We start from the raw sequence: 55,302 nt of genomic DNA, 5'->3' as shown, positions 1-55,302 counted from the left end.
GCAGGATGGCACCGGTGGAGACCCCGTACAGAAGCGACGGGCCGTAGGCTCCTACCGCGATCGCACGCAGATCGAAGGTTTCCTTGGGCACTCTTCCACCCTAGTCGGGAGGGCGACGGCCGGTCGTGCCGCTCTGGACAGCATGAAGCGGTTGCACTACGTTTCGTACCATCGAACCGGCGCGCCCTACCCTGGCGGGAGTACCGCATGACCATACCCACCTCAGGCTTCACCGGCAGACGGCAGAACCGGGACGCGAACCTGCCACCGGGCCAGTACCTCACCGACAGTTTTCCCGTACTGTCCGCGGGTCCCACTCCCCAAGTCCTCCTGGCCGACTGGACCTTCCGGATCGATGCCGGTCCGGGCCAGAGCCACCTGTGGAACTGGGTGCAGCTGCAGGCCTTGCCGCAGGAGGACGTCACAACGGACATCCACTGCGTGACGCACTGGTCCAAGTTCGGGACCACCTGGCGCGGAGTCTCCCTCGACACCCTGTTCGAGGACGTCGAGTCCGAGGCCGAATACACGATGGTCCACTCCTATGGCGGGTACACGACGAACGTCCCGCTCGACGACCTCCTCGACGGCAAGGCGTGGATCGTCCACGAGTTCGACGGCGAACCCCTCTCTCCGGCACACGGCGGCCCGGCGAGGCTGCTGGTACCGCACCTGTACTTCTGGAAGAGCGCGAAGTGGGTCAACGGTATCCGTCTGATGGACCAGGACCTGCCCGGCTTCTGGGAGACCAACGGCTACAACATGTACGGGGATCCGTGGCGCGAGGAACGCTACTGGTGAGGCGGTCGTGGCAGACCGTCGAGGTCAGTGCGGCGCGTCCCGAGACATCCCGAGCACGGACGCTGAGGCTCCGCTTCCCCGACGTGGTCACGGGGGTGCCGGGTCAGCACGTGGACCTGAGGCTCACTGCGGAGGACGGCTACCAGGCAGTGCGCTCGTACTCGGTGGCGGCGTGGGTGCCGCCGCGCGAACTGGAGCTGACGGTCGAGGAGCTCGACGACGGCGAGGTATCCCCCTTCCTCGTGGGTGTCCTGTCCGAGGGTGACCAGCTGGAGGTCCGGGGCCCGGTAGGTGGGTGGTTCACGTGGACACCGGAACTCGCAGGTCCACTGCAACTGATCGCCGGAGGGTCGGGCGTGGTCCCGCTCATGGCGATGCTCCGGGCGCATGCCGAGGCCAGGTCGGACGTACCGGCGCGGCTGCTCTACTCGGTCCGCAGCCCCGACCACGTGTTCTACCGGGGCGAGCTCGACGTCGTCGGGCAGGAGGACCCGCAGGTCACGGTCGACATCGCCTACTCCCGTGAGGCACCCGACGGACGGCCGGTCGGACGCCTCACGCACGAGGCGGTCGCTGCGTCCTGCTTCCCACCGGACGATGCGCCGTCCGTCTACATCTGCGGCTCGACGGGCTTCGTCGAGGCCGTCGCCGCGTGGCTCGTCGAGGACGGGCACGACGCCGCGCGTATCCGCACGGAGCGGTACGGCGGATAGGAAGGATCACGATGGACAGCACGGAGCAGTATCCCCTCGATCAGGACCACCTCGACGGCAACGCCCTTGCCGGGGCCCTCGACCAGTTCGTCTCCGACCTCACGAGTGCGGAATGCATGTGTGCGGGCTGCGGGTCCTCCGGTCCCCTGGCTGCCGCGCTCCTGTACACGAAAGCACCGGGCATGGTGTTGCGGTGCCCGACCTGTACGGCCGTACTGCTCTGCCTCACGGATCAGGGTGACCGGCAGGTCCTCACCATCGACGGCGTCCGGCACCTCGTGGTCGCCAAGCCCTGAGCCTCACCATCGGGCCTGTGGAGATCGAGCCCCCCACTACCCCTCCACACCGGCAGCTCGGCCATGATTAATAGAACACAGATTCGATACGATCGTGTCATGCCCGTCACACCGATCAAGCGCTACTCCGAGCCGGGGTCCTCTCTGGACGAGGCTCACTCCCTCCTGAGCGACTGCGCACTCGGGTTGGCCCAGTACCACCACCTCCTGTCACGGCAGGACGCCCTGCGGTTCGTCCTCGAGGTCGAGCAGGTGTCGAAGGTGATCGATCAGCTCCAGGTCCTCGCCGCGCGCGTCGCGGATCAGCACGGCCTCGCCTCCGGACCCGAGAGCGGTTCCACCGCGTCCCGTCCTGCAGACCCTGTCTCAGCGCAGGATCCCGCGCCCGCCTCGTCTGCCGATACCGGCCACGGCTTCAGGAACTGCGCGGATTTCCTGAGGGAGACGCTGGGCATCAGTCGCATGGAGGCGAAGCGTCGGCTCAAGCTGGCCGCCGTCGTGTTGCCGAGCATGTCGCCGACCGGGAATCCCGTTCCTCCCCCTTTGGCGGCGCTGGGGGAAGCAGTGGGTTCCTTCGTCGTCAGCGGCCGGGCGGCAACCGTCGTCGCGCAGGCCCTCGAACGGGTGCAGTGCGTCGCGACGCCGGAGCAGCTCGAATCGATGGAGCATCATCTGACGAGGCAGGCGATGGAGTCCGACGAGGACATCCTCCGCGTCCTCGCGCGCCGCTGGGAGGCCGTACTCGATCAGGACGGGCAGGAACCCACGGAGAAAGTGCTGCGTGCACGACAGGGCGTCTTCCTCAAGGGCCGGCGTGACGGGCTGAACGTCCTGGAGATCGGCGCCACGGACGAACAGTTCGAGCAACTCGCGACCGTCATGAACGCAGCCACCAATCCGCGGGCATCCACTGGACGCGGTGAGGATCCGATCGGGGGCGGAGCACTGCACTCGGCAGGACCTGCGGGCTCCGGGGCGACAACGCCCCGAACACCGGCAGGGGCGGGTCAGGCAGGGGTGGGTCAGGCAGAGCCGGGCACGGTGGGCCGGGCAGGACCTGCGGGCTCCGGGGCGACAACGCCTCGAACACCGGCAGGGGCGGGTCAGGCAGAGCCGGGCACGGCAGGCGCAGTAGAACCGGGCACGGCCGCCGGAGTAGAACCGGGCACGGCCGCCGGAGTGTCGCTCGAAGCGGCAGGAGGCCCGTCACGCATCGGTACGCTCGGATGTGCGCTCGGTCGTCCCATGAGCGGTGTGTCATCGGGCTCATCAGCCGATCACGACGGCCCGACGCGAGCGCAGCAACTCCTCGAGGGACTTGTCTCGGCGTGCAGTACCGCCCTTTCGACAGGCGGCCTGCCAGCGACGGGCGGGCATCGCCCGCAGGTGATGGTGACCATCGGTTACGAGGACCTGATCGGCAAGACCGCGCGACCCGGTGACGCCGTCTTCTCGGAGCAGATCGGTGCACGGAACATCAGGAGGATCGCCTGTGATGCGGACATCATCCCGCTGGTCCTCGGTGGTGCGGGGCAGATCCTGGATATGGGACGTGCGCAGCGGTTGTTCCCTCCGCACCTTCGGCGGGCGCTCGTGGCCAGGGACAAGGGCTGTGCCTTCCCGGACTGTTCCATCCCGGCCAGCTGGTGCGAGGCACACCACCTCACGCCGTGGTCTCGAGGTGGCTCGACGAGCATCGACAACGGCGTGCTGCTCTGCTCGCGACATCACCACGTCCTCCACCACGACTCGTGGACCGTCGAACTCCGTCGTGGTATCCCGTGGTTCACAGCGCCCACCGGTCGGAAACGGAGCGGCAACCCGCGGAGGAACCTCTACTGGCAAGCAGGAATCGCAGTTCAGAGCGAAATCGTCGGTACGTCCGATCCTGTCCTGGCTCCTCCGAGCACTGTCTCCAACGGGCGGGGACACGACCTGGACGAGCCTGATTGAGTGACTAGCGTTCGAGTACCACAGACCCGGGTCCACCGGGTCGAGGGGCCTTGCCCGAGGTCACCGGGCTCGAGATCACCGGGCTCGAGATCACCGGGCTCGGAATCACCGGGCTCGGAATCACCGGGCTCGGAATCACCGGGCTCGAGATCACCGGGCTCGAGATCACCGGGCTCGAGATCACGGGTGGTGTGTCGTGCCGGAGCTCAAGGCCAGGGTTGGCGAGGGGTGCCCGCAGCCGGGCCTCAGGATGCACCCGTTCCAGCCACCAGCAACCCGATCACGAGGCCGAGGGCTGCTGCCACAAGCGCCACGACCGCCGTTCCGATCCCTGACATGATTGCCGCGTTCGTGTGACCCGCCCGCATCAGACGCACCGTCTCGCTGCTGGCCGTACTGAATGTGGTGTATCCGCCAAGGAACCCCGTGCCGCCGATCACCAACCACGAGGGCGGAAGCGCGGACGCAAGGACCAGTCCGGTCAGCAGCCCGAGCAACAGCGAACCACTGATGTTGACGGTCATCGTACCGATCGGCACCATGCCTCGGACCGACGCCCTGATGACGCCCTCGAGCATGAACCGGGTGACCGCCCCGAGCCCTCCGGCGGCGCCGAGCACGAGGACGCCGAACACGCTCACGAGGTCATCCCCCTCGACGCGTCCGGGCCAGGCTCATGACGAAGTACCGGGCCCGACCCCGGGCGGGATCGCCGACCAGCCCTCGGACCACGGCGAGCGCACGCCCCCACAGCGATGCCCGCCGCCGTCGCGATCAGGCCCAGGAGGACGGACCCTGCGAGATATGCGATTCCCTCCGCCACCCTGCCGGAATCGAGGAGAAGGGCGGAGTCGACAGCGAGGGCGCTGTAGGTGGTGAAGCCACCGAGGAAGCCCGTGCCGAGGAGCAGGCGGATCGCTCGCCGATGTCCTTCGTCGGGGCCGTGCTGCGCAAGAGCCTCGAGCAGGAGTCCGAGCACGAAGGCGCCGGCGATATTGATCAGGAAGATCCCGAGCGGCAGGCCTGCGGGAGTCGGGAGTGCCTCGGCGAGACCGAACCGGGCAAGGGTCCCGCTCATCCCGCCGACGAACACCAATAGCAGGTAGGTGGGCGTGAAGTGAAGAGGTCTGCCGGCTGGTGCGGGTGTCAGTGGTGCCGGCGCCTCGGACGATCCGGATAACGCGGGTGATTCGAAGGCGGGCGATCCAGCCGACTCGGTCGACCCGCGCGATGCCACGGGCACCCCCCACCCGGGCGATCCAGCCGACCCAGACGGCTTAGACGCCTCAGGCAACTGAGGTGATTCAGACGCCCCAGACGCCCCAGCCGACTCAGACGACATGCCGAGCGAGGAACTCCAGGGTCAGGTTCCACGCGTCTCCAGCAGGCCCCGGGCGATACGCGAAGCGATTGGAGTCGTTGAAGAATGCGTGACCGGCGTCCGGGTAGACCTTGGGCGTGAAGTCGACACCTGCGACGTCCATCGCTCCCTCGAGCGCCGGCAACGCCGCGATGAGTGGGTCGTCGTCCTGACCGTAGAAGGCCAGGACGGGTGCCTCGATGCGCGCCAGTTCCTCATCCGAGAACGACGCATGACCGTAGAAGGGAACGCACGCCATCAGACGCGGTTCTTCGATGGCGAGGGAGAAGCTGTAGGTTCCGCCGAAGCAGAAACCGACGATGCCGACGCGCCCCGCGACGTCAGTATCGTCATACAGGAACTCGAAGCACGCCCGGACCCGCTCCGTGGTGAGTGCCCCGAACTCGGGGTTCCGCAAGGGCGCCAGAAGTGCCCTGAGCTTCGGCTGCGCCTCGTTACGCGCTGCCTCGTCCGGGCCCGCGATCGCCTCACCGATTCCTGCCGTGTTCTCCTCGGTGATGCCCTGGTCGGCGAGAAGATCCGGTGCGACGACGACATACCCTTCCCCGGCGAACCGGTCAGCAACATCGCGGGTATGGCCGACGAGCCCCCATACCTCGTGGATCAGCACGAGTCCGCCCCGCACGGGCCCAGCCGGACGCACCACGTACGCGGAAAGGGCGCCCGCAGGCATGGCGACATCCTGGATCGGGCTCATTCGCCTAGGCTTGCACGCTTCTTGATGCTGCGCCAACCGCCTGCGCGGTTGTCCGCGATGATGGCCCTGAAGATCTCTCGCAGTGCATCCTCGTCGAACGGCCCGTCCTCGTAGAGCGCGACCGTCCGCCCCGTGGAGTTGGAGGTACCGCCCGTGATGATGCCGTGCGGATCGGGCGCCAACCCGCCGTCGTACAGGAACACGTTGACGTGGTCCTTCGTGGCGAGCAGCGCACAGACGTTGCCGTCGAGGACGAAGTAGGGCTGCCGGGTGCGCTTGATCGTCTCCTGCACCTCGGGGTCCGCCTCGTGCACGAGACGACGGACCGTGCGACAGATGTCCTGCTGCCAGCGCGGTAGTGCTGCGATGTAGTCGTCCACCCGGGTGTCGGGTACTCCTGCCATGGAGACAGTGTGCCAGTGGACACATCGGGCCGGAAGTGTCTCGCGAGCACAAGGGCCACCAGGAGGGAGGTCCGACAGTTCAGCTGGGCGTGAGGACGGGAGATACCGCCCGGAGTTCGCGCAGTGGCGAGGTGAAGCGGGCGTCGCCCTGCTCACGCCGTCGACCTCGTCCCGCGTGACTGTTCCGCACCTTCCGCACCAGCTCGGCGTACGTCCACTACTGTTGCGCAGGTGTTCCCTCCGACCCTGCCATCCCCGGTACGCATGCGTCTGCTCGCCGCGACCGATTCGACCGCACTCGCTCGGGCCTACCAGGACAACCGCGGCCACCTTGCTCCCTGGGAGCCGTCCCGCGACGACGCCTTCTTCACCCCGGCAGGCCAGTCGGAGCAGATCGCCACCCGTCTCGCAGGTCTGGCGGCCGGTACCGAGGTTCCGTGGGTGATGACGACGGAGGAGCGCATCGTCGGCGCCATCACCCTCACCGGAATCGTGCGGGGTCCTTTCCTCAGTGCGCACGTCGGCTACTGGGTCGACGTCGGCCTGCAGGGCCAGGGCGTGTGCTCGAGCGCACTCGGGGCAGCGTTGCTCCACGCGCGCGAGGAGCTCGGGCTGCACCGCGTCCAGGCGTCGGTCCTGCCCCGGAATGCGCCCTCGAGGGCCGTCCTGGACCGGGCCGGCTTCACGGTGATCGGTCTGGCGCCGTCCTACCTGCGGATCGCGGGGTCCTGGCAGGACCACCTGCTGTACCAGCGCATCCTGACCTGACCTGACGCGAACCCACGCACTGCTACCCGCAGAACTCACGAGGACCGCACTCCATCCGCCTCCTGTGGCGAGGTGACACGGCCAGGCGGGTGGGACGCCCCGCACTGTGGGAGTACTATCGGTGCCACCACAATCAGTCAACGACGACGGACGTGTGATGATCACCAGGTTTCTTGTTCTGCTCGGCACACTCAGCATCTCCCTCGGAATCCTCGCCCAGGTCACCGGCGCCCGGGGCTATCCCCTCCTCCTGATCGCCGCCGGCGGCGTCGTGCTCGCACTTCCCTGCGTGCATCGCAGCAGTGGGAAGTCCGTCTCCCGGCACGACGACGGCGACGTCGCGTTCTCGATGCCACCTGTGGGGACCTGCCCTCCGGAGCGGCTACGCGAGGCCCGTCTGCTGGCGGCTCGCGTGGTCGAATCGTCGAATCCGCCGGGAACTGCCAGGACCGCCGAGGCCGCGGACACCGTGGAGACCCCACAGCAGGAACGGTGACAGGGAGGGCCCGTTCCTGTTGAGTGGAGGCATGAGTCGCATCCTGATCCTCGGCGGTACCGCATGGCTCGGCCGGGAAGTCGCTACCCAGCTGGTCGCGGGCGGTCACCACGTCACCTGCCTCGCCCGCGGTACGGAAGGACCACCTCCACCCGGTGCCGATCTTGTCGCCGCCGACCGCTCGGCTCCCCGCGCGTACGACGCCGTCAGCGACACCGACTGGGACGAGGTCATCGAGATCTCGTGGAACATCGACCACGTCACCGGTGCGCTCGCAGCCCTGGCGGAACGGGCAGCCCACTGGACGCTGATCTCCTCCTGCTCCGTCTACGCTTCCAATGCCGAACCGGGCGCGGATGAGACAGCCGCACTGGTCGACGTCGCGGCCGACACGACAGGCGATGACTACGCCTCGGCCAAGGTGCTCTGTGAACGAGCGACTGCCGACGTCCTCGGGGACCGCCTCCTGACGGTCCGCGCCGGCCTCATCGCAGGGCCTGGTGACGGCAGCGACAGGTTCGGCTACTGGATCTCGCGGTGCGCGCTCGCCGGCGACGAAGACGTCCTCGCGCCGACACTCTCGCACCGGTTCGTCCAGGTCATCGATGTACGCGATCTCGCTGCCTGGACCGTCAGCGCAGGTCTGGCCGGAACCGTCGGTGTCATCAACGCGGTCGGCGATTTCCATGGGTTCGACGAGGTCCTTGCACGGGCAAGCTCCGTCGCGGGGCACTCGGGCGCAGTGGTGGAGGCGTCACCCGGGTGGCTGGTCGAACAGGGCGTGGCCTACTGGTCCGGTCCGAGGTCACTGCCACTATGGCTCCCGGACGAGTTCACGGGGTTCTGCCGACGCAGCAACGCGGCCTTCCGTGCAGCGGGCGGCGAACTCAGGGACCTGACCGAGACGCTCCGGGACACGCTCGACGACGAACGCGGCCGGGGGCTCGAGCGCGACCGGAAGGCCGGGCTGACGAGGAGTGAGGAACAGGACTTGCTCGCTGCGCTCCCTGAGGCCGGGGCCACCTGATCAGTGGCAGGTTCGCGTTGCGCGGTGAATACCTGCCGTGAGTACCCCGCAGCGGATACCGAGCGGGGTACCGCGCCGCGACCGTCCCTCAGGCCAGTAGGTGTGCCAGCAGGAGAACACCGCCCAGCGCCGACACGACCGCTCGCGCCAGGTTCAGCCGCGACCATGGACCAACGAACTCGGCCCATGCGGAATCGTCGTCGTCCGAGCCGCCCGAACCACCCGAGCCACCCGAGCCACCCGAGCCACCCGAGCCACCCGAGCCACCCGAACCGCCCGAACCGCCCGAACCGCCCGAACCGCCCGAACCGCCCGAGCCACTGGAACCACCGGACCCCGCACGAGCAAGTGCGTCGTTCAGGGGGACATTGCCGACAACGGTGATGACCACGCCGACCAGGTAGCCCGCAGCTCCCAGACCCACGAGAGGATCGCGCCCGAGGACGCCGAGCACGAGCAACACGATGCAGAGGAGCGCCGTGCCGAAGAAGAGAGCGATGAAGGGCGGACGTACTGCCCAACGGTTGACCTCACGCATGACTCTCGTGCCGGCCCACGGGTCCGGTGTCAGCGCCGGCATCACCATCACGGCGAAGGCGACGTAGACACCCGCGGTCAGGAGGCAGCCGACGACGGCTGCGGCCGTGATGATCGTATCCGGCATGGCTCTCCGCTCCGTCCGCTGGGGTTCGTGCAACCCGACACTACCGCCGGACGATCGACATCGAGCTGCCCGGGAACGAGCCAGAGGTCCGTCCCGTTGGAAGGGGGTACACCTCCTCGAAAGGTCCACCCCGTGCGTATCCTCCTGACCGGCATCGACGGCTCCGGCAAGAGCACCGCAGCGCGTGATCTCGCAGCCGTGATCACGGCTCGCGGCGGCACAGCGCTCGTGCTGAAGAACCCTGCCGGCCGGAGGACCATGAGCGGCTGGTGGGATGCCCTGCAATGGACGCCCGGATCCCGGGTACAGGACCTCCTGGAGACCGTCATCCGCGTGGTCAACGTGCTGGTGAACGAGGTACGGCTGGTCCGGTTCGACGGCGTCGCCATCCTCGATCGAGGACTCGACTGCCAGCTCGCACTGCGGGAGACACGCGGCCTCCCGCATTGCGTCGTCGTGCCGTGGCTCCAGCGTGTCCTGCCGGCTCCCGACCTCGTCGTGCATTTCGAGCTCCCGATCGACGTCGCCCTCGAACGGGTGCACCGGCGCGCCACGGACCGCGAGACACGGTCGGGTCTCGCGACGCTGCAGTCCGCCTACCGGCGCCTGCCCGCCTACCCGTCGTTCCACATCCTGCAGTCCGCCGGTACGCGCCAAGCGATAACGGACGAGTTGCTCGCCCTGACGGGCGGCGACACACTGACGGGCGGCGACACACTGACAGGCGGCGACACACTGACAGGCGGCGACGCCCCGGCACGCTGCCATGAGGTCCCCGGACAGGACCGGCTCCCCACATACAGCTGACGAGTGCCAACCGGCACGGCCGCCGGCCCGGGCCTCTAGAGCAGTGATCGTCTAGAGAGCAGTGATCTTCTAGAGAGCGGTGATCGTCCAGCCGGTTCGGTGCGTCGCACCCGGCTCGAGGACCACGAGGTCCTCCCCCGTGGTGAACGCCGCAGGCGGGCACGTCATAGGTTCCACGGCGAGGCCCAGGCGGGTGTTCTCGGGCTTCTGCGGGAGGTCGGCCGTATGGATCTGGACCCATGGACAGCTCTCGTCCCACACCATCGCGGTGCCGGTCCCGTGCGCCGGATCGGTGACCCTGACCGTCGCAAGGCCGGCTGCGTCGCGACCGATACCCGTGAAGGCGTGATCGATCTGCACGTCGCCGAGGGGGTGGGCCGACCGGAAGTCGAAGGGGGTCCCCTCGACAGGCTCCTTCGCCACGGGCAGCAGGCGATCGGGGGTGACGGTCAGGACGGTGGAAGCCGGGAGTTCGAGCACCCACTCGTCGAGCGGTGACGGTCCCGCCACGAGGTACGGGTGGGGGCAGACGCCGTAGGGCGCGCGCCGCGATCCCGTGTTCAGGGCCGTGACGTCGGTGCGGAAACCGTCGGGGCCGACGCTGAACCGTGCGTGCAGCGCGACCGTGAAGGGGTACGCCTCCGTCGGCTCGATGGTGCATCCGAGCGTCACGGCGGAGTCGGTGTGTTCCACGAGGGTCCAGGGGATGTCGAAGACGAGTCCGTGGAGGGCCGTGCCCCGCTCGGGCTCGTTGATCGGCAGCTCGTGGTCGACGCCGTCGAACGAGTAGCGTCCGTCGGCGATGCGGTTGGGCCAGGGCGCCACGAAGGCGCCACGGAAGTTCGGCATCTCCTCGCCCGCGCCGAAGCCGACCACGAGAGGCCGTCCCTCGTGGGTGAGTTCGCGGACGGCGGCTCCGAGACCGAGGACGACGGCCGTGTAGCCGTCGCCCTCGATCCTGTATTCGGGGTGGCTCATGCGAGGGATACGGCCGTCCACGACACGGGTGGAAGCGTGACGGTGACGGCGCCGCCGTCGAGCGTCGCGGAGGTGTTGGGCTTCATGGTCACGCGCTCGGGCTCCTCGAGGGTGTTCTTGGCATATACGTCCGTATCGTACAGCGACTCCGCGCTGACGCCCGTGAAGCCGTCGAGCGCCGCGATGTCGATGGTCACCGTGATCTCCTCGGTCTGGGAGCGGTTGACCAGGAAGACGGCGGCGGTGCCGGCGACGTCGTCGTGCGTCGCCACGGCGTCCACGAGCGGGACGACGCCGTACTCGCCGGTCTCGTAGGTCCCGGCATCGAGCTTCAGCTCGAGGACGGAGCCCTGCGCCAGGCGCGAGGTGATGGCGAACGGGAAGAAGGTGGTCTGGCGCCACGCCGGACCGTTCGGCTCGGTCATGATCGGGGCGATCACGTTCACGAGCTGCGCGAGGGACGCCGAGGTGACGCGGTCCGCGTGCTTGAGCAGCGAGATCATCAGGTTGCCGAACACGACGGCGTCCGCCACCGAATAGCAGTCCTCGAGCAGGCGCGGAGCGACCGGCCAGTTGTCGAGGCCCTGGATCTTGTCGACGTTCTCGAAGCGGCTGATGTACCAGACGTTCCATTCGTCGAAGGAGATATTGATGGTCTTCGAGCTGCCCCGGACGGCCTTCACGTGGTCCGCCGTGGCGACGACCGACTCGATGAAGGAATCCATGTCGACGGCTGAGGCGAGGAACGAGCCGAGGTCGCCGTCCTTCTCCTCGTAGTAGGCATGGCAGGAGATGTAGTCGACGTCGTCGTAGGTGTGCGAGAGGACCACGCGCTCCCACTCGCCGAAGGTCGGCATGTGGGCGCTGGAGGACCCGCAGGCCACGAGTTCGATGGACGGGTCGAGCTGACGCATGGCCTTCGCGGTGCGCGAGGCGATCTTCCCGTAGTCATCGGCCGACCGGTGGCCGAGCTGCCAGGGACCGTCCATCTCGTTGCCGAGGCACCAGATCTTCACACCGAACGGATCCGGACGCCCGTTGGCCATGCGCTGGTCCGCGAGGGCCGTGCCCTTCGGCAGGTTCGAGTACTCGAGGAGCTCGAGGGCCTCGAGCGTGCCGCGCGTGCCGAGGTTGACCGCGAGCATGAGGTCGCTGTCCACCTTCCGCAGCCATGAGGCGAACTCGTGCATGCCCACCTGATTGGTCTCGGTGGAGTGCCAGGCCAGGTCGAGGCGCGTAGGGCGTTCGTCCCGCGGGCCCACACTGTCCTCCCAGCGGAAGCCGGAGACGAAGTTCCCGCCCGGGTAGCGGATCGTCGAGACCCCCATCTCCTTCACCAGCTCGATGACGTCCTGGCGGAAGCCCTCGTCGTCGGCCGTGGTGTGGCCGGGCTCGTAGATGCCGTCGTACACGTGGCGGCCGAGGTGTTCGACGAACCCGCCGAAGATGTTGCGGTTGATCCGCCCGACCGTGAAATGGGGGTCGAGGGTGAGGCGTGCGTTCTGCATCGAACTACTTTCTGTGCGGGTGTCGTGGGTAGGTGAAGGCGGATCCGCGGGCTACTTGAGCGAGCCCAGGGACAGTCCGCCCTGCCAGTACTTCTGGAGGGAGAGGAACGCGATGATCAGCGGGATGATCGAGATGAAGGCGCCGGTGGTGATGAGGTTCCAGAGCGCCTCGCCACCGCTGCCGGCGTTGGACAGGGCGGTCCAGCCGTTCAGTCCCACGGTGACGGGGAGCAGCAGCGGGTCGCTGAGGACCGCCAGCGGCAGGAAGAAGTTGTTCCAGGTGCCGACGACGGAGAGCAGGAGCACCGTGACGATGGCCGGGCGCAGCAGCGGCAGCGCGATCGTGAAGAACGTGCGGAGCTCCCCCGCCCCGTCGATCCGGGCGGCATCCAGCAGTTCGTCCGGCACGGCTTCCTGTGCGAAAACCCTCATGAGGTAGACGCCGAAAGGGCTGAGGAGCGACGGGAGGATGACGGCCCAGATGGTGTTGACGAGGCCGACCTCGCTCAGCAGGACGAAGGTCGGGATGACGAGCGCCGTCAGCGGGACCATGACCGCGCCGAGGAGGATGCCGAAGAAGGCGCCCCTGCCGCGGAACCTGTACTTGGCGAACCCGTAGCCGGCGAGGACCGCGAGGACCGTGGCGCCCACGCCGCCCGAGATCGCGTACAGGAACGAGTTGCCGAGCCAGCGCCAGTAGATGCCGTTCTGGCGGTCGAACAGGCCCTGGACGTTGTCGAAGAAGTGGAACTCGTTATCGAACCACAGCGGCCCGCCCGAGCCGCCGAAGAGGCCCGCGGTGTCCTTGGTGCTCGCGACGGTCAGCCACCAGATGGGCGTGATGAAGTAGATGACGAGGATGAGCAGGAAGATGTGCGAGCCGATGCGCGGTCCGCCGCTGCGGGCCCTGGTGCGCGATGCCGCGCTGCGGCCCCTGCCGCCCTGCTGCTTCGGTGAGTCTGTGACGAGTGCCATGGCTTATTTCAGTCCGCTCTGCTTGCGGGTCAGGAAGAGGAAGAAGAAGGAGAACACGAAGACCACGATGCCGAGCGCGAAGGAGATGGCCGAGGCGTAGTTGAACTGGCTGTAGGAGAAGGCCAGCGAGAACGCGTACATGTTCGGTGTGTAGTCCGTGGGGATCGCACCCTGCGCCACCCCCCGCAGCACTTGCGGTTCGGTGAAGAACTGGAGGGTCCCGATCAGGGCGAAGATGACCACCATCACGAGCGAGGAGGAGATCATCGGGACCTTGATACGGGTGGCGATCTGCCGGTCCGAGGCACCGTCGAGCACGGCCGCCTCGTAGATTCCCGGGTCGATGCCCCTGAGCGCGGCGTAGATGATGATCATGTAGTAGCCGGCCCACTGCCAGGTCACGATGTTCACGAGACTTCCGAAGATGCTGTCCTGCGAGAGGAAGTTCGGCGCCTCGGCCCCGAACAGGGCGAAGAGCGAACCCGCGGGGCCGAAGCGCGGGCTGTAGAGGAAGCCCCACATGAGCGCGCCGATGACCACCGGCACGGCGTAGGGGATGAAGATCATCAACCGGGAGAACTTCGACGCCCAGGTGGCCAGGTTGTCGAGGACGAGCGCAGCGATCAGCGCCACGATCATCTGCGCCGGGATCATGATGAGCCCGAACTTCGCGACCGTGAGCAGTCCGTCGAGGAAGAGCGGATCCGTGAAGGCCTTGGCGTAGTTCGCGAAGCCCACGAACCTGTCCCCGGTGGCGAGCGTGCTCGTGAACAGGCTCATCCGGAACGCGAAGACGAGCGGGAGGATCAGGAAGGTCAGGAAGATCAGGGCGAAGGGTGCGACGAACAGCCACCCCCAGCGCTGGCGGCGCCGGTAGTTCCTGTCCGGTCGGTGCTTGACCTGCTGGTGTGCCTCGGCGCGGTGGGACGACGTCGGCGCGGTGGTCGTGGCCATGATGGTCTTTCCTCGGGGATCGGAACGGACGTGGGGTGGAGGTCTCCGCAGGGACCGGGAAGCAGGGTGCCCACCCTGGGGCGGGCACCCTGCCGGCGGGCTACTTGAGCGTGAAGCCCTGCTCGGTGGCGTACTGCTCGAGCGAGGCCTGCAGGTCGTCGAGCGCCTGGCTCGCGTCCTTCTCGCCCTGGACCATGGCGTAGATCTGGACCGTCAGCTGGTCGTAGGCGTAGTTCTGGAAGGGGCTGAACGTGGCGCCCTCGTAGCCGGCAGCAGCGTCGAGGAACACGTCCTTGTTGATCTGTTGTCCGCCGAAGAACTCGTACTCCTTGTTGGCGAACGCATCGGAATCGAGCACGGGGGCGTAGGACGGGAAGAGAGCTCCCTTGTCGACACCGAGGTTCATGCCCTCCTCGTTGCCGAAGATGCCCATTGCGACCTTCGCCGCGAGCTCCTTGTCCTTCGCCTGTTCCGTCACGGCGAAGGTGGAGCCGCCCCAGTTCACCTGGACGGGGTTGGCTGCGTCCCACTGCGGCAGCGGCGCCGCACGCCAGACGGCGGTCGGATCGGCGTCGGACAGGCCCTGCAGGTAGCCGGGGCCCCAGGCCGCGGCGAGGTAGACGGCGTAGGAACCGTCGACGAGCTTGGTGTTGTAGTCGGCCGTGAAGGCGTCGTCGGTCGCGACGAGGCCGTCCTTCACGAGGCCGTCCCAGTACTCGAGGACCTTCTTGGCGCCCTCGTCATTGACCTTGATGCCGATCTCCTGCGGGTTGGCGGAGTCGTATTCGAACGGTACGGAACCGGCCTGGGCGAAGAGCGCCTGGTTGAAGGCGCGGCCGTTGGTCGGGAAGTCGCCGATGACCGCGTCGCTACCGGATTCCTTCAGTTTCCGGGCCGCTGCCTCGAACTCCTCCCAGGTGGTCGGCACCTGGATGCCTGCGGCATCGAAGAGGTCCTGGCGGTAGAGCATGCCCATGGGCCCGCCGTCGACGGGGATGGCGTAGACGGCGTCACCGCTGCTCGCGTCTTCCCAGGCGCCCGCGGCGTAGTCCGCCTTGACGTCGTTGGCACCGAATTCGGTGAGGTCGACGAGCGCGTCGCGGATGGTGAAGCTGGAGAGGACTTCGGATTCGAGCTGGATGACGTCCGGGGCTCCTGATCCGGACTCGATCGACGTCGAGAACTTGGTGTACTCGTCGTTGCCCTGACCTGCGTTCGTCCAGCAGATCTGGACGTCGTCATTGGCGTTGTTGAACTGGTCGACGACCTCGTTGAACGCGGGGTACCAGGCCCAGACCGTGACCTGGGGCGCTTCGGCGTTGACGATGGTGTTGGTGCAGGAGGCAGCTTCGGAGCCCCCTCCGTCGCCACCCGCTTCCCCTCCGGAGCAGCCGGTCAGTGCTACAGCGGTGACGGCGACGATGCCGACCGATGCCAGGAACGTGGCTTTCATATCTTGTGCTTCCTCTCGCGGTGGCAATCCACCGTGGTCCGCCCGTGGGCGGCTGGTCCAGGTTCTGCAGGGAGGAGGATCGCCGGGGCACCCGGATGGCGTGCCCTCTCGAATCTTCCTTGATCCGGGTCCGTCCTCCTGCGCCTGGACCTCAGGTTCGAGGGCCGGAGCAGGTCTCGGTTCCGTCATTTACATCGTTGTAGGTAAACGATGTAGAAGTAGCATGCAGAGTGAGGCGGGTCACTGTCAAGCGCGCACGGACGTAATCCCGCGTAGCGGCCGAACCGTTACGTGCGACGGCGGGGAATCACCCGGGCAGCGCCGAGGATTCACGCTCGATGACCTGGTAGCGCGCCTCGAACTCGCGGGGAGGCACATCGCCGTCGCGCCGCGAGATCCGCTCCTGCAGCACACGGACGGCGGTGTCGGCGATCTCGTCCCTGCCTGGATCGATGGTGGACAGCGTCGGCAGGGAGTACCGGCCCTCGTCGAGGTCGTCGAAGCCGATCACTGCGACGTCGTCGGGGATGCGGAGGCCCGCCTCCTGCAGGACACGCATGGCGCCGAGCGCCAGGGTGTCGTTCATGCCGAACATGGCGTCGAACTCCACGCCCGACTCGAGCAGTTCCCGCATGGACGTCGCGCCGTTGGCCCGGTGCCAGAACGTCGTGTAGCCGACGAGGGCCGGGTCGAACGCGATGCCGGCCTCCTCGAGCGCCTGCTGGTAGCCGCGCAGGCGCAGCCCGGCCGAGCCGATGACCTCGCCCCGGTGTCCGCCCACGACGGCGATGCGCCGCCGCCCCTTGGAGATGAGGTGCGCGGTCGCCGCGCGGGCGGAATCCACGTTGCTCATGGTCACGTGATCCGTGGGGCCCTTGAAGATCCGCTCGCCGAGGAGGACCAGCGGGAAGTTCACGTTGAGGTGGTGCGCGTCCTCGTTGGACATCCCGAGCGCGCTGAAGAGGAGCCCGTCGGTCATCTGGAGCCTGGGGCTCGAGAGGATCTCGAGTTCGTGGTCGCGATCACCGCCGGTCTGCTCGATCAGGACCTTGAGCCCGCGCCGCTCGGCGGCCTTGATGATCGAATCGGCCAGTTCCGCGAAGTAGCTCAGCGACAGTTCGGGAACGGCGAGCCCGATCACGCCCGTCCTGCCCGAGCGGAGGCTGCGCGCCGACAGGTTGGGGCTGTAGCCGAGCTCCGAGATCGCTTCCATGACGCGCTGCTTCGTCTCCGCGCGGATGTGCTCGTAGTCGTTGATGACGTTCGAGACGGTCTTGATGGAGACGCCGGCTGCCAGCGCAACGTCCTTCAGTGTGGCCGCCATGCCGCTCCCTCGGTCCTGCCGTGATGCCCTGCACCTCACGCGTGAGGTGAGTCTACAACGTTGTAGGATGAGCGGGCACCCTACCGGAGGGGTTGCTGCGGCCTCTCTGCTCAGCGTCGAGCCCCTCCTCATCCCACCGGCGCGACACCGGCCAGACAAGGACCACCATGATCGAGGAACAGGTACGGGACAGGCTCAACTGGGCGGGCAACTACGAGTACCGCGCTTGGACGATCGAGCATCCGACCTCACTCTCCGACCTCCAGCGGGCGGTGGCAGGAGCCACACGCGTCAGCGCTCTCGGGTCGCGTCATTCCTTCAACGACATCGCCGACAGCCCCGGGACCCTCGTGTCCCTCGATGTCCTCGATCCCGCAGTCGACATCGACGAGGCCGCACTGACCATCACGGTCAGCGCAGGCACCCGGTACGGCGTGCTCGCCGCGCACCTGCAGCAGCGCGGATTCGCCCTGCACAACCTGGCGTCCCTCCCCCACATCTCGATCGGCGGTGCCATCGCAACCGCTACACACGGTTCCGGGAACAGGAACGGGAACCTTGCCACCGCCGTCGTCGGACTCGAGCTCGTCACCGCGTCGGGCGACGTCCTCAGCGTGGCCAAGGGCGACGACGACTTCGACGGCATGGTGGTGGGTCTCGGTGCGCTCGGCGTCGTACACCGCGTGACGCTGCGGATCGAGCCGACGTTCGACGTCCGCCAGGACGTCTTCACGGACGTGCCGTGGGACGCGGTGCTGGCGGATTACGACTCCGCCACGTCCTCCGCCTACAGCGTCAGCCTGTTCACCGACTGGTCCGGCGACACCATCGTCCAGGCCTGGCTCAAGAGCCGTGTCGACAGCGGCTCCCCTGCGCCGTCGTCCTTCTACGGCGGGACTGCTGCGGACCGCCCCCTCCATATGGTCCCCGGCATGGCGGCCGACCACTGTACGCAGCAGTTGGGTGTCCCCGGCCCGTGGTCGGAGCGGCTCGCACATTTCCGGCTCGCCTTCACCCCCAGCAACGGCGAGGAACTGCAGACCGAGTACCTCGTGGGTCGGGAACACGCCGTCGCGGCGATCGATGCCATGCGGGCCCTCGCGCCGCGCATCTCCCCCCTGCTGCAGGTGTCCGAGGTGCGGTCGATGGCCGCCGACGAGCTGTGGCTCAGTAACAACTACCGCCGCGACGGGATCGGACTCCACTTCACGTGGAAGCCGATGCAGCCCGAGGTCGAGGCTCTGCTGCCCGAGCTGGAAGCCGCACTGGCACCGTTCGCGGCACGTCCGCACTGGGGCAAGCTGTTCGCGGCCGACGCCGCCCAGCTCGCGCCGCTCTACCCCCGCTTCGACGATTTCAGGGCGCTCGCCCGACGCATGGACCCCGAGGGGAAGTTCCGCAACGTCTTCCTCGACCGGACGGTGTTCGGGAACTCCGCGGGCTGATCGTCCCCGCGGCCCCGGTCACGGGACCGGCCGGCCGCGGGGACGCAGCCGGCCGGTCGCCTCTCGCGTGAGCCACCGGCGCTCAGCCGGTTGCGCCGGCGCTGACGGCGGGCTCCAGTGCGAGGAGTTCGAGCAACTCCGACCAGGACTCGACGACCGCGACGACTCCGACGTCCTCGAGCTGGCGTCGTCGTTCCTCGCGCTCCTCGGATGCGACGAAGCAGACGTTGCCGATGGGTGGGGCACCCGGCTGCAACCGCCGACGTCGCACCCGTCACCGAGTCCTCGATGGCGAGCGATGCGTCAGCGGACACCCGAGCTGCTCGAGGGCGAACAGGTACACAGCGGGGTCGGGCTTGCTGACGGGCTCCGGCATCGGGGCCTCGGCGCTGGACACACGGTTCCCGGGGAAGAAACGCCCGAGGTCCGTGGCCTCGAAGGAGGCCTGGAGCCGTGAGGTGGCGCTCGAGCTGACCACGGCGAGCTCGAAGTGGCGGCTGAGTCCCTGGAGGGCGTGACCGATCTCGGTGTCGGGCTCGAGGGTGGTGCGCAGGTGCTCGCTCACCACGTGCTTCTCCTCGGAGATCCACTGCTCCAGTTCCTCGTCACCGAGCTGTCGGACCGGACCGGGCCACTCGCTGTCCGGTTCGGTCAGCTCAGCGGCCACACGCCGGAAGTTCTTCCCGAGCGTCGCCTGGCGCAGTTCCTCCGGCTCGAAGCGGACGGGCACGCCGACGCCCTCGGCGAGCCGGTTCGTGACGTCCGTCGACGCCCTGCTCGCGGCGACGACGCAGGGCCTCCACGATGTAGCAGAACACGGTGGCGGGCCGCTCGGGGTGCGCGAGGTCCTCGGCGATGGCGTCGTCGTCGGCCTGGGACTCCCCGGGTACGGGATCCACGTGGTGACTGGAGCGGGCCACGGTCAGGGTCACGAGCCGGGTGCGCTCGCTCGCGAGCATAGCGAGGACGGCCTCGGGGTCCTCCGGCGCGTACCGGTACTCCACCAGGGAGCCGATGACGCGCGCGTAATCCTCCTCCGCGCCCCGCTCGATCACCGGAGATTTTCCTGCTGCTCGAGCACGTCCTTCATCTCCCGGCGGTGTGCAGGCCGACACCGATCACGCCCCAGTCCATAGCGAGTCCCCTGCCTGCCAGTTCGTCGAAGTAGACATCCTGGCGGGCACGGCGGAATCCGCCGACCCCGAAGTGGACGACGCCGTGTCGCAGGTCGGCGGGGTTGTAGGCAGGGAGCTGCACCGGCAGGTCGGCGGTGTGGTGCTCGGGTTCTCGAGGACCTGGGGCAGGGGTGTGGGCACGGGGCGTTCCCACGCAGCGGCTCCTTCAGGAGACCTTCGAAGGGCCGCTGCTAACCCGTCCGTCTGTGATTCCAGCGCAGGAACGCGGCCGGGACCGCCACAACAGCGCGCGGCACGATCAGGATCACAGGCCGGATCCCGGCTGGACGTGCTAATGCTTGCGTGTCAGCCAGCTCCAGTGGGCGAGCGTGCGCAGGCGGATCAGGAGCGCCCGTGACTGCTCGGGGCCGTACGGCAGGATCGGGATGGCCTTGGTCATGTCCACCGAGGCCTCGTCCATCGCCGTCCTCGTCACACGGATGGCGCTGCGCATCTTGTTCATCTGCGTGATGACCTCACCGACCGCGACCGGCTCCCCGTGACCGGGGACGAAGACGTCGTAGAGGTCCTCGAGAGCCGCCATCTTGCCGAGCGTCCGCACCCAGTCGATGGGGAAGGAGTCCTCGAAGACCGGGTCCGCGCCCTCCTCCACGAGGTCGCCCGTGAAGAGGACGTTCCCAGCGCCGATCAGCAGGTCGTGATCCGTGTGGCCCCGTCCGAGGTGGAACAGCGTCACCGAGACACCGCCGAGATCGAGATCCACGGGCTTGCCGTCCACCAGGCGGTTGGCCGGCAGGATGGCAGCGTGCGCGCCGTCGCCCGCTCCCATTGCCGGCTCGACGGCGGCGACCAGCCCCCGCTGCTCCTCGCCGTTCTCCGCCTGGACGGCACTGCACCGCGACGTCGCCCAGAACTCCTCGACGCCCTGTGCGGCGAAGTAGCCGTTCCCGAAGAAGTGGTCGGCATGGGCGTGCGTGTTGACGACGACCAGCGGCAGCGCCGTGACGTCACGGACGTGGGAGTACACCTCGGCGGCGCTGACCGGTCCGGCGCCGGTGTCCACGACGAGCGCCTTTTCCGTGCCGACCACGAGCCCGACGTTCATCCGGAACCCGGTCCGGAGCACGTAGATGCCCGGTCCGAGCTCGCGCCAGGGGCTGCGGGTCTCGGCGCTGGGGACGTCGGTGCTCATGGATTCCTCTCGCTGACGGCAGGGGTTCCAGTCTAGGTCGGCATCCCGCGCCACCGATCACCCACCGTCCACCGTCCCGGCGCGTGCCTTGCGTCGGTGTTGCCGGGTTCGGTCAGGGCTCCGACGTGGGCGGCTCCGGGCAGCCGAACTCCGGTCAGGCGGTGACGACGTCCGGCGTCGGGCGGGAACGCTCCGGGATGCGGAAGATCGGCAGCGCTATGTTGATCAGCGGGCCGATGAGCAGCGCGAAAGCCACGGTGCCGAGACCGACAGACCCGCCCAGCAGCCAACCGAGTACCAGCACCGTCCCCTCGATCGCCGTCCGGACGAGCCAGATCGGCAGGCCGAACCGGGCGTGGAGGCCTGTCATGAGACCGTCGCGCGGCCCCGGACCCAGACGGGCCCCGATGTAGAGCCCGCTCGCGATCGCCAGCAGCACCAGGCCACCCGTGAACAGGAGGATCCGCGCCCAGAGCGGGCTCGGTTCAGCCAGGAGCGCCAACCCCACCTCGGCACTCGGTCCCACCAGCAGGACGTTGAGGACGGTCCCGACCCCGGGGCGCTGCCTCAGCGGTATCCAGAGCAGCAGCACGATCAGCCCGATGATGTTGGTCATGAATCCGAAGGGGATGCCGGTCTGCAGCGATCCGCCCTGACCGAGGACGTCCCAGGGCGAGACTCCGAGCGTGGCACGGATCATCATGGCGAGCGAGAATCCGTAGAGGAACAGGCCGATGAGGAGCTGCAGGCCACGCCGGGCACCGAGGAAGGTCATTGATCCAGTAGATCGGCTGATTGGACTTACTTCAAGAGGCCAATTGTGTCATCGTGGCCTGATGATCGTTCTTCCGGCCCGCAGGCTCGCCCTGGAGCTCGGCACCTGGCGTACGTCCGGCCCCGCCTATGTCGCCCTGGCGGACCGCATCAGGCTGCTCACCCTCGACGGACGGATCCCGCTGGGCACCCGCCTCCCGGCCGAGCGGGAGCTCGCCGCGCACCTGGGTGTCAGCAGGACGCTGGTGGCCGCCGCGTATGCACGCCTCCGGTCGGCGGGTTACCTGGAGAGCACACGGGGCTCGGGCAGCGTGGTCGCCATGCCCGGGCGGGGCGCGCCGGACCTCGACGGCGGCGACGGCGTGGTCCTCGACTTCAGCAAGGCGGCGCTCCCGGCAGCACCGCAGGTGGGCGAGGCGGCCGCCCGGGCGGCCCGTGACCTCCCCGCCTACCTGAACGGCGACGGCTATGACCCGCTCGGGCTCCCTCGGCTCCGCCAGGCTCTCGCCGACAGGTACTCGGCACGCGGCGTCCCCACGTCTCCCGCTCAGATCATGGTGACCCTCGGTGCACAGCACGCCATCTCGCTCCTTGCGCGCATGCTCCTGACCCCGGCCGGCACCGCGCTCGTCGAGGCGCCCAGCTATCCGCACGCGTACGAGGCGCTCCGCTCGGCCGGGCGTCGCCTCGTCCCGGTGTCCGTCGATGCCGCGCGGGGCTGGGACGACGACGGCCTCGAGCAGGCGTTCCGGCAGGGGCGCCCGGCCGTCGCCTACGTCATGCCGGACTTCCACAATCCGACCGGCGCCGTCATGCCCGCCGACCAGCGCGCACGACTGATGGCGGCCGCCCAGCGGCAGGACACCGTCGTCGTCGCGGACGAGACGATGGCCGAGCTGCGGATCGACGGCGACGCCCTGCCACCCCTCGCCGCGTTCGGCCCTGCCGTGCTGATCGGCTCGATGGGCAAGACCGTGTGGGGCGGGCTTCGGATCGGCTGGATCAGGGCGGACGAGGGTCTGATCCGCCGGCTCGTGCAGTCCCGGTACGCGCAGGACCTAGGGACACCCGTGCTCGAGCAGCTCATCGCCCTCGACCTGCTCGGCAGCTACGACGAGCTGCTGCGGTTCCGCGCGCGGCAGCTCGCCGAGGGCCGCAGCCGACTCGAGGAACTCCTCCGTGGCGTGCTGCCGGAGTGGGAGGTGCCGCACGTGGCGGGTGGCCTCTCCACCTGGGTGAACCTCGGCGCGCCGGTCAGCTCACAGCTGGCGCTTGCCGCCCGCGACCGCGGGCTGCTGCTGGGTGCGGGGCCGCGCTTCGGGATCGACGGCGTCTTCGAGCGTTTCCTGCGTGTCCCGTTCAGCTACCCGCTCGAGGACACGCGTCTGGCCGTCGGGATCCTCGAGTCCGCGTGGAGGTCGCTCGACGATCGGGCTCCGACCCGCACCGACTTCGCGCCGGCACTCGTGTAACCGGCACGCGCACAGCCGGCACCGGTGCAGCAGGCACTCGTGCAGTCACCCTGCCCTGTCAGGCCGCCCGGTCAAGCCGCCCGAGGGCCGCCGTCGGGACGGGCCTCCAGATGCGCCGCCAGGTAGCGGGCCGTGACGCTGGTCCCGGCATCGAGCGCCGCCACGTCCCGGGGCGTGCCGGTCGCGACGATGCTCCCGCCCGCAGACCCGCCGCCGGGGCCCAGGTCGATCACCCAGTCGGCCGCTGCCACGACCGCCATGGTGTGCTCGACGACGACGACCGTGTTGCCGGCCTCCACGAGTTTGCGCAGCTGCCCGAGCAGCAGGACGACGTCCGCGGGATGCAGGCCCGTGGTCGGTTCGTCCAGCAGGTACAGGGTGTGCCCGCGCCGGGCTCGCTGCAGTTCGGTCGCGAGCTTGATGCGCTGGGCCTCGCCTCCCGACAGCTCGGTGGCTGGCTGCCCGAGGCGCAGGTAGCCCAGTCCCACCTCCCTGAGTGTGGCGAGCGAACGCGCCACGCCGGGGAGATCCGCGAAGAACGGGGCGGCGTCGTCGACCGTCATCGCGAGGACGTCCGCGATGGTGCGCCCCCGGAGCGGCACGGTCAGCGTCTCCTCGTTGTACCGTGCGCCGTGGCACACCGGGCAGGGACCGTAGCTCCCGGGGAGGAACAGGAGCTCCACCGCGACGAAGCCCTCGCCCTGGCAGGTCTCGCACCGGCCGCCCTGCACGTTGAAGGAGAAGCGGCCCGCACCGAAGCCCTTCGACCTCGCCTCGGGGGTCGCGGCGAAGGCCTTCCGGACCGCGTCGAACAGCCCTGTGTAGGTGGCGAGGTTCGAGCGTGGCGTCCGCCCGATCGGCTTCTGGTCCACGCTGACGAGGCGGTCGATGTCCTCGATACCGTCGAGGCGCCCCACGACGGTGGCCGCCGCGTCGTCGTCGTCGGCCGTCCCGCTGTCGCTCGGCGTCTCGTCCCGCACCCGGGCACCGACCGTCTCAGCGAGCACCTTGCCGACCAGCGTGGACTTCCCCGAGCCCGAGACGCCGGTCACGGCGGTCAGGACCCCCACCGGGACGTCGGCGTCGAGCCCCCGCAGGTTGTGGCGGTGGATCCCTTCGAGGCGCAGCCAGCCGGCGGGCTCACGCGGTTCCCGCGACGCAGCACCGTCGGGTGCGGTCCGGGTGAGGAAGGGAGCCGTGACGGACCCGGGGACATCGGCGAGCCCGTCGGCGGGTCCGCTGTAGACGATGGTGCCGCCACCCTCCCCCGCCGCAGGACCGACGTCGACGATCCAGTCCGAGCGCCGCACGACGTCCATGTTGTGCTCCACCACGAACACCGTGTTCCCGGCGTCCTTGAGAGCTTCGAGGACGGCCAGGAGCGGCTCGACGTCGGCCGGGTGCAGGCCCGCGGACGGTTCGTCGAGCACGTAGACGACGCCGAAGAGGCCGGACCGCAGCTGCGTCGCGATCCGCAGGCGCTGCATCTCGCCCGGTGAGAGGGTGGGCGTCGCCCGGCTGAGGCTGAGGTACCCGAGTCCGAGATCCACCAGGACACCGAGCCGCTGGACCAGGTCCCTGCTGATCGTGACCGACACCTCCGTGCCCTCACCCGAGGTGGAGGAGCGGTACGCGGCGGTGGGATGCTCGAGCGTCGCAGCAGGTTCCAGGTGCGCGGCCAGGTCCTCCAGCGGCAGGGCGTTGGTCTCGAAGATCGAGAGCCCGCCGAACGTCACGGCGAGCGCTTCGGGCCGCAGCCCGCTGCCGCCGCACAGTCCGCAGGGGCCGGATTCCATGAACGGCAGCACGCGGTCACGCATCTGCTGGCTCTGGGAGTCGTGCAGGGTGTGCATGACATAGCTCTTCGCACTCCAGAACCGCCCCTTGTAGGGTTTGGCCACGCGGTCGCGTTGCGGCGTCACCTGCACCACCGGCTGCTCCTCCGTGAAGAGGAGCCACGTGCGCGCCTCCTCCAGGAGCTCGCGCCATGGGACGTCGATGTCGTAGCCGAGCTCGCTGACGACGTCGCGCAGGTTCTTGCCCTGCCAGGCGCCGGGCCAGGCGGCGATGGCGCCCTCGCGGATGGTCAGGGACGGGTCCGGGACGAGCGTCTTCTCGGTGACGTCGCGCGCCACCCCGAGGCCATGGCAGCGCGGGCATGCACCGGCAGCGGTGTTGGGCGAGAAGGCGTCGGACTCCAGCCTGTCTGGGGTGTCCGCGGGATAGGTCCCGGCACGTGAGTACAGCATCCGGAGCGAGTTGGAGAGCGTGGTCAGGGTGCCCACGGTGGAGCGCACACTCGGGGTCCCGCGGCGCTGCTGCAGGGCGACGGCGGGAGGGAGCCCGGTGATGGAGGCGACGTGCGGCATGTTCCCCTGCTGGAGGAGCCTGCGCGCGTAGGGTGCGACCGATTCGAGGTACCGGCGCTGGGCCTCCGCGTAGATGGTGCCGAAGGCCAGCGAGGACTTCCCCGAGCCGGACACACCCGTGAAGGCGACGACGGCGTCCCGTGGGAAGTCGACGTCGACGCCGCGCAGGTTGTTCTCGCTTGCACCCCGGACCCGGACGAAACCGTCGCGGGTACTCGTGTCCGAGGGGAGGCTGTTCATCGGTTCGATCACCAACCCCACCCTACGGTCGTCGGAGCGTGGGGAGGACACGGGGCGGGGAGGACGGGAGGCGCGGTGGCCTCGGAAGACAGGACAGCGGCCGCCGCGCACACCCGGGGTGCGCACGGCGGCCGCTGTGCGTCGCGTCGGTCCGCCCTGCCGGACCCCGGGGGGAGCGGCAGGGCGGACCGGACGTGCGGCACCCGGTGTCAGGCCTTCGCGTGGTTCCGGCGCACCGCGTACGTGCCACCGACCGCAGCCGCGAGCACCAGGCCCCCGCCGAGGGCGATCATGCCGGCCTGGCTGGAGGAGGGCTCCACCGTGGCGCCCGTGCCCGCCCCGCCGGACGGCATCGCGCCCATCTGGGTCTTCACGAGGGTGCCGCACAGCGCGGTCGACGTAGCACCCAGGGGCAGTGACGGGTCGAGATCGCTGGGCGCGTTGAACGCCTCGGGCGTCGACGGCGTCGTGGCGGGGTCGAGGCCATGCACGTTGAACACGGCCCTGCCCGCTTCGAGTTCCGCCAGGGTGGCGGCGTCGACGGTGAAGGTGCGCTGGATGGCGTAGTTCCCACCCTGCCCACCCAGCTGGAGGTTCAGGGCCTCCGCAGGGCTCGTGGGGCCAGACGTCGTCACCGTCGCCAGGATGCCACCGTAGACGGGGGCGCTCTCGGTGACGCTGACGATGCCATCGGCGTTGGCGTCGTTCGCGGGCGTGGGACAGGTACCGGTGGCTCCGCCGTGGATGTGCTGCACGTGCGGGTACGGGGCACCCTGGAACGTCTCGGCGAGGCCGGACACCTGGAGGTTGATCGTGGCCTGGTCGCCCACGACGTCGAGGGTGACGGTGCCGGTGCCGGTGGTGCCGTTGAGCTGACCGAGGGTCGACGAGTAGCTGCCATCGGCGGCCACCGCCGGGGACCCTGCCAGAGCGACGGCGCTGATGGCGAGGGCGGGTACTGCGAGGAGGCGCATCTTGTTCATGGGATTTGTATCCTTCACTGTGCGATCACTGCGTGGTGAGAACGGGCCCGGAGTCGAACCCGCGGGTATTGCTCGAGCGCTTCGTCGCGTGCGTGCACTTCCCAGCAAGCGGATCCCGATCGGGATCCCGCAGCGGCGCAGCTTCCTCGTTCCCCATCCTCCACCTGCGGTCGCTGATCGCGACAGCGGTTGCCGTTCAGGCCGGTGGTCTTTACAATCCCTGGGTTCTCGTCCGGAGCGCCGGTCGTGGACGTGCCGCCGACGTCTTCCCATGCGCCGGCTGCTTGACGGACGGAAAGACTCCCACGTTCGTGCACGAGGCTCGTCGGTGTATCCGGCAGAGTCCCGCGAACGGGTCGGGGACATCTTTCAGGGTGCTTCCACTATGCACCGCCGCGATTCACGCCCACCCGGTGCTTCCCATCAAGATTTCCGTGGCACAGCCGCGGGGAAGGGGCGTCACCGGTCGGCAGGGGTCCGGTCGGGCAGGTAGGGGGCGACCGCAACCCGATTCCCGGCGGCCGCGCGGGCCGCGCCTGGCCGGCACCCACGCGATACTGGAGAAGCGGGCGGAGTCCTCGCGGGAGGGGACGTTCCTCGGACCGCCGGCTGCTTGACGGCCCGAGGAGATGCCCGGCGGGCACACCGCGAGGTGTGTCCCTTCGACAGGATCGTCCGCATCACCAGGATGAGCCCGATCTGATGTCTCCAGTATGGGCGCATCCGGGCCGCCCGGAACCCATGATCTTCACCACGTGCGCACACCGGGAGCGGACGAGCCCCGTAGAGGAGTGCGTGGCCCGGAACCCCTGTCGAACCTCCTCCTCGCACAATGCACTTCAAGTGCACTATACTGCACTTATGGATGAGAACGCGACAGGACTTGCAACAGCGATCGGCGAACGCGTGCGGCTCGAACGTCAGGGCCGGCGCTGGACACTCGATCAGCTCGCCGACGCAGCCGGCGTGAGCCGTCGCATGGTCGTCAACGTCGAGCAGGGCGCCGTGAATCCGAGCGTGGGCACACTGCTGAGGATCAGCGACGCCCTCGGCGTCGGCCTGCCCGCACTGGTCGAACCCCCGCGGTCCCGGTCGTTGGCCGTCACGCGTAACGGCGACGGCGCCGCACTGTGGACGGGAGAACTCGGGGGTCGGGGGATCCTGGTCGCCGGCACGCAGTCACCCGACGTCGTGGAGCTGTGGGACTGGATCCTCGAACCCGGCGACCACCATGCGAGCGAGGCCCACGCGGCCGGGACGAAGGAACTCCTGCACGTCCGGTCCGGCAGCGTCACGGTCTCCGTCGGGGAGGACACGGTCTCCCTGACGGAGGGGGACGCGATGACGTTCCCCGGAGATGTGGCGCACTCCTACAGCAACCGGGGCGCAGAGGCGGCCCGATTCTCCCTCGCCGTCTTCGAACCGGGTGTCGGATCCACCCGTCAGGAGGTGTCCCATGCGTGACGCCGCTCCCCTGCGCGACTTCCTCGACACCGCCCGGGTCGACGACGCCGTCCTCACGCTGCGCCCTGACTACCGGGCGCTGCTGATCGCCGTCGACGGACTCGTCCCGGGACCGGGCGACGCGAAGAGCGAAGCACTGCTGCAGGCGGCCGAAGCCGCGATCCTCGCCGTCGACCGGCCGGTGGCCGACCTGCCGGCCGTGGCGGCATGGCGTGATGCGTACCAGGCCTTCGGTGCCAGACCGAACCGCACCCGCAACAGCCTCGAAGCCCTCCTGCGCCGCGCCCCCTCGGGCCTGCCGCGCGTCAACCGGCTGACCGACATCTACAACGCCGTGTCGGTGCTCCACCTGATTCCGCTCGGCGGCGAGGACCTCGGCCGATACCGTGGTGCTCCCGCCCTCGTCCGCGCCACCGGAGAGGAGGCGTTCGACACCTCGAGCAACGGCCAGCCCGTCGTCGAGCACCCCGAGCCGGGCGAGGTCGTCTGGCGCGACGACGAGGGCGTCACCTGCCGCCGCTGGAACTGGCGCCAGGGCCGCCGCACCCGGTTGACCGACGACACCACGACGGCACTGTTCATCCTCGACGCCCTCGCACCCAGCACCGACGACGACCTCACCGCGGCCGCCGACGACCTCGCGGGCCACCTGCTCCGCCTCGGACCCGACGTCACCGTCGCCCGACGCGTCCTCGGCCGCCGGCAGACCGACCCGACCGGGAGCACCCCGTGACGGGGGCGGCACGCACGGTCCCGCCGTGGGGGTTCGCTGTCACCGCGATGCTGTCGGTGCAGCTGGGCTCGGCACTCTCGGTGGGTCTCATCGCCGAGGTGGGTGCTGCCGGTACCGCATGGCTCCGACTGACGATGGGCGCAGTGATCTTCCTGATCATCGCCCGACCACCCCTGTCCCGGATCCGGCGGACCGATGTGCCCGTGCTGCTCGGGCTGGGCGTCACCACCGGACTCATGACGGTCGGCTTCCTCTCCGCGCTCGAGCACATCCCACTCGGAACGGCTGTCGCCATCGAGTTCCTCGGTCCGCTCACCGTCGCGGCCCTCCGCAGCCACTCCCTGCCGGCGCTGGCCTGGCCCGGCCTCGCGCTGTGCGGGGTGGTGCTCCTCACCGAGCCGTGGCACGGTGAGGTGAACCTGGAGGGGGTCCTGTACGCGGCACTCGCCGCCGTGGGCTGGGGGGTCTACATCATGCTGACGCAGCGCATCGGCGACCGTTTCACCGGGATCTCCTCGCTGTCCCTGACGATTCCCGTCGCCGCCGTCACCGCCGCCGTCGTCGGCATCCCGCAGGCGGCAGGGCACGTGACCCTTCCCGTCCTCGGGGCCGCGGCCGGCCTCGCCGTGCTGCTCCCGGTCCTGCCCTTCGCGCTCGAGATGCTGGCGCTGCGGCGGATGACGGCTGCCGCGTTCGGGACGCTCATGGCGCTGGAACCCGCCCTGGGTCTCCTGCTGGGGCTGGTCATCCTCCACCAGCAACCATCCCCGTTCCAGGTCCTCGGGATCCTCCTCGTGGTCCTGGCCGGCGCGGGCGCCCAACGCCGCGGCCGCCGGCCTGCCCCTGTCGAGACCGCGGCACGGAGCTGACGCGAGCGCCGCGCCCGGTAGGTTGGTGGGATGGGCAGGATGACCGTCAGGTCGACGACGGAGGGCGGCTGGCGTGAGGTCGGGGATCTCCGGCTCGGAAGGGTCAGGGACATGACCCAGTCATTCGCCCCGCAACAGCGGCGGCTGATGATGGTCCGGGCCCTTCCGCAGGTCATAGCGCCGCACCCGGCCCGAGAGGCGGACCCCTTGCGGACCCCCGGCGATGGGTAGCGGCGGCGCTGTTCCCCCGTGGCCCCTGCTCGCCCCGACCCACGGCGGCGTCGAGTTGCGGCAGTTCCGCCGGGACGACGCCGATACTGCCAGGAAGCTCTCACAGGATCCGTACGTGCCGATGATCGGCACCCTCCCTCCCCGTGCCACGGCCGAGCAGGCCGAATTGTGGGTGGAGCGGCAGCGGGCACGCCACACGGAGGGTACGGGATTCTCCTTCGCCGTCGTCGATACCGCCCAGGGGCGGTGCGTGGGCTTCGTGGGCCTCCGGTTACGGGAGTCCAGAGCGGGCCGCGCGACGGTCGGCTACGCGATGGCCCCGTCCTTTCGCGGCCGAGGCCTGGCGGCCGACGCCGTGCGGGCCGTGACCGGGTTCGCCTGGTCCCTTCCGGCGATCCACCGGATCGAGCTCTTCATCGAGCCGTGGAACACGGCATCCATCAGGACGGCGGAGCGGGCCGGCTACGTCTGCGAGGGTCTGCTGAGGTCCTACCAGGAGATCGGCGGCGAGCGACGGGACATGCTGCTGTACGCCAGTGTCCGCGAGCGGACCACGCCGGCCCTACCCGGCAGCGCTCAGGCATCCGCCACGGCCACCGGAACATAAGCCGCCGGACCATAAGCCGCCGGACCATAGGCCGCCGGGCCTGCCTGCGGAAGCCGAACACTGCCCGGTACCCCGGTGGACCCCCGCGCGGTGCTTTCCTAGGATGGGAGGATGGCTGATATCAACGAAGAGTTCCCCACCCTCGACGATCTCAATCCCGACAACGACGCCCTGCCCCGCCCCTCACGCCAGACCCACGGGAAGTCCGACGACCATGTCGACGACGATGCCCTCGCCCTCGCCACCGAGCGGGAGGAAGTGGCCGTCGGCCTCAAGGACTACGTGTCCGAGGACGTGCCGCCTGCGACGGATCCCCTGCCCGAGGAGTCGTCACCGGACGCTGACCTCGCCCAGCGGGGGCTGCTGCGCGACCCCGACGAGTAGCAGCCGGGCCCCGGCAGACACGACAGTGGCGGACGCGACAGTGGCGGACGCGACAGTGGCGGACGACGGGTCCGACGACTACAGGTCGGCGAGCATGCCCCCGGGATTCTCCATCGCATCCGCGACGAAGCGCAGGAAGCCTCCGGCCGTGCCGCCGTCGCACACGCGGTGGTCGAAGGCGAGCGTCAGCTCGGTCACCTTCCGCACCGCGAGCTGACCGTCGACCACCCACGGACGGTCGATGATCCGGCCCATGCCGAGGATCGCCGACTCCGGGTAGTTGATGATCGCCGCACTGCCGTCCACGCCGAAGACCCCGTAGTTGTTCAGTGTGAAGGTGCCGGAGGACAGGTCCGACGGCGTCGCCCTGCCACTGCGGGCGAGGGCGGCCAGGCGGCGGATCTCGGCATCGAGTTCGCGCGCCGACAGCGTGTCCGCTCGGCGCACGCTGGGGACCACGAGCCCCCGGTCTGTCTGCGCGGCGATGCCGAGGTTGACGCCCTCGACGCGCACGATCTCCAGGCTGCCGTCGTCCCGCGTGGCGATCCTGGTGTTCAGTTCCGGGTAGCGGGCGAGACCGGCGACGACGAAGCGTGCCACGAAGGCCAGTATGCCGGGCACGGCGTCGGGCGTCCTCCGCTTCATCCCCTCCCGCAGCTCGACGAGGGCCGTCACGTCCACGTCCACCCACACGGTCGCTTCCGGGATCTCACGCCGGCTGCGGGACATCGCATCGGCGATCGTCCGGCGCACACCGCGCAGGGGCGTGCGGTCGAGGACCGCGAGCCCTGATCGGGGGTCGACAGGGTCGACCGGGTCGACCGGGTCGACAGGGTCGGCCGGTCGGCCGGCTGCCTGCGTGCCGCTGCCTTCAGGACCCCCGTCCGACGGCGGCTGCCTGGCGGCAGGCGACGTCCTCGGTTCCGCGATGGCCTGCTCGACGTCGCGGCGCAGGATCAGCCCCTTCTCCCCCGATCCTCGGATGTCGTCGAGGCGCAGACCGTGGTCGCGGGCGAGTTTGCGGACGAGCGGCGACACGCACAGGGGCGCGGCGACCGGAGCGTCAGCCGATGCCGTGGCCCGTTCGACTCCAGGGGCGTCGATGGGCTGGGACCCACCGGCCACCCCGGGCGCGGAAGGAGTCGCCGGAGCAGCGGCCGGAGCAGTGGCCGGAGCAGTGGCACGTGTAGTGGCCGGAGCATCGGCGTCCACCGGCGTCGCTCCGGAGCAAGGTGGCGCTCCCCGCCGGGGGCGCCGCCGCCCGCCCGCGAGCGCGCCGGGCGTCCCGTAACCGATGAGGACGTTGCCGGAACCCTCGGCCTCGGCCGGTCCCTCGCCGCCGCCCTGCGTGGCCGCCGTCGGGACGCCGGCATCCCCGCGCAGTGCCGCTGCCGCCGCAGCGACGGACGGCGCCTCAGTAGCAGACGGCGATCCAGTAGCAGACGGCGATCCAGCGACAGCCGCCGGGTTCCCCTGCGCCGTCGGGGCGGAGACTGCGGCGGGAACGCCGGACACGGCGCCTCCGGGTGCGGGCTCGACGCCCTCCGGTCGGACGGACAGGAACGGTGCCCCGACGTCGAGCACCTCGCCCGGCCGACCGTGCAGCACGGCGACGGTGCCGGCGAAGGGCGACGGCACCTCGACCACGGACTTGGCGGTCTCCACCTCGGCGACGGGCTGGTCGACGACGATGGAGTCACCCTCGGCCACGAGCCATGACACGAGCTCCGCCTCGGTGAGGCCTTCACCGAGGTCGGGCAGGGCGAACACGAGGAGCCCCGACGCGATGGTCGGCGCGCTCACGGCCGGTCCTCCCACTGGAGGGCGTCGACGGCGTCGAGGATGCGGTCGACGCTCGGCAGGTAGAAGTGCTCCAGCTTCGGCGACGGGTAGGGGATGTCGAAGCCGGTCACGCGGAGCACCGGTGCGGCGAGCGAGTGGAAGCAGCGCTCCTGCACGCGGGCCACGATCTCGGACGCCACCGACGCGAAGCCGGGGGCCTCGGCCACGACGACGACGCGGCCGGTCCTGCGGACACTCGCACAGACGGTCTCATCGTCGAACGGGACGATGGAGCGCAGATCGATGACCTCGATCGAACGGCCCTCCTCGGCAGCCGCCGCAGCTGCGGCGAGCGCCGTGGGGACGGACGGCCCGTAGCTGATGAGGGTCGCGTCGGTGCCCGGGCGGGCGACGACGGCGCGGCCGATGCGCCGCGGCGCCTGGCCGTCGTCGAAGGTGCGGCGGAGCTCGGCGAGGTCCACCTCCTCCTTCGACCAGTACAGCTTCTTGGGCTCGAGGAACACCACGGGATCGGGCGAGGCGATGGCCTCGCGCAGCATGAAGTAGGCGTCGCGGACCGTGGCCGGGGCGAGCACCGTCAGGCCGGGCGTATGGGCGTAGTAGGCCTCGGAGGAGTCGCAGTGGTGCTCCACCCCGCCGATCCCACCGGCATAGGGGATACGGATGACGATCGGCAGGCGCACCTTGCCCTTCGTCCGGTTCGGCATCTTCGCGACGTGGCTGACCACCTGTTCGAAGGCCGGGTAGGCGAACGCGTCGAACTGCATCTCGACGACGGGCTTCATGCCGTTCATCGCCATGCCCACGGCCATGCCCATGATGCCGGCCTCGGCGAGCGGCGTGTCGAAGCAGCGCTCCTCACCGAAGCGCGCGGTGAGGCCGTCGGTGATGCGGAAGACGCCACCCAGCGTGCCGACGTCCTCGCCGAACATCAGGACGGCGGCGTCGGCCTGCATCGCGTCGGCGAGCGCGGCGTTGAGGGCCTTCGCGAACGTCGTGGCCCGGGGAGCGGGGCCCGCACCGGTCCCGGGACTGCCGTCGGTGACCGGCGCAGGAGCGCCGAGTGCTGTCTGCGTCATCGCTGGTCCCCTCCCGTCGAACCGTCGGTCCCGGCCGCTGCCGCGTCCGCGTCCCGAGCCAGTTCCTCGCGCAACAGCGCAGCCTGCTCACGCAGCTGCGACGTCTTCTCCGTATAGACGTATTCGAAGAGTTCTGCCGGATTCACGTCGACCTCCGTATTGAGTCCGCTGCGGATCGCCGCGGCGACAGCGTCCGCCCCGTCGGCGAACACCCGCTCGCCCTCCTCCGTCAGCAAGTTCAGTGCCCGCAGGTAGGAGCGCATCCGCACGATCGGGTCCCTCGGCACCCACCGCTCGACGTCCTCGGCGGAACGGTAGCGGGTGGCGTCGTCGGCGTTGGTGTGCGCCTGCATGCGGTAGGTGTGTGCCTCGACCAGCGAGGGCCCGCCACCGTCGCGCGCCCTGTCCACCGCGGCGCCGAGCACGGCGAGGAGTGCCGCGAGGTCGTTGCCGTCCACACGCTCGCCCGGCATGCCGTAACCGATGGCCTTGTGCGCCAGGGAGGGAGCCACCGTCTGGTTCTTCAGCGGCACCGAGATCGCGAACTCGTTGTTCTGGATGAAGAAGACCACGGGGACGTGGAAGACGGCGGCGAAGTTCAGGGCCTCGTGGAAATCCCCCTCGCTCGTCGCACCGTCGCCGCACATCGCCAGGACCACGGTGGACTCGCCGCGCAGCTTCGCGGCATGGGCGACGCCGACCGCGTGCAGCAGTTGCGTGGCGAGCGGCGTGGCCTGGGTGGCGACACGGTGCTCGTACGGGTCGTAGCCCGCGTGCCAGTCCCCGCGCAGCAGGGTGAGCACCTCGAGGGGGTCGACGCCGCGCGTGATGACGGCGACCGTGTCGCGGTAGGTGGGGAACAGCCAGTCCTCCCTGCCCAGCACGACGGCGGCCGCGACCTGGCACGCCTCCTGCCCGTGCGACGACGGGTAGACCGCGAGACGCCCCTGGCGCACGAGCGCATTGGCCTGGTCGTTGATGCGGCGCCCTGTGACCAGGCGACCGTAGGCATCCAGCATCCGCTCGCCGTCCGGCATCGGGTAGCGCCCGTCGTCGGTCGGCTGCCCGTCCTGGTCGACCAGCTGCACGGGCTCGGCCGAGGGAAGCAGTGCGTGCGCCGACGGTGTTCCGCCGGGCGCTCCGGTGGGCACTCCGCCCATCAGGCTTCCACGTCCCTTGTTCGTTGCCGTACTCATTCCGCCTCCATCACGCGCCGCAGGAGCGACGCCTCTTCCAACTGGGAGCGGTAGCTCCGGCGCTGGATGCTGTGTAGATCAAGTATGGTCAGCGGCCTCTTTTGTATCCACGAAGTTGCAGGACTCTGGATGATGACGATCGATAGGCGGTATTCTTTGGACGAATTGGCAGTGTGAGCTGGATTACGTGAAGGAGCGTTGACACGTGGCGGACGGAACCCTCGACGACGTCGACCGGAAGATCCTCGCCGAGCTGACGAGGGACGGCCGGCAGTCCGTCACCTCCGTGGCCGAGCGGGTGCATATCTCCCGCGCGCACGCGTACTCGCGCATCGCGAGGCTCACCGAGGACGGGGTCCTGACGCGCTTCACCGCGATCATCGACCCGACGAAGGCCGGCCTGCGGTCCTCCGCCTACGTGACCCTGAAGGTGCGGCAGCACTCGTGGCGGGAGCTCAGGGAGAAGCTCCGGAACGTCCCGGAGATCCACCACATCGCGCTCGTGGGCGGTGACTTCGACGTGATCCTCCTGGTACGGGCCGAGGACAACGTAGGACTGCGGCGCGTGATCTTCGACCAGCTCCAGTCGATGCCGGGAGTGCTGGACACCCAGACCTTCCTCGTCTTCGAGGACCTCGACACGCGCTGAAGCACCCCCGGCCGGGGAGCACCGCGTACTTCCCTGCGGGCCCTGCGGAGCTGGAGGTCCTCCCCACGCCCCGGTCTCGGCCGGGGAATGGCGGGCCGTGCCATCGCGTTCACCAGAACATGCAAAGCTATGGAACTGGGCCGGTACAGACCACGCCGGAGAGGGTCGGGCTCGTGGTGGTGGCGGCAGGGGTGAGCACGCCGTCGTCCAGCAGGCTGCTGGCCGACCTGCTCGCCGACGAGGTGGCAGCCGCCCTCGCCCCGGCCGGCACGCAGGTGGACCCCCCGGTGATCGAGCTCCGCGACCTGTTCGGCGACATCGCCGCGGCCTTCACCGGCCCTGTCAGCGCCCGCCTCGAAGAAGCCCTCGCGACGGTGGGTGCGGCCGACGCGCTCGTGGTCGTCACGCCTGTCTTCGCAGCCTCCTACAGCGGGATGTTCAAGGCGTTCATCGACCTGCTCGAGCCCACGGCGATCACCGGGACCCCGACGATCATCGGCGCGACGGGCGGCAGTCTCCGCCACGCGCTGGTGCTGGATCATGCACTGCGACCGCTGTTCTCCTACCTGCGCGCACCAGTGGTGCCGACGGCCGTCTTCGCGACGGCGTCCGACTGGGCGGTCGAGGCGGATGCACAGGCCCTGCACGAGCGTGCACGCCGAGCGGCGGACGAACTCGCGCGGGCCCTGGGCAGCAGCGCGGCACTCGCGCTCGCGGGCTGATGCCTGGGACGGTCGACGGCGACCGGGTCCTGACCCGGTCGCCGTCGGCCGGCCCGGGAAGTATCACCGGGTGCGCGCATAGGAGCGGGATGGACGACCCGCAGGATTCGCAGCGTCCGCCGGACACCGGACGCTGCGGAGCCTGCCGGCCGTCAGTGGAAACGCGGCGGCCGCTTCTCCCTGAACGCCTCCAGGCCCTCGCGGTAGTCGTCCGAGGCACCGAGCACGCCCTGGACGTCGTTCTCCCCCCGGATGGCATCCCACAGGCCGAGGCGCTCGTCCCGGATCCGGCCGACGAGCTGCTTCGAGGCGACGAACGCCTGCAGCGGACCGCTTGCAGCGCGCACGGCCTTCGACCTCGTGAAGTCGACCAGGTCCGCGGCGGGGACGGCCCGGCTGAACAGGCCTCCCGCGACGGCCTCGGCACCGCTCATGAGGTCCCCCGTGTACATGAGGTCGAGGGCGCGGTGCGGGCCCAGCCGCTCGGTGAACAGCCAGTGCCCGCCCGAGTCGAGGACGAGGCCCAGGTTCGCGAAGGGCGAGCCGATCTTGGCGTCCTCCGCCACGTACACGACGTCCGTCGCGAGGAGCAGGCCGAGTCCGACGCCGAGGCACGCGCCCTGGGCGGCGGCGAAGGTGGGCGCGGGGAAGTCCGCCATCGTCCGCAGCAGGGGTGTCAGCGCGGTATCGAGGAAGCCGTAGGCGTCGTCGGACCCCGGCGCGATGGAGCCGAGGTCCCGGCCGGCACAGAACGCCCGGCCCTCGCCGCGCAGCACGAGGGCCCGGACGGTCCCCTCGCGGACACCGGCAGCCGCTTCGGCGTACACCGCGGCGAGATCGGTCAGCGCCTGCTCGTCCACGGCGTTGAGCCGGTACGGGGCGGCCAGGACCACCTCGGCGATACCGTCCGCGATGCCCAGCCGGACCATGCCGGTGACAGCATCGGCGCTCGACGACGCCGGGATCTCGGATTGTGCGGACATGGGGCGCTCCTAGGCGTCGTAGTCGACCGCGACGGCGTCGCTGGTCGGGTGGGCCTGGCAGGTGAGGACGAACCCGGCCGCCACCTCGTCGGGTTCCAGGGCGTAGTTCTCCTCCATCGCCACGGACCCCTCGACGACCTTCGCACGGCAGGTCCCGCACACTCCCCCGGCGCAGGCGAACGGCACGTCCGGGCGCACCCGCAGCGCGGCGTTGAGGATCGATTCGCGCGCATGCGTCGGGCTCTGCACGGACCCCTGGAGGCCGTCGAGGTTGAAGGAGATGGTGTAGTTCTCGCCGGCGGCGTCGGCCACGACCGGCCGGCCGATGCTTCCTTCGGGCCGGGCCGGCTCACCGGTGGTGAACAGCTCGAACCGTACCGAGTCCGCGGGTACGCCCCGCGTGGCCAGGAAGTCCCGGCACAGCTGCACGAGCTCGAACGGTCCGCAGAGGAACCACTCGTCCACGCGGTCGGTCGCGATGACCGTGCCGAGCAGCTGCTCGAGCTTCCCGGCGTCGATCCGGCCCGAGAGCAGCGGCGAGATGCGCTGCTCGCGGGACAGGACGTGGTGCACGGCGAAACGGGAGGGGTAGCGGTCCTTCAGGTCCGCGAGCTCCTCCAGGAACATGACGTCCATGGCGGCCCGGTTGGCGTAGACGAGGTCGAACCGGACGTTCGGACCACCCGCGAGCATGGCCCTGGCGATCGAGATGACCGGGGTGATGCCGGACCCGGCAGCGACGGCGACGAAGGAGACGGCCTGCTGCCCCGGCGTCGTGCGGGACGTGAACTGGCCGAGCGGGCTCATCACGTCGAGGGTGTCCCCGGCCTTCAGGGACTCGTTGGCCCAGGTGGAGAAGACCCCGCCGAGATCTCGCTTGACCGCGACGCGGAGTTCACCGGGACGCGGATCGGCGCAGATCGAGTAGCTCCGCCGCACCTCCTTCGGCTCGCCGTCGATCTCGAGCGTGGTGCGCAGCGCGACGTACTGCCCGGGGAGGTAGTCGTACTTGTCCTGTAGGCCGGCGGGCACGTCGAGCGTCACCTCGACGGCGTCCTCCGTGAGGCGCCGGACGCTGCGGACGGTGAGGCTGTGGAAGGCGCTTCGCCGTTTGGTCGAGGGGGCCAGGACGACGGCCATCAGTGCACCTTGAAGTAGTCGAAGGGTTCCATGCAGGCGTTGCAGACGTAGAGCGCCTTGCAGGAGGTGGAGCCGAACCGTGTCATCTCGCGGGTGTCCAGGGAGGAGCACTGGGGGCACTTGACGCTGAGCCCGATCCGCACGGGACCGGCGGCGGCCTTCCCCGTGGGCGGGGCGATGCCGTACTCGGCGAGCTTGGCCTTGCCGTCGTCGCTCATCCAGTCGGTGGTCCAGGCCGGCGAGAGCGTGAGCCGGACGGCGACGTCGTCGTACCCCGCGCGGTGGAGTGCCGCCGTCACGTCGTCGCGGATGGCGTCCATCGCGGGGCAGCCCGAGTAGGTGGGCGTGATGGTCACCCGGACCTGCCCCGACTCCGTCACGCGGGCGTCGCGGAGGATGCCCAGGTCCTCGATGGTGAGCACGGGGATCTCCGGGTCGCAGATGGTGGCCGCCACGTCCCAGACGGCGGCGTCGGTCCCGGCCACGGGGCGCAGGTCGGCGACCATCACCACGACGCTCCCGGATGTTCGCGGGCGAGCACCTGCATCTCGGCGAGGATGTAGCCGAGGTGCTCGCTGTGGCGGCCGAGGCGGCCCCCGCCGACAGCGCCGGGCACGGCCGGGAGTTCGAGCTCGGCCTCGCCGAGGACGGCCTGCACCGCTGCGTCGAAGGGCGCCCTGAGGCTGCCGGGGCGCACGCCGGCGTCACCGAGCCCGTCGATGAGCGGGTAGTCGGCGAACAGCTCCTCCACATAGGGCCAGGTGAGCGTGAGCCCGGCGATCATGCGCCGGCGCGACTCCTCGGTACCGAGCGCGAGCCGGAGCACCCACTGGATGCTGTGGTCGCGGTGGTAGTCGACCTCCTTGACCGCCTTCGCTGCGATCGCGGCGAGCGTCGGGTCGCTGGAGTCGGCGAGCCGCGAGTACAGCTCCCACTGGTAGAGGGCCACGACGAGCTGCCGCGCGATGGTCCGCGCGAAGTCGCCGTTGGGCTGCTCCACGAGGTGCACGGAGCGGAACTCGGACTCCCGCCGGAAGTAGGCGAGGTCGTCCTCGGTCTTGTCCCACGCCCGTCCGGCGTACGTCAGGAAGGACCGGGCGTGGCCGATCTGGTCGAGGGCGATGTTCGCGAGGGCGACGTCCTCCTCGAGCTCCGGGGCGCGCGAGATCCACCAGCCGAGGCGCTGCGCGAGGATCAGGGCGTCGTCGCCCAGCCCCAGTGCGTACTGCGCGACGGCGTCGGCGGGTCGGGTCTCGAGCAGCGCGATGTCCTCGGGACGCAGCGCGTTGCCCGGGGTGATGCGGGTGGCGCTGGCGTTGGCCTCGCTCACAGGTGCTTCACCCCCTCGCTCTTCGTGTAGTACGTGGCGTGCCGGTAGTCCTTGCCCTGCGGCGATTCGAAGAAGGTGTCCTTCGCATCGGGGTCGCTGGTGACGATGGACGACGCCGGGACCACCCAGAGGCTCACGCCCTCGTTGCGCCGCGTGTAGAGGTCCCGCGCATTGCGGACGGCCATCTCGGCGTCGGGTGCATGCAGCGATCCGGCGTGGACGTGCGAGAGGCCGCGCGAGGACCGCACGAAGACCTCCCACAGCGGCCAGGCGGCGCGTGCCTCCTGCGGGCCCGTGGACGGTGCCGTCGCGCCGTCGTCACCCGTCGTCGATCCTCCGGTCACCCTAGGCCGCCTTCGCCGTCGCGACGGCCCGCTTCGCGGCGTAGGCGGCCGCGGCCTCGCGCACCCAGGCACCCTCCTCGTGGGCCTCACGGCGCCGCTCGAGGCGCTGTGCGTTGCAGGGTCCGCGACCGGCGAGGACCTCCTTGAACTCGTTCCAGTCCAGCGGACCGTGCTCCCAGCGTCCGGTCTCCTCGTCGTAGCGGACGTCCTCGTCCGGCAACTCGAGTCCGAGGACCCTGATCTGCTCGACCACCATGCCGACGAAGCGCGAGCGCAGCTCGTCGTTCGAGAAGCGCTTGATCTTCCACTCCATCGACTTCTGCGAATTCGGTGACTCCTCGTCCGGCGGACCGAACATCATGAGCGACGGCGCGTACCAGCGGTCGACGGCGTCCTGCGCCATGGCACGCTGCTCGGGGGTGCCGTTGGCGAGCTCGAGCAGGATCTCGAATCCCTGCCGCTGATGGAAGGACTCCTCCTTGCAGATGCGGACCATCGCGCGCCCGTAGGGTCCGTACGAGGCACGGCAGAGCGGCACCTGGTTGCAGATCGCGGCGCCGTCGACCAGCCAGCCGATCGCACCGATGTCCGCCCACGTCAGGACCGGGTAGTTGAAGATGCTCGAGTAGCGGGCCTTGCCGGCGATCAGGTCCTCGGTCATCGTGTCGCGCGGCGTACCGAGGGTCTCGGCGGCCGAGTAGAGGTACAGGCCGTGGCCCGCCTCGTCCTGCACCTTGGCCATGAGGACGGCCTTGCGCTTGAGGGACGGCGCCCGCGTGATCCAGTTGGCCTCGGGCTGCATGCCGATGATCTCGGAGTGCGCATGCTGCGAGATCTGGCGGGTCAGCGATCTGCGGTAGTCCGCCGGCATCCAGTCGCGGGGCTCGATCCGGGAGTCCCGGGCGATGAGTTCGTCGAAGAGCCGCTCGCCGTCGGCGTCGTGGTCCGCACGGCCTTCCGGGGTCGTCACTGTCGTCGTCATGGTGCCTGGCTCCCTCGTCTCGGCCTGCGGTTTATTTACCGACCGTTCGTTCAGTATAGGGAGCGTTTCCGGGGAGGGTCAACGGCCGGCCGACCGAACGGTCGTGCAAAAATAGCAGCATGACCGTTGCCGAGCCCACACCGCCCCCCACCCGCCGCGGGCGCCCGGGCTACGATCAGCAGTCGGTCCTCGCCGTCGCGGTCACCGCCTTCAACCGTCACGGCTACGAGGCGACGTCGATGGGGATGCTGGCCGAGGAGCTCGGCATCAGCAAGTCGGCCATCTACCACCACGTCCCCTCGAAGGGCGACCTGCTGCGGCTGGCCCTCGATCACGCGCTCGGCGGGCTCGAGGCGGTGCTCTCCGCCCCCGGGGCGGCCGTCGGCGCCGCGGACACGCGCCTTGAGTTCGTGCTGCGCGGGACCATCGCGGTGCTGACCGAGCGGCTCCCCTTCGTCACGCTGCTCCTGCGGCTGCGGGGCAACACGGAGGTGGAGCGCGAGGCGCTCGAGCGCCGGCGCACGTTCGACCGCGAGGTGGCCGCGCTGGTGGACGCCGCGCGCCACGAGGGTTCCATCCGCAGCGACATCGACCCCCGCACCACCACGCGCCTGATCTTCGGCACCATCAACTCGATCGTCGAGTGGTACCGGCCGGGCGGACCGCTGACGGCCGGGAAACTGGCCGACGACGTCATCGTCATGGTGTTCGACGGGCTCCACCGCCGCTGATGCCCCTTCCCTCCGGCCGGGACCTGCGCCGGCGCTATTTCTCCACGAGGGTCAGGACGTCGTAGGTCGCCACGATCTCGTCGTCCTGGTTGTGCAGGACGGCGTCCCAGGCCACCTCGCCGTACTCGTCCGTCTCCCGCGGCGTGATCCGCTTGGCCGTCAGCGTCACGCGGATCGAATCACCGGCGGCGACCGGCGTGACGAACCGCAGGTTCTCCAGACCGTAGTTCGCCAGCACCGGTCCCGGCGCGGGGTCCACGAAGAGACCGGCCCCCCAGGAGAGCAGGAGATAGCCGTGGGCCACGATGCCCGGGAAGAAGGGATTGGCAGCGGCCGCCGCCTCGTCGGTGTGGGCGTAGAAGGTGTCGCCGGTGGTCTCGGCGAACGCACTGATGTCCTCCAGCGTCACCTGCCGCAGTCCGGAGCGGACGGCATCGCCGATGCGCAGCGTGGCGAGGTCCTTGCGGAACGGATGGACGTCGTCGAACCGTCGGTCCGCGCCGGCGTGCCACTCCCCCGTGATGCTGGTGAGCATGTTCGGGGACCCCTGCACCGCGGTGCGCTGCATGTGGTGCAGCACCGAGCGCATGCCACCGAGCTCCTCGCCGCCGCCCGCACGCCCCGGTCCGCCGTGCACGAGGTGCGGCACGGGCGAGCCGTGCCCCGTGGAGGTCCGGGCGTCCTCACGGTTGAGGATCAGGACGCGGCCGTGGTGCGCCGCGATGCCCAGCACGAGGTCCTGCGCCACCGCCGGGTCGTTCGTGCAGACCGTGGCCACCAGGGAACCCGAGCCGAGGGCTGCGAGGCGGACGGCGTGCGGGAGGTCGTCGTAGCCGATGACGGACGCGACCGGGCCGAAGGCCTCCACCGAGTGCAGCGCGCCGGCCTCGACGTCCTTCCAGGTGAGCAGCACGGGCTCCATGAAGGCACCTCCCGGCGCCTTGCCGAGAGTGTTGTCCGCGAGCACGACGTCGGGGGCGTCGAGCGAGCCGAACGCCACGGATGCGCCTCCGGCGATCAGCTCCCGGACGGCATCCTGCACGCCCTCGAGCTGCGCGAGCGACGCGAGCGCACCCATCGTGACGCCATCGGCCCGCGGGTCGCCCAGGGTCACCCGCGAGCGGATCCGCTCACCCGCGGCCAGCACGACGTCGTCGACGAGCGCCTCGGGCACGATGGACCGGCGGATACTCGTGCACTTCTGGCCGGCCTTGACCGTCATCTCCGTGACGAGGGACTTCACGAACGCATCGAACTCGGGTGTGCCGGGGACAGCATCGGGACCGAGGATCGCGGCATTGAGGGAGTCGGTCTCGCACGTGAAGCGCACCCCGCCGCGCGCCACGGACGGATGTGCCTTGAGGAGGTCGGCGGTGGACGCGGAGCCCGTGAAGGACACGAGGTCCCGGTAGTCGAGGTGGTCGAGGACGTCACGCGCCGGACCGGAGATGAGCTGCAGCGAACCCGCCGGCAGGATCGCGGAACCGACGATGAGCTTCACGACGGCGGCCGTGAGGAAGCCGGTGGGCGTCGCGGGCTTCACGATGGTCGGTACGCCGGCGAGGAAGGCGGGGGCCAGCTTCTCGAGCATGCCCCAGACGGGGAAGTTGAAGGCGTTGATCTGGACGGCGACGCCGGGGATGCGCGTGTGGATGTGCGTGCCGAGGAAGGAGCCGTCCTTCGAGAGCACCTCGGGCGGGCCGTCGACGATCACGTGGGAGTTCGGCAGCTCGCGGCGCCCCTTCGACCCGAACGTGAAGAGCACGCCGATGCCGCCGTCGATGTCCACCATGGAGTCGACCTTCGTGGCACCGGTCTTCGCCGACAGCTCGTACAGGGGTTCGCGGTGCGCGTTCAGGTACTGCGCGAGCTCCTTGAGCTTCAGGGCGCGCTCGTGGAAGGTGAAGCGTCCGAGTTCGGCCTGGCCGGTGCCGCGCGCGAACCGGACGGCGGCGGCCGTGTCGATGCCGGCCGTGCTGACGACGGCGAGCTCCTCGCCGGTACTGGCATCACGGACCACGGTGCCTTCGCCGTCCCCAGCGGTGCGGTCCGGCGTCCACCAGGCATCCTCGATGAAGCTGGGGACGACGTCGATCTGTACTCGTTCCGGGGCGGTGGTCATGTCCGCTCGCCTTTCACTGGTGCTGCTGGGATGGGTGTCGCGGTGTGGCAGGGTCATGACGCGGACGACGGTGGGGCATCGTCCCACGCGAAGAAGCCGCGCCCGGTCTTGCGTCCGAGATGGCCGCGGGCCACCTTCTCGCGCAGGATCGCCGGCGGGGTGAAGCGCGGCCCGAGGGTCGAGGTGAGGTAGTCCGCGATGCCGAGCCGGACGTCGAGGCCCACGATGTCGGTGGTGCGCAGCGGCCCGACCGGGTGCCTGTAGCCGAGGACCATCGCGGCGTCGATGTCCTCCGCGCTCGCCACGCCCTCCTCGAGCATGCGCATGGCCTCCAGGGCGATGGCGACGCCTAGCCTGGAGCTCGCGAAGCCGGGAGAATCGCGCACGACGACGGGTGTCTTGCCGAGCGCGGTCACCCAGGCCCGCGCGGCGGCCTCGAGCTCCCCGGACGTCCGGGCTCCGAGCACCACCTCGATCAGGGTCGACGCCGGCACGGGGTTGAAGAAGTGGAGGCCGCAGAACCGGTCGGGGCGTCGCAGGACGTCGGCGAGCACGTCGACCGAGAGGGACGAGGTGTTCGTCGCGAGCCATGCGCCGTCGTCGAGGACGTCCTCGACCGCCCGCAGCGCCTGCCGCTTGAGTCCGAGGTCCTCCGGCACCGCCTCGACGACGAGACCGCGGGAGGCGAACGACGCGTAGTCCGTGGACACCGCCACGCGGCGGGTCAGCTCGGCCGGCGATTCCGCCGTCGTGCCGCGGTCCACGCTGCGTGCGAGGGCCTGCGTGACGCGGGCGAGGCCCGCCTCCGCCGCGTCGTCGTCGCGTTCGACGACGACGACGTCCGACCCTGCGAGGCAGAACGCATGCGCGATCCCCGCGCCCATCCGGCCACCGCCGAGGACGCCGACGCGTGCCGGCACGGCACTCATGAGCTCTTCCTCCGGTCCAGGAACTGCTGCATGCGGTCGAACTTGGCGTCCGACTCGAAGAGCACGGCCTGCGCGAGTTGGTCGATCACAGGGTGCGCTTCCCGCGGTGCGTGGAACACGCTCTTGGTGATCCGCACGGCCAGGGGGTCCTGTCGGCCGATGCGGTCCGCGAGAGCGTGGGCCGCCTGCAGGAGGTCCTCCGGTGCATGGATCTCGGTGATGAGCCGGGCGTCCAGGGCCTCCTCGGCGGTGAGGACGCGCCCGGCGAGGAGGATCTCCTTCGCGAGCGGCTCCCCCACCAGCTCCTTCAGCCGCCAGGTGGCACCGGCGGCCGGAAGGATGCCGAGGCCGGTCTCGGGGTTGCCGATCCTCAGCCGGGGCGTTCCGAGCCGGAAATCCGCGGCGAACGCGAGTTCGGCACCGCCGCCGAGCGCGTAGCCGTCGAGGGCCGCGATGACGGGCATGGGCAGGGCTGCGATGCGGGCGAAGAGCGTCGAGTTGATACCCGCCAGGGCGTCGTCGCGCCGGCGCGCGCGGAGTTCGGCGATATCGGCGCCCGAGGCGAAGACGCCGTTGGACCCGGCGAGGACGAGGATGCGCGGTGTCCGCTCGAGGTCCGCGCAGACGGCGTGCAGCTCGTCGACCATCCCGCGGTCGATCGCGTTGCGCACCTCGGGACGGTGCAGTTCGACGACGAGGACATTCGAACCGGCGCCCTCGGTGAGCTTCAGCGACGACGGCATCAGACGGCCTCGACGAGCATCGCGGTGCCCTGGCCCACGCCGACGCACATCGTCGCGAGGCCGAGCCGCCGGGAAGCTCCGGTGAGTTCGCGCTCCATGCGCCCGAGCAGGGTCACGGCGATGCGCGCACCCGAGGAGCCGAGGGGGTGGCCGAGGGCGATCGCTCCGCCGTCGCGGTTCACGATGCTCTCGTCGAGCCCGAGCCGCCGGATGCAGGCGAGCGACTGCGTGGCGAAGGCCTCGTTGAGTTCGACGGCGCCGAGGTCGGAGACGGCCAGGCCGGTACGCTCGAGGACTTTCTGCGTGGCGGGCACGGGACCGATGCCCATGATCTCCGGCGGCACGCCCGCGGAGGCGCCGTCGAGGATGCGGGCGCGCGGGGTCAGGCCGTACCGTGCGAGGGCAGCTTCCGAGGCGACGATGACGGCGGAGGCGCCGTCGTTGAGGGAGCTCGAGTTGCCGGCCGTGACGACCCCGTCCGGGCGGACCACGGGACGGAGCCCCGCGAGGACGTCGAGGGTCGTGTCGGCGCGCGGGCCCTCGTCGGCGTCCACGGACGACGACGTCTTCCCGCGGTTGACCTGGACGGGCACGATCTCGTCGGCGAAGCGTCCGGCCTCGATGGCCGCGAGCGCCCGCTGGTGGGAGCGGAGCGCGAACGCGTCGGCGTCGTCGCGCGTGATGCGGTCCAGGGCGGCGAGCTCCTCGGCGGTCTCGGGCATGGAGTACGTGGCCTTGTCCCGTGCGGCGAGCTTCGGATTGGTGAAGCGCCAGCCGATCGAGGTGTCCAGTACGGCCCCGGGCCTGGCGAAGGCCCGATCCGGTTTTTCCATGACCCAGGGGGCACGGCTCATCGACTCGACGCCGCCCGCGACGACGATGTCCGCGGCCCCGGACCTCACCATGTGCGAGGCCATGATGATCGCCGAGAGCCCAGAGGCGCAGAGGCGGTTGACGGTGATGCCGGGGACGCTGTCGGGGAAGCCCGCGAGCAGCGCGGCGAGGCGCCCGACATTCCGGTTCTCCTCGCCGGCGCCGTTCGCGTTGCCGAGGATCACCTCGTCCACGACGGCCGGGTCCAGGCCCGCACGCTGCACGACGGCGTCGAGCACGAGCGCCGCGAGGTCGTCCGGCCGCACGCCCGAGAGCACCCCGCCGTACCGGCCCACCGGCGTGCGGACACCGCCCACCAGGAAAGCCTCGGCCATGATCGTCTCCCTCGTCGTCTCAGGTCCAGCAGGTCGCCCTGCGGACGAATTACCGAACGTTCGTTCTGTAAAGGCCCGCTCCAGAATTGCATGCCGGTTCGGCACGGTCAACCAGGGCGCCCCGCACCCCCGCTCCTGCGCCGCCGCGGACGCCCGGAGCGGCAGTGGCAAGATGGGAACCATGACCGTCGACGCCACCGCGCTCCAAGTCCCTGTTCCTCCCCCGGCCAGGAAGGTGCCGCACGAGCGCACCCACCACGGCGACACCTTCGTGGATCCCTACGAGTGGATGCGCGAGAAGGAGAACCCCGAGCTGATCGGATACCTCGAGCGCGAGAACGAGTACACGGAGGCCGTCACCCGGCACCAGGAACCGCTGCGCGAGGCCATCTTCAACGAGATCAAGGACCGCACGCAGGAGACCGACCTCTCCGTCCCAGCCCGCAAGAAGGGCTGGTGGTACTACTCGCGGACCGAGGAGGGGAAGCAGTACGGGATCCAGTGCCGCGTGGCCGCGGAGGACACGGGCGACCTGGGCCGTGACTGGACACCGCCCGAGGTGGTCCCCGGCCGGCCGGTGCCGGGCGAGCAGGTCATGCTCGACGGCAACGAGCTCGCCGAGGGCAAGCCGTTCTTCTCCCTGGGCGGCCTCTCCGTGACGGAGGACGGCACGCGGCTCGCGTACTGCGAGGACAACGCGGGCGACGAGCGCTTCACGCTGCGCATCAAGGACCTCACGACGGGCGAGCTGCTGCCCGACGAGATCCCCGGCGTCTTCTACGGGCTGTCCTTCTCCCCCGACGGCAGTCGCGTCTACTACACCGTCGTCGACGACTCCTGGCGCCCCTACCAGGTACGCTCCCACACCCTCGGCACGCCCGTGGCCGACGACGTCGTCGTCTACCAGGAGGACGACGTCGCCATGTGGACGGGCTTCGAGGTGTCGGCCGACCGCACGCAGCTCCTCATCAGCATCGGCTGCTCGGAGTACAGCGAGTACCGGGTGCTCGACCTCGAGCACCCCGAGGCCGGGCTCACGCTGCTGATCTCCCGGGACGAGCGCATCCTGTACGACGCCGAGCCCGTTCCCGTCGACGGCGTACCGCACTACCTCCTGACCCACGACCGCGACGCCAAGAACTCCATGGTGAGCCTCGTCGCGGCGGACGAGTTCTCCCGGCCCCTCGCCGAGCAGCAGTGGACGACGGTCATCCCCCACGACGACGCCGTCCGGGTCGAAGGCCTCTCCATCACGCGGACCCACCTGGTGCTCTCCGTCCGCAAGGACACCATCGAGCGCGTCCAGGTCCTCCCGCTGGCCGGTCTCGGTACCGCGGACCAGGGCCTGCCCGCCGAACCCGACTTCGACGAGGAACTCTTCACGAGCGCCCTCGCCAATGCCGAGTTCGACTCCCCGATCATCCGCCTGTCCTACACCTCGTACCTCACGCCGCCGCGGGTCTACGACTACGTGCTCGAGGACGGCTCGCTGGAACTGCGCAAGGAGACCGAGGTGCGCGGAGGTTACGATCCCGCCGCGTACGTCGCCGAGCGCCAGTGGGCACCGGCCGCCGACGGGACGCTGATCCCGCTGTCCGTGGTCCGCCGGGCCGACCTCGCCCAGGACGGCACCAACCCCGCGGTGATCTACGCGTACGGCAGCTACGAGGTCAGCATGGACCCGGCCTTCTCGGTCGCGCGGCTCTCCCTCCTGGACCGCGGCATCGTCTTCGTCACGGCGCACATCCGCGGCGGCGGCGAGATGGGCCGCGGCTGGTACGAACAGGGCAAGAAGCTCGCCAAGAAGAACACCTTCACGGACTTCGTCGACGCCACCACGTACCTCGGCGGGTCGGGGTGGGTCGACCCCGCACGGATCGCCGCGATGGGCGGATCGGCGGGCGGCCTGCTCATGGGCGCCGTCGCGAACCTGGCGCCGGAGAAGTACCGGGCCATCGTGGCGCAGGTCCCCTTCGTGGACGCCCTCACCACCATCCTCGACCCCGACCTGCCGCTCTCGGCACTCGAGTGGGAGGAGTGGGGCAACCCGATCACCGACCCGGCCGTGTACCGCTACATGAAGGAGTACACGCCCTACGAGAACGTGCGGCCCGTGGCCTACCCCCGGATCGCCGCCGTCACGAGCTACAACGACACCCGGGTGCTCTACGTGGAGCCCGCGAAGTGGGTCGCACGGCTGCGCGAGACGGCGACCGGCACCGAACCCATCGTGCTCAAGACCGAGATGGACGGCGGCCACGGCGGCGCGAGCGGCCGCTACTCCCGCTGGCGCGACGTCGCCTGGGACTACGCGTTCGTCGCGGACGCGGTGGGGGCCGCGGAGGTGCTGGCGCGTTCCACGAGCTCCGTGGAGTAGATGACGGGCTCCGGGTGCGAACCCGGAGCCTCGATCTCCTCGAGGAGCATCGTCCCCGCCTTCACGGCCATCTCGACCATGGGCTGCGTGATCGTGGTGAGCGGCGTGGCAGCCGTCTCGGCGACGGCATGGTTGTCGTAGCCCATGAGCGCGATGTCGCCGGGCACCGTCCTGCCGGCGGCGTGGAGCGCCTCCAGCACGCCGAGCGCCATCAGGTCCGAGGCCGCGAAGATGCCGTCGATGTCGGGGTCCTCGGCCAGCAGCCGGCGAGCCGCCGCGGCTGCCCCGTCCGTGGTGAAGTCGGCGTGGACCACGGGCCCCTCGGGCAGTCCGGCCTCGGCCAGGCCCGCCTTCCAGCCGCGCAGGCGGTCGACGGCGGCGGTCATATCGGCGGGCCCGGCCACCGTGGCGAGGCGGCGCCGGCCGATGCCCGCGAGGTGCTGGGCAGCCAGACGCCCGCCGCCCACGTTGTCGGTATCCACATACGTCACGTCGAAGGTCGTGTCCCACGGCCGTCCGATGAAGATGGTGGGAAGACCCGTCTCCGCGAGCGACCTCGCCCACGAGTCGGCCTTGTGGTGCGAGACCACGATCGCCCCGTCCACGTGCCCCCCGCGCAGGTAGCGCAGGGTGCGGGACGAGTCGTCCTCGGTCCTCGACATCAGCAGCACCAGCTGGACGTCGGTCTCCCGGAGCGCCTCCGTGATGCCGGTGATGACGACGGCGAAGAAGGGATCCATCATGACGCGGACGTCCGGCTCCGGGATGACCAGCGCGATCGAGGACGTCCTGCGGGTCACCAGGCTGCGGGCCGCCCGGTTCGGGATGTACCCGAGGTCGACGACCGCACGGTCCACCGCTGCCTGGGCCTCGGGGCTGACACGCTCACCTCCGTTGATCGCGCGGGAGGCGGTGGACCGTGATACCCCGGCGGCCACGGCGAGGTCCTCGAGCGTGGGGCTCGAGCGTGCGGTGACCTGACGCAGCGGTCGGGGCGGGGAGGCCTTCATCACCTCGACAATACGACACCGGCCCTCTCCGCGTCCGGCGACGAGGCGTCCGGCACCGTGTTGGAGGCTGCCAGGCGCGCGTACCAGAGGGCGCTCGCCTTCGGGGTGCGCTCCTGCGTCTCGTAGTCCACCCGCACGAGACCGAAGCGCTGGTGGTAGCCCCAGGCCCACTCGAAGTTGTCCATGAGGGACCACGCGAGGTAGCCGCGCAGGTCCACGCCGTCGTCGATCGCGTCCTTCATCGCCCGCACGTGGACGTCGAAGAAGCCGAGGCGGTCCTGGTCGTCCACGAAGCCGGAGTCGTCGGGGCTGTCGTTGTAGGCGGCGCCGTTCTCCGTGATGTAGATCGGGATACCCGCCGGGCCCGTGTACTCGTCCTGCAGCCGGTTGAGGAGGCGGCGGAGGCCGTCGGGCTGCACCTCCCAGTCCATGGCGGTGACGGGCAGGCCGCGAGGCACGGAGCGCACGCCGTGTGCAGCGACGTAGGGCGAGGAGACGGGACGCTCGAGGGGCGCGTGGCCCTCCTGCGGCGCAGCGTCACCCGACGGGGACTTGGTGACGGCCTCGCCGTGGTAGTAGTTCACGCCCAGCACATCGATCGGGGTTCCGATGATCTCGAGGTCGCCGTCACGGATGTACTCTGCCAGGCCCAGGTGCTCGACATCGCGGAGCACGTCCTCCGGGTATGCTCCGCGCAGCACCGGGTCGAGGAAGATGCGGTTGAACTGCCCGTCGATGCGGCGTGCGGCGTCGCGGTCCTCCTCGCTGTCCGGGTCCACGGGATCCGGCACGGTCAGGTTCAGCGTGATGCCGAGCGTCGCCTCGGCGTCGCGCCGGCGCAGCTCCTGCGTGGCGAGCCCGTGCCCGAGCAGCAGGTGGTGGGCGGCGGCGAGGGCCGCCGTCGGCTCCTGCCGTCCGGGAGCGTGCACGCCGGCCGCGTAGCCGAGGAACGCCGCGCACCAGGGCTCGTTGAGGGTGGTCCAGATCCGGACGCGGTCGCCCAGGGCCTCGTGCATGACGGCGGCGTACTCGGCGAACCGGTACGCGGTGTCGCGGTTGGTCCAGCCTCCCTTGTCCTCGAGGGCCTGCGGCAGGTCCCAGTGGTACAGGGTGAGCCACGGCTTGATGCCGGCCTCGAGGAGCTGGTCGACGAGCCCGGAGTAGAAGCGGATGCCCTCTGGGTTCGGCGTGACGCCGTCCGCCATGCAGCGGGACCACGACGTCGAGAAGCGGTACGCCTGCAGGTTGAGGCTCTTCATCAGCGCGACGTCGTCCGCCGACCGGTGGTAGTGGTCGCACGCGACGTCGCCGTTGTGCGCATCCGCCACCGCTCCCGGGACACGGGCGAAGGTGTCCCAGATGGACGGCCCCCTGCCGCCCTCCTGCGCCCCGCCTTCGATCTGGTACGCGGCGGTCGCCGCACCCCAGAGGAAACCCTCGGGAAAGGTGATCTCGGTGCTGCTCATCCTTTGACTGCTCCTTGCATGATTCCTGATACGAGTTGACGTCCCGCCACCGCGAAGAGCAGCAGCAGGGGGATGGTGGAGAGCACCGCTCCGGCGAGCACGATCGAGTAGTCGACGAAGTGCGCGGCCTGGAGCAGCTGCAGTGCCACCGGAAGGGTGGGGTTGGACGGATCCAGCACGATGAACGGCCAGAAGAAGTTGGTCCACGTGGCGACGAACGTGAACAGGGCGAGCATCGCCGCGGCCGGCCGGGCTGCCGGGAGGCCCACGTACCAGAACGCCTGGATCATCGACGCGCCGTCGATCCGGACGGCCTCGATGAGCTCGTCCGGCAGCGCGTCCCTCAGGTACTGCGTCATCCAGAACACCCCGAAGGCCGTGACGACGCCGGGGATGATCACCGCCCAGAGCGACCCGGTCCAGCCGAGCTTCGCCATGACGATGAACAGCGGCACCACGCCGAGCTGGGTGGGGACCGCCATGGTGGCGATCACGAACACCAGGAGGCCCTTGCTGCCGCGGAAGCGGAGCTTGGCGAACGCGAACCCGGCGAGGGTGGAGAACAGGACCACGGACACCGCCGTGACGGTGGAGACGATGATGCTGTTGCCGAGCGCCTTCCAGAACGGGATCGTGTCCAGCACACTGGCCGCGTTGGCGAAGAAGTTGCCACCCGGCACCAGGGGCACGCCCTTGCTGATGACCGAACTGTCGTGGCTTCCCACCAGGAACGACCACCAGAGGGGGAACACCGAGCCGAGGATCACGGCTCCCAGGAACCCGTAGGTCAGGAATCCGGGACGCCGCATCGTGCCGCCGGTGGCGCCGCGGCGCCGGGAGCCGAGGCCCCGCTGGGCCGCACGGGCGGCCCCCTTGCCCGCAGTCTGTTCGATCATGGGGATGGAGCTCATCGTCGGCCTCCCTGGGTGGCGATGCGGCGGGTGATGAGGAAGTTGGCCATCGCGATGATGACGATGATGAGGAACAGCAGCCAGGCGACGGCCGAGGCCCTGCCGAAGTTGCGCTGACCCCAGCCGAGCTCCCAGATGTACATGGTGAGCGTCTGCCACTGGCGGTCGGCGCCGCCGAGGCCCGCCTGGTCGAACACGCGTGCCTCGTCGAAGATCTGGAGGCCACCGATCGTCGCGGTGATCACCACGAAGATGATGGTGGGGCGGAGCATCGGCACGGTCACCGAGAAGAACTGGCGGAGACGCCCGGCGCCGTCGATCGTCGCCGCCTCGTAGACGTCCCTGGGGATCGCCTGCATGGCGGCGAGGAAGATCAGGGCGTTGTAGCCCGTCCAGCGGAAGTTCACCATGGTGGCGATCGCCGTGTGACTCGCGAGCGAGTCGGAGTGCCAGCGGACCGGGTCCAGCCCTATCCCCGTCAACAGCTCGTTGAACAGGCCTGCCTGATCAGCGAAGAGGTTGTTGAAGATCAACCCAACGGCCACGGGGGCCACCACGAACGGTACGAGGACGCCCATCCGCCAGAACGTCTTGGCCCGGAGATTCGCATCGAGCACCGCCGCGATGGCGATGGCGAGGACGACCTGGGGGACGGACGAGAGGAGGAAGATGCTGAACGTATTGCCTACCGCGTTCCAGAAGAACGGCTGCGCGAGGACGAACTCGTAGTTCTCGAGTCCCGTGAACTTGCCCTGGCCCCCGATGAGGTTCCAGGAGTGCAGCGAGACCCATGCCGTGTAGGCCAGGGGGAACAGGCCCGTGATCGCGAAGAGCACGAAGAACGGCGAGATGTAGAGATACGGGGACAGCTTGACGTCCCACTTCGACACCTTCTGGGAGAAGGCGAGCCGCTTCACACTCTTGTCGCGTGAGGCACGCTGGTTCGTGTTGGGGGGTGGGGTTTGGACCCGGTCCGTGACGGCCATGGGCTACAGAGCGCCTACAGCGGTGACGAACTTCTCCCAGGAGGAGGCGGGGTCGTCGGTCTTGTCGACGTCGACACGGGTGAGGGCCTGCTGCATGGCGTCGTTGACGGCGAAGTACTTGGGACCCTTGAACGGCGTGACCTCGACGGCGGTGGCCCGGTTGGCGAGGATCTCACCGGTCGGGGCGTCGTTGAAGAACGCGTTGGTCTGGCCCAGGAGTGCGTCGCTCTCCAGCGCGTCGACCTGGCTGGGGAAGGTGCCCTTGGACTCGAAGGCCTTGATCTGCTGCTCCGGGGCGGTGAGCCACTCGGCGAGCTTCTTGGCCTCGGCCTGGTTGGCGCCCTGCGTGGGGACGGTCAGGTAGGACCCGCCCCAGTTGCCGCCGCCGCCGGGGAAGACATCGGCGATGTCCCAGCCCTCGACGCCCTCGGCGTTGCCCTCGATGACGCCGAGCATCCAGCCCGGGCAGAGCTTGGTCGCGAACGCGTCGGACTGGAAGCTGGCCACCCAGTCGTCCTCCCACTGCGTGAGGTGCGCGGAGAGACCGTCGGTGACGGAGGCCTGCAGGACCTGCTCGTAGATGTCCTTGACGTCGGGATTCTCGGTGGCGATGAGCGCGCCGTCGTTGTCCTCGTACGCGTTCTGGACCTGGTTGATCATGCCCTGGTAGGTGGCTCCGGCGGAGTCGAACCAGGCCGTGCCGCCGCTCGCGGCGACGAACTTCTTGCCCGCGTCGAAGTAGTTCTGCCAGTCGCCCTCGAGCATCTCCGCGACGGACTCACGGTCGCTGGGGAGCCCTGCCTTCTCGAACAGGTCCGTGCGGTAGCAGACGCCCTGGGGTCCGGCGTCCGTGCCGTAACCGATCAGCTGGCCGTCCTCGGTGGTGGCGGCGGCGGTCTTCCAGTCGAGCCAGCGTCCCTCGACGGCGGGGTCGCTGAGGTCTGCGAACTGGTCGGGGTACTCGAGCAGCTCGGGCAGCCAGTCGACCTCGATGCCCTCGATGTCGGACAGTCCGGAGCCGGCGGCGAGCCTCGTGGTGAGGTTGTCGCGGGCCTCGTTCGAGGTCGCGGCCTTCTTGTGTTCGATGGTGACGTTGGGATTGAGCTCCTCGTATTCGGTGAAGAGCTCCTCGTAGCCGAATTCGTTGAACGTACCGACGGACAGGGTGACGTCCTCGGTGCCGGTCTCGCCTTCGACGCCGGCGTTGTCCGAACCGCCGGATCCGCAGGCGGTGAGGGCCAGGGCGAGGCATGCCGCCGTGGCGGACAGTGCGGTGATACGTGCTCTGCTGTGCACGGATGACTCCTTTGTCAGGGTTGGATCCCACCGCCGGGTGCAGCGGGTTCAGGGTGGTTCTTCCCGGGGCTCGGCGTCCGGACGGGACACGGGCCGGGGCCCGTCGATCGGGCCCGGTCCAGGACTGGAGTGGCGGGGGGGGGGGGGGGGGGGAGGCAGGACACAAAAACACACCGGGGGGGGGGGGTCGGAAGAAA

General features: G+C 69.7%; 57 protein-coding genes (1 of these 57 only partly in view). 19 read left to right on the top strand and 38 right to left on the bottom strand.

Annotated elements, in window-relative coordinates; all coding sequences use genetic code 11:
* Window positions 1-91, bottom strand: partial view of an MFS transporter gene (locus tag AC4D2O_RS10425; RefSeq protein ID WP_490906997.1) — the beginning only. 1,145 nt of this gene lie to the left of the window's left edge; only the first 91 of its 1,236 coding nucleotides appear in the window; it begins with the start codon at window positions 89-91; the stop codon falls past the left edge of the window.
* A 116-nt stretch (window positions 92-207) separates the two neighbouring features.
* Between AC4D2O_RS10425 and AC4D2O_RS10420 the strand changes: the two genes are divergently transcribed.
* From AC4D2O_RS10420 to AC4D2O_RS10405, 4 genes are all read left to right on the top strand, one after another.
* Window positions 208-801 (top strand): sulfite oxidase-like oxidoreductase, encoded by a 594-nt coding sequence (locus AC4D2O_RS10420; protein ID WP_490906995.1) that lies wholly within the window; start codon window positions 208-210, stop codon window positions 799-801.
* The gene (locus AC4D2O_RS10415) at window positions 798-1,514 is read left to right on the top strand and encodes a ferredoxin reductase (protein ID WP_490906993.1); all 717 of its coding nucleotides are present in this window, start codon (window positions 798-800) and stop codon (window positions 1,512-1,514) included. Before AC4D2O_RS10420 ends, AC4D2O_RS10415 begins: the two co-directional genes overlap by 4 nt.
* An 11-nt stretch (window positions 1,515-1,525) precedes the next feature.
* Entirely contained in the window at window positions 1,526-1,810 is a 285-nt protein-coding gene (locus tag AC4D2O_RS10410; RefSeq protein ID WP_490906991.1) for a DUF6510 family protein, read from the top strand.
* Window positions 1,811-1,909: 99 nt separating this feature from the next.
* Entirely contained in the window at window positions 1,910-3,763 is a 1,854-nt protein-coding gene (locus AC4D2O_RS10405; protein ID WP_490906990.1) for an HNH endonuclease, read from the top strand.
* A gap of 245 nt (window positions 3,764-4,008) precedes the next feature.
* Here AC4D2O_RS10405 and crcB (AC4D2O_RS10400) read toward each other — a convergent pair whose 3' ends face one another.
* From crcB (AC4D2O_RS10400) to AC4D2O_RS10385, 4 genes are read right to left on the bottom strand one after another with little or no spacing between them, the layout of a single operon-like run.
* A complete protein-coding gene (gene crcB / locus AC4D2O_RS10400) occupies window positions 4,009-4,404 on the bottom strand; it encodes a fluoride efflux transporter CrcB (RefSeq protein ID WP_490906987.1) in 396 nt (131 codons plus the stop codon).
* The gene (gene crcB, locus AC4D2O_RS10395; protein ID WP_490906985.1) at window positions 4,401-5,105 is read right to left on the bottom strand and encodes a fluoride efflux transporter CrcB; all 705 of its coding nucleotides are present in this window, start codon (window positions 5,103-5,105) and stop codon (window positions 4,401-4,403) included. Before crcB (AC4D2O_RS10395) ends, crcB (AC4D2O_RS10400) begins: the two co-directional genes overlap by 4 nt.
* On the bottom strand, window positions 5,095-5,841 hold the full coding sequence (locus tag AC4D2O_RS10390; protein WP_490906983.1) for a dienelactone hydrolase family protein: 747 nt from the start codon (window positions 5,839-5,841) through the stop codon (window positions 5,095-5,097). Before AC4D2O_RS10390 ends, crcB (AC4D2O_RS10395) begins: the two co-directional genes overlap by 11 nt.
* Complete coding sequence (locus AC4D2O_RS10385; RefSeq protein ID WP_490906981.1) at window positions 5,838-6,245, bottom strand: DUF1801 domain-containing protein; 408 nt, start codon at window positions 6,243-6,245, stop codon at window positions 5,838-5,840. Before AC4D2O_RS10385 ends, AC4D2O_RS10390 begins: the two co-directional genes overlap by 4 nt.
* A gap of 231 nt (window positions 6,246-6,476) precedes the next feature.
* On the opposite strand from AC4D2O_RS10385, the gene AC4D2O_RS10380 reads away from it, so the two are divergent.
* The 3 genes from AC4D2O_RS10380 (at window position 6,477) to AC4D2O_RS10370 (ending at window position 8,536) form a co-directional block, all read left to right on the top strand.
* Window positions 6,477-7,013 (top strand): GNAT family N-acetyltransferase, encoded by a 537-nt coding sequence (locus AC4D2O_RS10380; RefSeq protein WP_490906979.1) that lies wholly within the window; start codon window positions 6,477-6,479, stop codon window positions 7,011-7,013.
* A gap of 121 nt (window positions 7,014-7,134) precedes the next feature.
* Window positions 7,135-7,509: a hypothetical protein gene (locus AC4D2O_RS10375; protein WP_490906978.1), complete on the top strand. Its 375-nt coding sequence runs from the start codon at window positions 7,135-7,137 to the stop codon at window positions 7,507-7,509.
* A gap of 31 nt (window positions 7,510-7,540) precedes the next feature.
* A complete protein-coding gene (locus AC4D2O_RS10370; RefSeq protein ID WP_490906976.1) occupies window positions 7,541-8,536 on the top strand; it encodes an NAD-dependent epimerase/dehydratase family protein in 996 nt (331 codons plus the stop codon).
* Window positions 8,537-8,624: 88 nt separating this feature from the next.
* Here the strand turns inward: AC4D2O_RS10370 and AC4D2O_RS10365 are convergent, their stop codons facing one another.
* Window positions 8,625-9,200, bottom strand: coding sequence for an anthrone oxygenase family protein (locus tag AC4D2O_RS10365; RefSeq protein ID WP_490906975.1), 576 nt, complete (start codon window positions 9,198-9,200; stop codon window positions 8,625-8,627).
* A 132-nt stretch (window positions 9,201-9,332) separates the two neighbouring features.
* Between AC4D2O_RS10365 and AC4D2O_RS10360 the strand changes: the two genes are divergently transcribed.
* On the top strand, window positions 9,333-10,007 hold the full coding sequence (locus AC4D2O_RS10360) for a nucleoside/nucleotide kinase family protein (RefSeq protein WP_490906974.1): 675 nt from the start codon (window positions 9,333-9,335) through the stop codon (window positions 10,005-10,007).
* Window positions 10,008-10,076: 69 nt separating this feature from the next.
* On the opposite strand, the gene AC4D2O_RS10355 is transcribed toward AC4D2O_RS10360, so the two are convergent.
* The 6 genes from AC4D2O_RS10355 to AC4D2O_RS10330 form a co-directional block, all read right to left on the bottom strand.
* Window positions 10,077-10,985: an aldose 1-epimerase family protein gene (locus tag AC4D2O_RS10355; RefSeq protein WP_490906972.1), complete on the bottom strand. Its 909-nt coding sequence runs from the start codon at window positions 10,983-10,985 to the stop codon at window positions 10,077-10,079.
* Complete coding sequence (arfA, locus tag AC4D2O_RS10350; RefSeq protein WP_490906969.1) at window positions 10,982-12,493, bottom strand: arabinosylfuranosidase ArfA; 1,512 nt, start codon at window positions 12,491-12,493, stop codon at window positions 10,982-10,984. Before arfA ends, AC4D2O_RS10355 begins: the two co-directional genes overlap by 4 nt.
* A 51-nt stretch (window positions 12,494-12,544) precedes the next feature.
* Window positions 12,545-13,468 (bottom strand): carbohydrate ABC transporter permease, encoded by a 924-nt coding sequence (locus AC4D2O_RS10345; RefSeq protein WP_490906965.1) that lies wholly within the window; start codon window positions 13,466-13,468, stop codon window positions 12,545-12,547.
* Window positions 13,469-13,471: 3 nt separating this feature from the next.
* Entirely contained in the window at window positions 13,472-14,422 is a 951-nt protein-coding gene (locus AC4D2O_RS10340; RefSeq protein WP_490906962.1) for a carbohydrate ABC transporter permease, read from the bottom strand.
* Between the two features lie 100 nt (window positions 14,423-14,522).
* Complete coding sequence (locus tag AC4D2O_RS10335) at window positions 14,523-15,875, bottom strand: ABC transporter substrate-binding protein (RefSeq protein WP_490906960.1); 1,353 nt, start codon at window positions 15,873-15,875, stop codon at window positions 14,523-14,525.
* A gap of 307 nt (window positions 15,876-16,182) precedes the next feature.
* Entirely contained in the window at window positions 16,183-17,199 is a 1,017-nt protein-coding gene (locus AC4D2O_RS10330) for a LacI family DNA-binding transcriptional regulator (RefSeq protein WP_490906958.1), read from the bottom strand.
* 167 nt (window positions 17,200-17,366) lie between these two features.
* On the opposite strand from AC4D2O_RS10330, the gene AC4D2O_RS10325 reads away from it, so the two are divergent.
* A complete protein-coding gene (locus tag AC4D2O_RS10325) occupies window positions 17,367-18,644 on the top strand; it encodes an FAD-binding protein (RefSeq protein WP_490906956.1) in 1,278 nt (425 codons plus the stop codon).
* 82 nt (window positions 18,645-18,726) lie between these two features.
* Here AC4D2O_RS10325 and AC4D2O_RS10320 read toward each other — a convergent pair whose 3' ends face one another.
* From AC4D2O_RS10320 to yczE, 6 genes are all read right to left on the bottom strand, one after another.
* Window positions 18,727-18,915, bottom strand: coding sequence for a hypothetical protein (locus AC4D2O_RS10320; RefSeq protein ID WP_490906954.1), 189 nt, complete (start codon window positions 18,913-18,915; stop codon window positions 18,727-18,729).
* Window positions 18,916-18,918: 3 nt separating this feature from the next.
* Window positions 18,919-19,374 carry an HAD hydrolase-like protein gene (locus tag AC4D2O_RS10315; RefSeq protein ID WP_490906953.1) on the bottom strand — a complete coding sequence of 152 codons (456 nt, stop codon included), beginning with the start codon at window positions 19,372-19,374 and terminating at the stop codon, window positions 18,919-18,921.
* Window positions 19,301-19,699: a hypothetical protein gene (locus tag AC4D2O_RS10310; protein WP_490906952.1), complete on the bottom strand. Its 399-nt coding sequence runs from the start codon at window positions 19,697-19,699 to the stop codon at window positions 19,301-19,303. The genes AC4D2O_RS10315 and AC4D2O_RS10310 overlap by 74 nt, the downstream gene beginning before the upstream one ends.
* 31 nt (window positions 19,700-19,730) lie before the next feature.
* A complete protein-coding gene (locus tag AC4D2O_RS10305; protein ID WP_490906951.1) occupies window positions 19,731-19,973 on the bottom strand; it encodes a hypothetical protein in 243 nt (80 codons plus the stop codon).
* A gap of 138 nt (window positions 19,974-20,111) precedes the next feature.
* Window positions 20,112-20,972, bottom strand: a complete 861-nt coding sequence (locus tag AC4D2O_RS10300; protein WP_490906950.1) for an MBL fold metallo-hydrolase — start codon at window positions 20,970-20,972, stop codon at window positions 20,112-20,114.
* Between the two features lie 154 nt (window positions 20,973-21,126).
* Complete coding sequence (gene yczE / locus AC4D2O_RS10295; protein WP_490906949.1) at window positions 21,127-21,747, bottom strand: membrane protein YczE; 621 nt, start codon at window positions 21,745-21,747, stop codon at window positions 21,127-21,129.
* A 61-nt stretch (window positions 21,748-21,808) separates the two neighbouring features.
* Here yczE and yczR point away from each other — a divergent pair, with 61 nt between their 5' ends.
* Window positions 21,809-23,218 carry a MocR-like transcription factor YczR gene (gene yczR / locus AC4D2O_RS10290; RefSeq protein WP_490906948.1) on the top strand — a complete coding sequence of 470 codons (1,410 nt, stop codon included), beginning with the start codon at window positions 21,809-21,811 and terminating at the stop codon, window positions 23,216-23,218.
* Window positions 23,219-23,289: 71 nt separating this feature from the next.
* Here yczR and uvrA read toward each other — a convergent pair whose 3' ends face one another.
* A complete protein-coding gene (gene uvrA / locus AC4D2O_RS10285) occupies window positions 23,290-25,827 on the bottom strand; it encodes an excinuclease ABC subunit UvrA (protein ID WP_490907497.1) in 2,538 nt (845 codons plus the stop codon).
* Between the two features lie 209 nt (window positions 25,828-26,036).
* A complete protein-coding gene (locus tag AC4D2O_RS10280) occupies window positions 26,037-26,810 on the bottom strand; it encodes a hypothetical protein (RefSeq protein WP_490906946.1) in 774 nt (257 codons plus the stop codon).
* An 861-nt stretch (window positions 26,811-27,671) separates the two neighbouring features.
* Here AC4D2O_RS10280 and AC4D2O_RS10275 point away from each other — a divergent pair.
* The 5 genes from AC4D2O_RS10275 (at window position 27,672) to AC4D2O_RS10255 (ending at window position 31,098) form a co-directional block, all read left to right on the top strand.
* Window positions 27,672-28,274 (top strand): helix-turn-helix domain-containing protein, encoded by a 603-nt coding sequence (locus AC4D2O_RS10275; protein ID WP_490906944.1) that lies wholly within the window; start codon window positions 27,672-27,674, stop codon window positions 28,272-28,274.
* Window positions 28,267-29,007, top strand: coding sequence for a B3/B4 domain-containing protein (locus tag AC4D2O_RS10270; RefSeq protein ID WP_490906941.1), 741 nt, complete (start codon window positions 28,267-28,269; stop codon window positions 29,005-29,007). Before AC4D2O_RS10275 ends, AC4D2O_RS10270 begins: the two co-directional genes overlap by 8 nt.
* Before the next feature lie 47 nt (window positions 29,008-29,054).
* Window positions 29,055-29,876 carry an EamA family transporter gene (locus AC4D2O_RS10265; protein ID WP_490907496.1) on the top strand — a complete coding sequence of 274 codons (822 nt, stop codon included), beginning with the start codon at window positions 29,055-29,057 and terminating at the stop codon, window positions 29,874-29,876.
* 223 nt (window positions 29,877-30,099) lie between these two features.
* A complete protein-coding gene (locus tag AC4D2O_RS10260; RefSeq protein ID WP_490906938.1) occupies window positions 30,100-30,714 on the top strand; it encodes a GNAT family N-acetyltransferase in 615 nt (204 codons plus the stop codon).
* Window positions 30,715-30,825: 111 nt separating this feature from the next.
* On the top strand, window positions 30,826-31,098 hold the full coding sequence (locus AC4D2O_RS10255; RefSeq protein ID WP_490906936.1) for a hypothetical protein: 273 nt from the start codon (window positions 30,826-30,828) through the stop codon (window positions 31,096-31,098).
* 78 nt (window positions 31,099-31,176) lie between these two features.
* Here the strand turns inward: AC4D2O_RS10255 and AC4D2O_RS10250 are convergent, their stop codons facing one another.
* From AC4D2O_RS10250 to pdhA, 3 genes are read right to left on the bottom strand one after another with little or no spacing between them, the layout of a single operon-like run.
* Window positions 31,177-32,901, bottom strand: coding sequence for a dihydrolipoamide acetyltransferase family protein (locus tag AC4D2O_RS10250; protein WP_490906933.1), 1,725 nt, complete (start codon window positions 32,899-32,901; stop codon window positions 31,177-31,179).
* Window positions 32,898-33,980 (bottom strand): alpha-ketoacid dehydrogenase subunit beta, encoded by a 1,083-nt coding sequence (locus AC4D2O_RS10245; protein ID WP_490906932.1) that lies wholly within the window; start codon window positions 33,978-33,980, stop codon window positions 32,898-32,900. Before AC4D2O_RS10245 ends, AC4D2O_RS10250 begins: the two co-directional genes overlap by 4 nt.
* The gene (gene pdhA, locus AC4D2O_RS10240; RefSeq protein ID WP_490907495.1) at window positions 33,977-35,140 is read right to left on the bottom strand and encodes a pyruvate dehydrogenase (acetyl-transferring) E1 component subunit alpha; all 1,164 of its coding nucleotides are present in this window, start codon (window positions 35,138-35,140) and stop codon (window positions 33,977-33,979) included. The genes AC4D2O_RS10245 and pdhA overlap by 4 nt, the downstream gene beginning before the upstream one ends.
* A 241-nt stretch (window positions 35,141-35,381) precedes the next feature.
* On the opposite strand from pdhA, the gene AC4D2O_RS10235 reads away from it, so the two are divergent.
* Both AC4D2O_RS10235 and AC4D2O_RS10230 read left to right on the top strand, forming a co-directional pair.
* Window positions 35,382-35,825, top strand: coding sequence for an Lrp/AsnC family transcriptional regulator (locus tag AC4D2O_RS10235; protein ID WP_334210860.1), 444 nt, complete (start codon window positions 35,382-35,384; stop codon window positions 35,823-35,825).
* Between the two features lie 119 nt (window positions 35,826-35,944).
* Window positions 35,945-36,547 (top strand): CE1759 family FMN reductase, encoded by a 603-nt coding sequence (locus AC4D2O_RS10230; protein ID WP_490906930.1) that lies wholly within the window; start codon window positions 35,945-35,947, stop codon window positions 36,545-36,547.
* A 152-nt stretch (window positions 36,548-36,699) separates the two neighbouring features.
* Here AC4D2O_RS10230 and AC4D2O_RS10225 read toward each other — a convergent pair whose 3' ends face one another.
* The 6 genes from AC4D2O_RS10225 to paaA form a co-directional block, all read right to left on the bottom strand.
* Window positions 36,700-37,476 carry an enoyl-CoA hydratase/isomerase family protein gene (locus tag AC4D2O_RS10225; RefSeq protein WP_490907494.1) on the bottom strand — a complete coding sequence of 259 codons (777 nt, stop codon included), beginning with the start codon at window positions 37,474-37,476 and terminating at the stop codon, window positions 36,700-36,702.
* Between the two features lie 63 nt (window positions 37,477-37,539).
* Complete coding sequence (gene paaE / locus AC4D2O_RS10220) at window positions 37,540-38,670, bottom strand: 1,2-phenylacetyl-CoA epoxidase subunit PaaE (protein ID WP_490906928.1); 1,131 nt, start codon at window positions 38,668-38,670, stop codon at window positions 37,540-37,542.
* Entirely contained in the window at window positions 38,670-39,176 is a 507-nt protein-coding gene (gene paaD / locus AC4D2O_RS10215) for a 1,2-phenylacetyl-CoA epoxidase subunit PaaD (RefSeq protein ID WP_490906925.1), read from the bottom strand. Before paaD ends, paaE begins: the two co-directional genes overlap by 1 nt.
* Window positions 39,176-40,000 carry a 1,2-phenylacetyl-CoA epoxidase subunit PaaC gene (gene paaC, locus AC4D2O_RS10210; protein ID WP_490906923.1) on the bottom strand — a complete coding sequence of 275 codons (825 nt, stop codon included), beginning with the start codon at window positions 39,998-40,000 and terminating at the stop codon, window positions 39,176-39,178. Before paaC ends, paaD begins: the two co-directional genes overlap by 1 nt.
* On the bottom strand, window positions 39,997-40,344 hold the full coding sequence (paaB, locus tag AC4D2O_RS10205; RefSeq protein WP_490906921.1) for a 1,2-phenylacetyl-CoA epoxidase subunit PaaB: 348 nt from the start codon (window positions 40,342-40,344) through the stop codon (window positions 39,997-39,999). The genes paaC and paaB overlap by 4 nt, the downstream gene beginning before the upstream one ends.
* A gap of 1 nt (window position 40,345) precedes the next feature.
* The gene (gene paaA / locus AC4D2O_RS10200) at window positions 40,346-41,326 is read right to left on the bottom strand and encodes a 1,2-phenylacetyl-CoA epoxidase subunit PaaA (protein ID WP_490906918.1); all 981 of its coding nucleotides are present in this window, start codon (window positions 41,324-41,326) and stop codon (window positions 40,346-40,348) included.
* Window positions 41,327-41,445: 119 nt separating this feature from the next.
* Between paaA and AC4D2O_RS10195 the strand changes: the two genes are divergently transcribed.
* Entirely contained in the window at window positions 41,446-42,057 is a 612-nt protein-coding gene (locus AC4D2O_RS10195) for a TetR/AcrR family transcriptional regulator (protein ID WP_490906916.1), read from the top strand.
* Between the two features lie 34 nt (window positions 42,058-42,091).
* On the opposite strand, the gene paaZ is transcribed toward AC4D2O_RS10195, so the two are convergent.
* From paaZ to AC4D2O_RS10175, 4 genes are read right to left on the bottom strand one after another with little or no spacing between them, the layout of a single operon-like run.
* Window positions 42,092-44,179 carry a phenylacetic acid degradation bifunctional protein PaaZ gene (gene paaZ, locus AC4D2O_RS10190; RefSeq protein ID WP_490906914.1) on the bottom strand — a complete coding sequence of 696 codons (2,088 nt, stop codon included), beginning with the start codon at window positions 44,177-44,179 and terminating at the stop codon, window positions 42,092-42,094.
* Window positions 44,180-44,232: 53 nt separating this feature from the next.
* Complete coding sequence (locus tag AC4D2O_RS10185) at window positions 44,233-45,108, bottom strand: 3-hydroxyacyl-CoA dehydrogenase family protein (RefSeq protein WP_490906910.1); 876 nt, start codon at window positions 45,106-45,108, stop codon at window positions 44,233-44,235.
* On the bottom strand, window positions 45,105-45,851 hold the full coding sequence (locus AC4D2O_RS10180) for an enoyl-CoA hydratase/isomerase family protein (RefSeq protein ID WP_490906906.1): 747 nt from the start codon (window positions 45,849-45,851) through the stop codon (window positions 45,105-45,107). Before AC4D2O_RS10180 ends, AC4D2O_RS10185 begins: the two co-directional genes overlap by 4 nt.
* Entirely contained in the window at window positions 45,851-47,059 is a 1,209-nt protein-coding gene (locus tag AC4D2O_RS10175; protein WP_490906903.1) for a thiolase family protein, read from the bottom strand. The genes AC4D2O_RS10180 and AC4D2O_RS10175 overlap by 1 nt, the downstream gene beginning before the upstream one ends.
* A gap of 181 nt (window positions 47,060-47,240) precedes the next feature.
* Between AC4D2O_RS10175 and AC4D2O_RS10170 the strand changes: the two genes are divergently transcribed.
* Window positions 47,241-49,436: a S9 family peptidase gene (locus tag AC4D2O_RS10170; protein ID WP_490906901.1), complete on the top strand. Its 2,196-nt coding sequence runs from the start codon at window positions 47,241-47,243 to the stop codon at window positions 49,434-49,436.
* Here AC4D2O_RS10170 and AC4D2O_RS10165 read toward each other — a convergent pair.
* The 5 genes from AC4D2O_RS10165 to AC4D2O_RS10145 are packed head-to-tail and all read right to left on the bottom strand — an operon-like array spanning window position 49,367 to window position 55,105.
* A complete protein-coding gene (locus tag AC4D2O_RS10165) occupies window positions 49,367-50,446 on the bottom strand; it encodes a LacI family DNA-binding transcriptional regulator (RefSeq protein ID WP_490906899.1) in 1,080 nt (359 codons plus the stop codon). The two genes, AC4D2O_RS10170 and AC4D2O_RS10165, sit on opposite strands and share 70 nt — an antisense overlap.
* Window positions 50,446-51,912 (bottom strand): GH1 family beta-glucosidase, encoded by a 1,467-nt coding sequence (locus tag AC4D2O_RS10160; protein ID WP_490906898.1) that lies wholly within the window; start codon window positions 51,910-51,912, stop codon window positions 50,446-50,448. The genes AC4D2O_RS10165 and AC4D2O_RS10160 overlap by 1 nt, the downstream gene beginning before the upstream one ends.
* On the bottom strand, window positions 51,909-52,823 hold the full coding sequence (locus AC4D2O_RS10155; protein WP_490906897.1) for a carbohydrate ABC transporter permease: 915 nt from the start codon (window positions 52,821-52,823) through the stop codon (window positions 51,909-51,911). Before AC4D2O_RS10155 ends, AC4D2O_RS10160 begins: the two co-directional genes overlap by 4 nt.
* The gene (locus tag AC4D2O_RS10150; protein WP_490906896.1) at window positions 52,820-53,809 is read right to left on the bottom strand and encodes a carbohydrate ABC transporter permease; all 990 of its coding nucleotides are present in this window, start codon (window positions 53,807-53,809) and stop codon (window positions 52,820-52,822) included. Before AC4D2O_RS10150 ends, AC4D2O_RS10155 begins: the two co-directional genes overlap by 4 nt.
* A gap of 3 nt (window positions 53,810-53,812) precedes the next feature.
* Window positions 53,813-55,105: an ABC transporter substrate-binding protein gene (locus tag AC4D2O_RS10145; protein WP_490906895.1), complete on the bottom strand. Its 1,293-nt coding sequence runs from the start codon at window positions 55,103-55,105 to the stop codon at window positions 53,813-53,815.
* Window positions 55,106-55,302 lie beyond the last annotated feature (197 nt).

This window comes from Arthrobacter sp. TJ-238 (assembly GCF_058269215.1).
The sequence above is the reverse complement of the archived record's forward strand: the minus strand, read 5'-3'. Positions and strand labels throughout refer to the sequence as shown.

Coding starts and splice junctions, on each gene's coding strand:
- AC4D2O_RS10420 (WP_490906995.1), top strand. CDS start 208: ATGACCATACCCACCTCAGGCTTCACCGGCAGACGGCAGAACCGGGAC.
- AC4D2O_RS10410 (WP_490906991.1), top strand. CDS start 1,526: ATGGACAGCACGGAGCAGTATCCCCTCGATCAGGACCACCTCGACGGC.
- AC4D2O_RS10405 (WP_490906990.1), top strand. CDS start 1,910: ATGCCCGTCACACCGATCAAGCGCTACTCCGAGCCGGGGTCCTCTCTG.
- crcB (WP_490906985.1), bottom strand. CDS start 5,105: ATGTCGTCTGAGTCGGCTGGGGCGTCTGGGGCGTCTGAATCACCTCAG.
- AC4D2O_RS10390 (WP_490906983.1), bottom strand. CDS start 5,841: ATGAGCCCGATCCAGGATGTCGCCATGCCTGCGGGCGCCCTTTCCGCG.
- AC4D2O_RS10385 (WP_490906981.1), bottom strand. CDS start 6,245: ATGGCAGGAGTACCCGACACCCGGGTGGACGACTACATCGCAGCACTA.
- AC4D2O_RS10370 (WP_490906976.1), top strand. CDS start 7,541: ATGAGTCGCATCCTGATCCTCGGCGGTACCGCATGGCTCGGCCGGGAA.
- AC4D2O_RS10365 (WP_490906975.1), bottom strand. CDS start 9,200: ATGCCGGATACGATCATCACGGCCGCAGCCGTCGTCGGCTGCCTCCTG.
- AC4D2O_RS10355 (WP_490906972.1), bottom strand. CDS start 10,985: ATGAGCCACCCCGAATACAGGATCGAGGGCGACGGCTACACGGCCGTC.
- arfA (WP_490906969.1), bottom strand. CDS start 12,493: ATGCAGAACGCACGCCTCACCCTCGACCCCCATTTCACGGTCGGGCGG.
- AC4D2O_RS10345 (WP_490906965.1), bottom strand. CDS start 13,468: ATGGCACTCGTCACAGACTCACCGAAGCAGCAGGGCGGCAGGGGCCGC.
- AC4D2O_RS10340 (WP_490906962.1), bottom strand. CDS start 14,422: ATGGCCACGACCACCGCGCCGACGTCGTCCCACCGCGCCGAGGCACAC.
- AC4D2O_RS10335 (WP_490906960.1), bottom strand. CDS start 15,875: ATGAAAGCCACGTTCCTGGCATCGGTCGGCATCGTCGCCGTCACCGCT.
- AC4D2O_RS10330 (WP_490906958.1), bottom strand. CDS start 17,199: ATGGCGGCCACACTGAAGGACGTTGCGCTGGCAGCCGGCGTCTCCATC.
- AC4D2O_RS10325 (WP_490906956.1), top strand. CDS start 17,367: ATGATCGAGGAACAGGTACGGGACAGGCTCAACTGGGCGGGCAACTAC.
- AC4D2O_RS10300 (WP_490906950.1), bottom strand. CDS start 20,972: ATGAGCACCGACGTCCCCAGCGCCGAGACCCGCAGCCCCTGGCGCGAG.
- yczE (WP_490906949.1), bottom strand. CDS start 21,747: ATGACCTTCCTCGGTGCCCGGCGTGGCCTGCAGCTCCTCATCGGCCTG.
- yczR (WP_490906948.1), top strand. CDS start 21,809: ATGATCGTTCTTCCGGCCCGCAGGCTCGCCCTGGAGCTCGGCACCTGG.
- uvrA (WP_490907497.1), bottom strand. CDS start 25,827: ATGAACAGCCTCCCCTCGGACACGAGTACCCGCGACGGTTTCGTCCGG.
- AC4D2O_RS10280 (WP_490906946.1), bottom strand. CDS start 26,810: ATGAACAAGATGCGCCTCCTCGCAGTACCCGCCCTCGCCATCAGCGCC.
- AC4D2O_RS10275 (WP_490906944.1), top strand. CDS start 27,672: ATGGATGAGAACGCGACAGGACTTGCAACAGCGATCGGCGAACGCGTG.
- AC4D2O_RS10270 (WP_490906941.1), top strand. CDS start 28,267: ATGCGTGACGCCGCTCCCCTGCGCGACTTCCTCGACACCGCCCGGGTC.
- AC4D2O_RS10265 (WP_490907496.1), top strand. CDS start 29,055: ATGCTGTCGGTGCAGCTGGGCTCGGCACTCTCGGTGGGTCTCATCGCC.
- AC4D2O_RS10260 (WP_490906938.1), top strand. CDS start 30,100: ATGGGTAGCGGCGGCGCTGTTCCCCCGTGGCCCCTGCTCGCCCCGACC.
- AC4D2O_RS10255 (WP_490906936.1), top strand. CDS start 30,826: ATGGCTGATATCAACGAAGAGTTCCCCACCCTCGACGATCTCAATCCC.
- AC4D2O_RS10245 (WP_490906932.1), bottom strand. CDS start 33,980: ATGACGCAGACAGCACTCGGCGCTCCTGCGCCGGTCACCGACGGCAGT.
- pdhA (WP_490907495.1), bottom strand. CDS start 35,140: ATGGGCGGAGTGCCCACCGGAGCGCCCGGCGGAACACCGTCGGCGCAC.
- AC4D2O_RS10230 (WP_490906930.1), top strand. CDS start 35,945: ATGCAAAGCTATGGAACTGGGCCGGTACAGACCACGCCGGAGAGGGTC.
- AC4D2O_RS10225 (WP_490907494.1), bottom strand. CDS start 37,476: ATGGTCCGGCTGGGCATCGCGGACGGTATCGCCGAGGTGGTCCTGGCC.
- paaE (WP_490906928.1), bottom strand. CDS start 38,670: ATGGCCGTCGTCCTGGCCCCCTCGACCAAACGGCGAAGCGCCTTCCAC.
- paaD (WP_490906925.1), bottom strand. CDS start 39,176: ATGGTCGCCGACCTGCGCCCCGTGGCCGGGACCGACGCCGCCGTCTGG.
- paaA (WP_490906918.1), bottom strand. CDS start 41,326: ATGACGACGACAGTGACGACCCCGGAAGGCCGTGCGGACCACGACGCC.
- AC4D2O_RS10195 (WP_490906916.1), top strand. CDS start 41,446: ATGACCGTTGCCGAGCCCACACCGCCCCCCACCCGCCGCGGGCGCCCG.
- paaZ (WP_490906914.1), bottom strand. CDS start 44,179: ATGACCACCGCCCCGGAACGAGTACAGATCGACGTCGTCCCCAGCTTC.
- AC4D2O_RS10185 (WP_490906910.1), bottom strand. CDS start 45,108: ATGAGTGCCGTGCCGGCACGCGTCGGCGTCCTCGGCGGTGGCCGGATG.
- AC4D2O_RS10180 (WP_490906906.1), bottom strand. CDS start 45,851: ATGCCGTCGTCGCTGAAGCTCACCGAGGGCGCCGGTTCGAATGTCCTC.
- AC4D2O_RS10175 (WP_490906903.1), bottom strand. CDS start 47,059: ATGGCCGAGGCTTTCCTGGTGGGCGGTGTCCGCACGCCGGTGGGCCGG.
- AC4D2O_RS10170 (WP_490906901.1), top strand. CDS start 47,241: ATGACCGTCGACGCCACCGCGCTCCAAGTCCCTGTTCCTCCCCCGGCC.
- AC4D2O_RS10165 (WP_490906899.1), bottom strand. CDS start 50,446: ATGAAGGCCTCCCCGCCCCGACCGCTGCGTCAGGTCACCGCACGCTCG.
- AC4D2O_RS10160 (WP_490906898.1), bottom strand. CDS start 51,912: ATGAGCAGCACCGAGATCACCTTTCCCGAGGGTTTCCTCTGGGGTGCG.
- AC4D2O_RS10155 (WP_490906897.1), bottom strand. CDS start 52,823: ATGAGCTCCATCCCCATGATCGAACAGACTGCGGGCAAGGGGGCCGCC.
- AC4D2O_RS10150 (WP_490906896.1), bottom strand. CDS start 53,809: ATGGCCGTCACGGACCGGGTCCAAACCCCACCCCCCAACACGAACCAG.